Annotated in this window: 51 protein-coding genes (2 of these 51 running past the window's edge); 21 read left to right on the forward strand and 30 right to left on the reverse strand. The window is 43.3% G+C overall.

What is annotated here, in order from left to right:
* Both V7K97_RS02200 and V7K97_RS02205 read left to right on the forward strand, forming a co-directional pair.
* Positions 1-625, forward strand: partial view of a heavy metal translocating P-type ATPase gene (locus tag V7K97_RS02200; RefSeq protein ID WP_334799066.1) — the 3' end only. It extends 1,853 nt beyond the left edge of the window; only the last 625 of its 2,478 coding nucleotides appear in the window; its start codon lies off the left edge, out of view; it ends in the stop codon at positions 623-625.
* 224 nt (positions 626-849) lie between these two features.
* Complete coding sequence (locus V7K97_RS02205) at positions 850-1,341, forward strand: FHA domain-containing protein (RefSeq protein WP_334799067.1); 492 nt, start codon at positions 850-852, stop codon at positions 1,339-1,341.
* A gap of 319 nt (positions 1,342-1,660) precedes the next feature.
* On the opposite strand, the gene V7K97_RS02210 is transcribed toward V7K97_RS02205, so the two are convergent.
* A complete protein-coding gene (locus V7K97_RS02210) occupies positions 1,661-2,008 on the reverse strand; it encodes a hypothetical protein (RefSeq protein WP_334799169.1) in 348 nt (115 codons plus the stop codon).
* A 188-nt stretch (positions 2,009-2,196) separates the two neighbouring features.
* On the opposite strand from V7K97_RS02210, the gene thyD reads away from it, so the two are divergent.
* The gene (thyD, locus tag V7K97_RS02215; protein ID WP_334799068.1) at positions 2,197-3,117 is read left to right on the forward strand and encodes a thylakoid membrane protein ThyD; all 921 of its coding nucleotides are present in this window, start codon (positions 2,197-2,199) and stop codon (positions 3,115-3,117) included.
* A gap of 204 nt (positions 3,118-3,321) precedes the next feature.
* On the opposite strand, the gene V7K97_RS02220 is transcribed toward thyD, so the two are convergent.
* The 4 genes from V7K97_RS02220 to V7K97_RS02235 all read right to left on the reverse strand — a co-directional run bounded on the left by V7K97_RS02220 (position 3,322) and on the right by V7K97_RS02235 (position 5,405).
* Positions 3,322-3,540, reverse strand: a complete 219-nt coding sequence (locus V7K97_RS02220) for a hypothetical protein (RefSeq protein ID WP_334799069.1) — start codon at positions 3,538-3,540, stop codon at positions 3,322-3,324.
* Between the two features lie 176 nt (positions 3,541-3,716).
* Entirely contained in the window at positions 3,717-3,962 is a 246-nt protein-coding gene (locus tag V7K97_RS02225) for a hypothetical protein (protein WP_334799070.1), read from the reverse strand.
* Between the two features lie 409 nt (positions 3,963-4,371).
* Positions 4,372-4,794, reverse strand: a complete 423-nt coding sequence (locus tag V7K97_RS02230; RefSeq protein WP_334799071.1) for a tetratricopeptide repeat protein — start codon at positions 4,792-4,794, stop codon at positions 4,372-4,374.
* 254 nt (positions 4,795-5,048) lie between these two features.
* Positions 5,049-5,405, reverse strand: coding sequence for an iron-sulfur cluster assembly accessory protein (locus V7K97_RS02235; RefSeq protein ID WP_334799170.1), 357 nt, complete (start codon positions 5,403-5,405; stop codon positions 5,049-5,051).
* A 323-nt stretch (positions 5,406-5,728) separates the two neighbouring features.
* Between V7K97_RS02235 and V7K97_RS02240 the strand changes: the two genes are divergently transcribed.
* From V7K97_RS02240 to V7K97_RS02260, 5 genes are all read left to right on the forward strand, one after another.
* The gene (locus tag V7K97_RS02240; RefSeq protein ID WP_334799072.1) at positions 5,729-7,366 is read left to right on the forward strand and encodes a DUF6930 domain-containing protein; all 1,638 of its coding nucleotides are present in this window, start codon (positions 5,729-5,731) and stop codon (positions 7,364-7,366) included.
* Between the two features lie 2,156 nt (positions 7,367-9,522).
* Positions 9,523-9,702, forward strand: a complete 180-nt coding sequence (locus V7K97_RS02245) for a hypothetical protein (protein WP_334799073.1) — start codon at positions 9,523-9,525, stop codon at positions 9,700-9,702.
* A gap of 341 nt (positions 9,703-10,043) precedes the next feature.
* A complete protein-coding gene (locus V7K97_RS02250) occupies positions 10,044-10,208 on the forward strand; it encodes a CopG family transcriptional regulator (protein ID WP_334799074.1) in 165 nt (54 codons plus the stop codon).
* A 271-nt stretch (positions 10,209-10,479) separates the two neighbouring features.
* Positions 10,480-11,919, forward strand: coding sequence for a 9,9'-di-cis-zeta-carotene desaturase (zds, locus tag V7K97_RS02255; protein WP_334799075.1), 1,440 nt, complete (start codon positions 10,480-10,482; stop codon positions 11,917-11,919).
* 42 nt (positions 11,920-11,961) lie between these two features.
* The gene (locus V7K97_RS02260; RefSeq protein WP_334799076.1) at positions 11,962-12,405 is read left to right on the forward strand and encodes an SRPBCC family protein; all 444 of its coding nucleotides are present in this window, start codon (positions 11,962-11,964) and stop codon (positions 12,403-12,405) included.
* A 36-nt stretch (positions 12,406-12,441) separates the two neighbouring features.
* Here V7K97_RS02260 and V7K97_RS02265 read toward each other — a convergent pair whose 3' ends face one another.
* Positions 12,442-13,407 carry a GGDEF domain-containing response regulator gene (locus V7K97_RS02265; RefSeq protein ID WP_334799077.1) on the reverse strand — a complete coding sequence of 322 codons (966 nt, stop codon included), beginning with the start codon at positions 13,405-13,407 and terminating at the stop codon, positions 12,442-12,444.
* A gap of 57 nt (positions 13,408-13,464) precedes the next feature.
* Positions 13,465-14,253: a DUF4058 family protein gene (locus tag V7K97_RS02270; protein WP_334799078.1), complete on the reverse strand. Its 789-nt coding sequence runs from the start codon at positions 14,251-14,253 to the stop codon at positions 13,465-13,467.
* Between the two features lie 73 nt (positions 14,254-14,326).
* Between V7K97_RS02270 and V7K97_RS02275 the strand changes: the two genes are divergently transcribed.
* Positions 14,327-14,557 carry a hypothetical protein gene (locus tag V7K97_RS02275; protein WP_334799079.1) on the forward strand — a complete coding sequence of 77 codons (231 nt, stop codon included), beginning with the start codon at positions 14,327-14,329 and terminating at the stop codon, positions 14,555-14,557.
* Here V7K97_RS02275 and V7K97_RS02280 read toward each other — a convergent pair.
* The 4 genes from V7K97_RS02280 to V7K97_RS02295 all read right to left on the reverse strand — a co-directional run bounded on the left by V7K97_RS02280 (position 14,554) and on the right by V7K97_RS02295 (position 21,052).
* The gene (locus V7K97_RS02280; protein ID WP_334799080.1) at positions 14,554-17,613 is read right to left on the reverse strand and encodes a response regulator; all 3,060 of its coding nucleotides are present in this window, start codon (positions 17,611-17,613) and stop codon (positions 14,554-14,556) included. The genes V7K97_RS02275 and V7K97_RS02280 overlap by 4 nt on opposite strands.
* An 804-nt stretch (positions 17,614-18,417) precedes the next feature.
* Positions 18,418-18,654, reverse strand: coding sequence for a 2Fe-2S iron-sulfur cluster-binding protein (locus tag V7K97_RS02285; protein WP_334799081.1), 237 nt, complete (start codon positions 18,652-18,654; stop codon positions 18,418-18,420).
* Between the two features lie 88 nt (positions 18,655-18,742).
* Entirely contained in the window at positions 18,743-20,227 is a 1,485-nt protein-coding gene (gene cobQ / locus V7K97_RS02290; protein ID WP_334799082.1) for a cobyric acid synthase CobQ, read from the reverse strand.
* Positions 20,228-20,647: 420 nt separating this feature from the next.
* Positions 20,648-21,052 (reverse strand): Npun_F0494 family protein, encoded by a 405-nt coding sequence (locus V7K97_RS02295; protein WP_334799083.1) that lies wholly within the window; start codon positions 21,050-21,052, stop codon positions 20,648-20,650.
* 195 nt (positions 21,053-21,247) lie between these two features.
* Here V7K97_RS02295 and V7K97_RS02300 point away from each other — a divergent pair, with 195 nt between their 5' ends.
* Positions 21,248-21,670 carry a peroxiredoxin gene (locus tag V7K97_RS02300; RefSeq protein ID WP_334799084.1) on the forward strand — a complete coding sequence of 141 codons (423 nt, stop codon included), beginning with the start codon at positions 21,248-21,250 and terminating at the stop codon, positions 21,668-21,670.
* 504 nt (positions 21,671-22,174) lie between these two features.
* On the opposite strand, the gene V7K97_RS02305 is transcribed toward V7K97_RS02300, so the two are convergent.
* The 5 genes from V7K97_RS02305 to V7K97_RS02325 form a co-directional block, all read right to left on the reverse strand.
* Positions 22,175-22,558, reverse strand: a complete 384-nt coding sequence (locus tag V7K97_RS02305; RefSeq protein WP_334799085.1) for a hypothetical protein — start codon at positions 22,556-22,558, stop codon at positions 22,175-22,177.
* A 33-nt stretch (positions 22,559-22,591) separates the two neighbouring features.
* The gene (locus V7K97_RS02310) at positions 22,592-23,479 is read right to left on the reverse strand and encodes an ABC transporter permease (RefSeq protein WP_334799086.1); all 888 of its coding nucleotides are present in this window, start codon (positions 23,477-23,479) and stop codon (positions 22,592-22,594) included.
* A 136-nt stretch (positions 23,480-23,615) separates the two neighbouring features.
* Positions 23,616-24,635, reverse strand: a complete 1,020-nt coding sequence (locus V7K97_RS02315) for an ABC transporter ATP-binding protein (RefSeq protein WP_334799087.1) — start codon at positions 24,633-24,635, stop codon at positions 23,616-23,618.
* Positions 24,636-24,770: 135 nt separating this feature from the next.
* Positions 24,771-25,094, reverse strand: a complete 324-nt coding sequence (locus V7K97_RS02320) for a hypothetical protein (protein WP_334799088.1) — start codon at positions 25,092-25,094, stop codon at positions 24,771-24,773.
* A gap of 416 nt (positions 25,095-25,510) precedes the next feature.
* Positions 25,511-26,989, reverse strand: a complete 1,479-nt coding sequence (locus tag V7K97_RS02325; protein ID WP_334799089.1) for an aminotransferase class I/II-fold pyridoxal phosphate-dependent enzyme — start codon at positions 26,987-26,989, stop codon at positions 25,511-25,513.
* A gap of 112 nt (positions 26,990-27,101) precedes the next feature.
* On the opposite strand from V7K97_RS02325, the gene V7K97_RS02330 reads away from it, so the two are divergent.
* The gene (locus V7K97_RS02330) at positions 27,102-27,809 is read left to right on the forward strand and encodes a M15 family metallopeptidase (RefSeq protein ID WP_334799090.1); all 708 of its coding nucleotides are present in this window, start codon (positions 27,102-27,104) and stop codon (positions 27,807-27,809) included.
* A 36-nt stretch (positions 27,810-27,845) separates the two neighbouring features.
* Here the strand turns inward: V7K97_RS02330 and V7K97_RS02335 are convergent, their stop codons facing one another.
* From V7K97_RS02335 to V7K97_RS02350, 4 genes are all read right to left on the reverse strand, one after another.
* A complete protein-coding gene (locus V7K97_RS02335; protein WP_334799091.1) occupies positions 27,846-28,319 on the reverse strand; it encodes a TspO/MBR family protein in 474 nt (157 codons plus the stop codon).
* Between the two features lie 90 nt (positions 28,320-28,409).
* Positions 28,410-28,883 (reverse strand): TspO/MBR family protein, encoded by a 474-nt coding sequence (locus V7K97_RS02340; RefSeq protein ID WP_334799092.1) that lies wholly within the window; start codon positions 28,881-28,883, stop codon positions 28,410-28,412.
* A gap of 321 nt (positions 28,884-29,204) precedes the next feature.
* Positions 29,205-30,305 (reverse strand): LLM class flavin-dependent oxidoreductase, encoded by a 1,101-nt coding sequence (locus V7K97_RS02345; protein WP_334799093.1) that lies wholly within the window; start codon positions 30,303-30,305, stop codon positions 29,205-29,207.
* 191 nt (positions 30,306-30,496) lie between these two features.
* Positions 30,497-31,276, reverse strand: coding sequence for a class II aldolase/adducin family protein (locus V7K97_RS02350; RefSeq protein WP_334799094.1), 780 nt, complete (start codon positions 31,274-31,276; stop codon positions 30,497-30,499).
* 1,587 nt (positions 31,277-32,863) lie between these two features.
* On the opposite strand from V7K97_RS02350, the gene V7K97_RS02355 reads away from it, so the two are divergent.
* Positions 32,864-34,663, forward strand: a complete 1,800-nt coding sequence (locus V7K97_RS02355) for an iron uptake porin (RefSeq protein ID WP_334799095.1) — start codon at positions 32,864-32,866, stop codon at positions 34,661-34,663.
* Positions 34,664-34,728: 65 nt separating this feature from the next.
* Here the strand turns inward: V7K97_RS02355 and V7K97_RS02360 are convergent, their stop codons facing one another.
* The 5 genes from V7K97_RS02360 to V7K97_RS02380 form a co-directional block, all read right to left on the reverse strand.
* Complete coding sequence (locus tag V7K97_RS02360; RefSeq protein ID WP_334799096.1) at positions 34,729-36,573, reverse strand: tetratricopeptide repeat protein; 1,845 nt, start codon at positions 36,571-36,573, stop codon at positions 34,729-34,731.
* Positions 36,574-37,047: 474 nt separating this feature from the next.
* The gene (locus V7K97_RS02365; RefSeq protein ID WP_334799097.1) at positions 37,048-37,653 is read right to left on the reverse strand and encodes an RloB family protein; all 606 of its coding nucleotides are present in this window, start codon (positions 37,651-37,653) and stop codon (positions 37,048-37,050) included.
* Entirely contained in the window at positions 37,646-38,935 is a 1,290-nt protein-coding gene (locus V7K97_RS02370) for an AAA family ATPase (RefSeq protein ID WP_334799098.1), read from the reverse strand. The genes V7K97_RS02365 and V7K97_RS02370 overlap by 8 nt, the downstream gene beginning before the upstream one ends.
* A gap of 333 nt (positions 38,936-39,268) precedes the next feature.
* Positions 39,269-41,590: a pentapeptide repeat-containing protein gene (locus tag V7K97_RS02375; protein ID WP_334799099.1), complete on the reverse strand. Its 2,322-nt coding sequence runs from the start codon at positions 41,588-41,590 to the stop codon at positions 39,269-39,271.
* On the reverse strand, positions 41,583-42,596 hold the full coding sequence (locus V7K97_RS02380; protein ID WP_334799100.1) for a zinc-dependent alcohol dehydrogenase family protein: 1,014 nt from the start codon (positions 42,594-42,596) through the stop codon (positions 41,583-41,585). Before V7K97_RS02380 ends, V7K97_RS02375 begins: the two co-directional genes overlap by 8 nt.
* Positions 42,597-42,746: 150 nt before the next feature.
* On the opposite strand from V7K97_RS02380, the gene V7K97_RS02385 reads away from it, so the two are divergent.
* Entirely contained in the window at positions 42,747-43,352 is a 606-nt protein-coding gene (locus V7K97_RS02385) for a DUF3318 domain-containing protein (protein WP_334799101.1), read from the forward strand.
* Between the two features lie 389 nt (positions 43,353-43,741).
* Positions 43,742-43,933, forward strand: coding sequence for a hypothetical protein (locus V7K97_RS02390; RefSeq protein WP_334799102.1), 192 nt, complete (start codon positions 43,742-43,744; stop codon positions 43,931-43,933).
* A gap of 212 nt (positions 43,934-44,145) precedes the next feature.
* Here V7K97_RS02390 and V7K97_RS02395 read toward each other — a convergent pair whose 3' ends face one another.
* Positions 44,146-44,541, reverse strand: coding sequence for a hypothetical protein (locus V7K97_RS02395; protein ID WP_334799103.1), 396 nt, complete (start codon positions 44,539-44,541; stop codon positions 44,146-44,148).
* A 718-nt stretch (positions 44,542-45,259) separates the two neighbouring features.
* Between V7K97_RS02395 and dndE the strand changes: the two genes are divergently transcribed.
* The 7 genes from dndE to V7K97_RS02430 all read left to right on the forward strand — a co-directional run bounded on the left by dndE (position 45,260) and on the right by V7K97_RS02430 (position 51,314).
* A complete protein-coding gene (dndE, locus tag V7K97_RS02400; protein WP_334799104.1) occupies positions 45,260-45,646 on the forward strand; it encodes a DNA sulfur modification protein DndE in 387 nt (128 codons plus the stop codon).
* Positions 45,647-45,688: 42 nt separating this feature from the next.
* On the forward strand, positions 45,689-47,146 hold the full coding sequence (locus tag V7K97_RS02405; protein WP_334799105.1) for a DNA phosphorothioation-associated putative methyltransferase: 1,458 nt from the start codon (positions 45,689-45,691) through the stop codon (positions 47,144-47,146).
* Positions 47,147-47,603: 457 nt separating this feature from the next.
* A complete protein-coding gene (locus V7K97_RS02410; protein WP_334799106.1) occupies positions 47,604-48,905 on the forward strand; it encodes an AmpG family muropeptide MFS transporter in 1,302 nt (433 codons plus the stop codon).
* The gene (locus tag V7K97_RS02415) at positions 48,890-49,303 is read left to right on the forward strand and encodes an ABC transporter permease (RefSeq protein WP_334799107.1); all 414 of its coding nucleotides are present in this window, start codon (positions 48,890-48,892) and stop codon (positions 49,301-49,303) included. Before V7K97_RS02410 ends, V7K97_RS02415 begins: the two co-directional genes overlap by 16 nt.
* 198 nt (positions 49,304-49,501) lie before the next feature.
* Positions 49,502-49,693, forward strand: coding sequence for a hypothetical protein (locus tag V7K97_RS02420; RefSeq protein ID WP_334799108.1), 192 nt, complete (start codon positions 49,502-49,504; stop codon positions 49,691-49,693).
* An 18-nt stretch (positions 49,694-49,711) separates the two neighbouring features.
* On the forward strand, positions 49,712-50,395 hold the full coding sequence (locus V7K97_RS02425; RefSeq protein ID WP_442938893.1) for a GNAT family N-acetyltransferase: 684 nt from the start codon (positions 49,712-49,714) through the stop codon (positions 50,393-50,395).
* Between the two features lie 160 nt (positions 50,396-50,555).
* Positions 50,556-51,314 carry a HEAT repeat domain-containing protein gene (locus V7K97_RS02430; protein ID WP_334799109.1) on the forward strand — a complete coding sequence of 253 codons (759 nt, stop codon included), beginning with the start codon at positions 50,556-50,558 and terminating at the stop codon, positions 51,312-51,314.
* A 77-nt stretch (positions 51,315-51,391) separates the two neighbouring features.
* On the opposite strand, the gene V7K97_RS02435 is transcribed toward V7K97_RS02430, so the two are convergent.
* From V7K97_RS02435 to V7K97_RS02450, 4 genes are all read right to left on the reverse strand, one after another.
* Complete coding sequence (locus V7K97_RS02435; RefSeq protein WP_334799110.1) at positions 51,392-51,799, reverse strand: phosphomannose isomerase type II C-terminal cupin domain; 408 nt, start codon at positions 51,797-51,799, stop codon at positions 51,392-51,394.
* 42 nt (positions 51,800-51,841) lie between these two features.
* On the reverse strand, positions 51,842-53,185 hold the full coding sequence (locus tag V7K97_RS02440) for a PQQ-dependent sugar dehydrogenase (RefSeq protein WP_334799111.1): 1,344 nt from the start codon (positions 53,183-53,185) through the stop codon (positions 51,842-51,844).
* A gap of 244 nt (positions 53,186-53,429) precedes the next feature.
* Positions 53,430-54,641 (reverse strand): EAL domain-containing response regulator, encoded by a 1,212-nt coding sequence (locus V7K97_RS02445; protein ID WP_334799112.1) that lies wholly within the window; start codon positions 54,639-54,641, stop codon positions 53,430-53,432.
* Between the two features lie 834 nt (positions 54,642-55,475).
* A protein-coding gene (locus V7K97_RS02450; protein WP_334799113.1) for a family 10 glycosylhydrolase crosses the window boundary here: on the reverse strand, positions 55,476-57,671 show its 3' portion. It continues 585 nt past the right edge of the window; 2,196 of the gene's 2,781 nt are visible here — the last part of the coding sequence; its start codon lies off the right edge, out of view; the stop codon is at positions 55,476-55,478.

A 57,671-nucleotide genomic window follows, 5' to 3' on the forward strand; every position in this document is an offset into this window, starting at 1 on the left:
CGGACTAATTGGTGTTTCTGATACCCTCAGACCAGATGCCCAATCCACAGTAGACAAATTGCGTCAGATGGGCTTACGGGTAATGTTGCTCAGTGGCGATCGCCTAGAAGCAGCTAGTGCCATAGCCAAACAATTAGGATTAGACAGCGCTGATGTGATCGCAGGTGTCCCCCCAGCCAAAAAAGCAGCTGCAATACAGTCTCTCCAACAAGCAGGAACAAAAGTAACTCCTCACTCCCCACTCCCCACTCCCCACTCAATTGTCGCAATGGTCGGAGATGGAATCAACGATGCTCCAGCTTTGTCCCAAGCAGATGTCGGAATTGCTTTACACTCCGGGACAGATGTGGCGATGGAAACTGCTGAAATTATTTTAATGCGCGATCGCTTAAACGATGTTGTCGAATCTATTCAGCTTAGTCGCGCCACCTTCAACAAAATCCGCCAAAATTTATTCTGGGCTTTCGCATATAACACAGTTGGCATTCCTTTAGCAGCAGGTGTTTTATTCCCTAGTTTCGGTTTTGTCCTTAACCCATCTGGTGCTGCTGCATTAATGGCTTTTAGCTCTGTTAGCGTCGTCACAAACTCAATATTATTACGGCGATTAGCTCATCACCCGTAAAATGTTCTTTTGTAGGTAAGATTTCCAAGCACAAATCTTGGTTCTTCTCATCTCAAGTTAAACTGAGTTGGTATTCAGGTTTTACACAGCCCAAAAGTTTATTGAGACACTTACCAAAGCTATCATAGCTACTGGAGTAGAACGGACATGTTCTACTCTTTCAAGCTATTATGCAATTTTAAAGCTTAATTTAGATCAGCACCCTCGATTTATGGTGCAAGAAAATGGCCGGATACGATACTAAACAAATCTTGATAAATCACAGTTCCACCAATTTGTCAATGGCAGCAGAAACCAATGAAAACCATCTACTGATTATTGAAGACGATCAAGGTCGCAAAGAATTTTCTCTAGAGTACCCCGTCTACTCCATCGGTAGAGATCGCGAGTGTAATATCCGTTTGATGTCGCAGTTTGTCTCCCGCCGCCATGCCACATTAGTAAGATTGCCACGAGAGCATAATAGTCATAGCTACTATTACCGGATTGTAGATGGCGATGCTAAAGGTAAGCCTAGTTCCAATGGTTTGATGATTAATGGACGCAAGATACCAGCACACGATCTCAGAAATGAAGACGAGATCGTTTTTGGTCCTCAAGTACGTGCCATTTATTACCTTTTAAAAAACACTCAGCGTTTGGGACAAACAGATTCGAGCGAGTACGACATTACACTAATAAACCCCGGTATGGCCGAGGATTTAGAGGATAATTGAGTCTCTGGGTCAATGGCTGACTGGAGGCAGCAGCCCCTAGTCAGCCATTCCCATGTAGAGCATGGGAACGAAAAAACAATGGGAAATCGAATTTTTTCGACTTGTGTGTACACCGTAAGCCGGCAGGGAGGGTCTGGGGGTGAGGTGTTAGGGGACTTTTGCAAGAGGTCTAACGCTCTTTTATTACTCTCATCAGATTAAATTTGAAACCCTATTTTGACGTTAGTCCGCGCAGGCGGACTTTGCTTGTGTAGCCGCGATTTCTAATCGCCTGGATTATTCTCTCTCCAGAGTCATAGAAGAGCGCTAATCACCAAAACTATCCTGCAAGACTTTCTATCAAATGCCAATGGCGGCTACTTTCAATAGCCTGCTTGATGAATTCAAACATTTGTCGGCAGTAATTATCTAGTTGGAGTGGTAGTTCTTCATTTTTAATCACAATACTCATCCGAGTTTCTGTTTCGGTAGATTTTGATTTATCAATCAGTACTTCTACTGTTATCAATTTAGGAAAAGGAACATTGCCAGGAACCTGACGAGCGATAATGTAATCGCCCGTGTGGTATTGAATATCCAACTGACAGTCCTGTAGAAGTTCTACAAGTAACGGCAACAGATGGTCACTCTTGACAGAAACAATAAATGAACAGGTATAGCGAGCCATAATAGCCCCAGGCCTTGCAACACTCTGTCCATCGTATAATACCGAAGCATCTAAACAGAAAGTCATTAAAAAAGCAAAGTTTTTGAGATCAGAGATATACAGTCACATCTGCTCTATCCACAAGGAAAGTGCCGTAAGCTAAAAGTTTGATCAAAAACTTTACAATGAAGGTTTGGCTGAGGTGGAAAATGAAAGTCGCAATTACTGGAGCAACAGGATTTGTCGGTAGTCTTTTGGTACAACGACTCCACGGGGAAGGTCATAAGATAGTAGTATTAACTCGGAACACCGCCTTTGCTAAAAAGGTTTTTCCATCTGAGGCTTTTCCCAATGTAGAAATTGTTGCCTATACACCAAATACATCTGGTTCTTGGCAAAACGTCATTTCTAGTTGTGATGGCGTAGTTAATTTGGCAGGAGAACCCATTGGTGAAGGACGCTGGACACCAGAACGCAAACAAGAAATCCTCAATAGCCGAAAGTTAGGTACACAAAAAATAGTTGAAGCAATAGCCAATGCTAATCCGAAACCCAGCGTGTTAATTAACGCTTCGGCTATCGGCTACTACGGCACCAGTGAAACCGCAATCTTTGATGAAACTAGTCTATCTGGTAACGATTTTCTTGCCCAAGTTTGCCAAGTCTGGGAAGCAGAAGCGAGAAAGGTAAAAGATGCTGGTGTACGCTTAGTAATTCTGCGTTTTGGGATTGCTTTGGGCAATGGTGGTGCTTTGGGTAAAATGATTCCGCCTTTCAAACTCTTTGCTGGTGGTCCCATTGGCAGTGGCCGCCAGTGGTTCTCATGGATTCACGTAGATGACTTAGTTAAATTAATTGTGCAAGCTTTAACTAAACCGGAAATAGAAGGCGTATATAATGCCACTGCCCCTAAACCAGTTCGGATGGCAGATTTAAGCCAAGCTTTGGGACAAGTGATGAATCGCCCTTCTTGGCTACCTGTTCCGGCTTTTGCGATCGAAGCGCTTTTAGGAGATGGGGCTATAGTAGTTTTAGAAGGTCAGCAAGTCATCCCAAAACGCACTGTGGAAACTGGTTTTGAGTACAAATATCCTAATTTGCAATCAGCATTAACAGAAATTCTGAAGTGAACTACCCACACTGACTTCGAGTACCAAGTACAGTAGCGATTTTGTACGGATAAAACCCCATAAATCACAATTCCCCACAGCGATCGCTACAGGGAATCATGGGGTTATGTGGTTTTTAGCGACGGCGCGGTTAGTCGTCATCCTCACAATTGTTTATCAACTCGCGTAGGCGACGTATGTTCTCTGGCTTTACGGTTAACAGCCCTAGATCACAAAGACGCGATAAATCGCCGTCTCTACAATAATCAGTCCTTTGTAGAGACGGCGATTTATCGCGTCTCTTGCCTTAGCGTGAACCAAAATACATCTAACACCTGCTATTTGAGATACTGATAAAATACGAATAATAGCATCTTTTAATAAGCCAGACCCTATACCCTGTCCTTCCCATTTGGTATCTACTGCTAGTCTACCAATAAGCATACACGGTATAGGGTCTGGCGCGTTCCGTTTAGCTTTGCTAACAGCTACTAAATGAGTTACAGATCCGGTTGCTAAACAGTAATAGCCGCCATTTGCATGACTGGATTTTTGGCAATGCTTCTATGAATAAGCAGGAAAGGGGCAGATTTTCTGGGGTAAGTGTCTCTTCTGCTGCGCTATTGACTAGAGAGAAATTTTTTGGAAACCCAACTGATAATACCGCTAAGAATGGCGCCGCCCATAAGAATGCCGATCGCTGGGTTAAACAAGGGTTGCCACAGTTTATGCCATAAATCCAAACCCAGGTTGACTCCCGCCGCATCACCGATCGCAGCGATCACTAACCAGCCAAAGCCAAACAAAACCAAAAAAACATCTGCGACTAAAACCATATTTAGCCAATTTAACAATTTATCTTTCATGATTTAGAGTGGGGAATGGGGAATGGGAAATGGGAAATGAGGAATAAGAAATGGGAAGTTGGTATTAGGAAGAAACAAGGTAGACAACAGAGACCTATTCAATAATTTTTCCTTGTCCCTCTTGTCACCGAACAAGGCAAAAGTAAAAAGTAAAAAGGCACTCATCAAGAAAAAGAAAAATGGTTTGAGAGCAACTAAATTTATTTATGGAATCAAATAAAAACATTTATAACGATAGCGCCGGCGGCAAGCGAGTCATCGAGCGTCGTGGCGTAGCGCCTTCGCATGATTGCGTCTCGTAGAGAGAAATAATACGTCATTATTAAATCCCCTAAATTTATTTATGGGGATTATCTTTTTACTTTTTACTTTTTAACACTCCCTACTCCCTACTCCCTACTCCCCATTCTCATTTTTCAAACAGCCAATTTTTGACTTTTGTCAAACTCTGCCAATCTGGTTTTCTACTTAAACCGTCTTGAATACTACTTTTTATTTCATCCTGCCATTCTTCATTGACAAAAATTAGCTGCTGTGCTATGTCAATGTGTTCCCGCAAACCTTTTTGCTTTGTTTCCAGCATTGCTAAGGCGAGATTTATTCTCCCCTGGGGATCTTGTGGGTTTAACTTAACTGCCTTCTGTGCAGCTTTGTAAGCCAAGTTCGGTTTGTTATCGAGTAGATATAACCAGGCTAAACAAACCCAAGCAGCACTAGTTTTCGGAGCGCGATCGCACACTTCTTTAAATACAGGGATTAAAGAATCTACTGCTTCTCCTGCTTTATAGCGTTCTAAACCTGTATCAAACAGGGATTCAACTGTATTAGTCATTGGTCATTAGTCATTGGTCATTGGTCATTGGTCATTGGTCATTAGTCATTGGCGAGCCAGTGCGGTCTTCTCCCAAAGGGAGAGGCTAGCGCCAAGGGGGTTTCCCCCATGAGCAACGTTAGCGATAGCGCCGGCGGCAAGCGAGTCATCGAGCGTCGGCACGAGCGTCACCCGAAGGGTCATTGGTCATTGGTCATTAGGCAACTGCAAAAGATCAACGACAAATGACGAGGGACAAATGACAAAGGATTATATTATACCCCAAATGACTTGCCGCAACCGCAAGTTTGGTTAGCATTGGGGTTAGTGAATTGGAAACCACCGCCAATCATGGCATCGCTATAATCGAGCATTAATCCGTAGAGATATAAAAGACTCTTGCGATCGCTGACAATTTTGAAGCCATCGTAGTCAAAAACTTCATCTTCCGGGGTGATCTTACTAGTGTCTTCAAAGTCCATCATGTAAGACATCCCAGAACAGCCACCCTGACGTACTCCTACCCGTAAGCAGAAGTCTGTCCCTTGCTTGTCCCGGAGGGATTTTACCTGGTGCAATGCGGATTCGCTCAACAGAATTCCGCGTTGTTGAGCCTGAATTGCTTGTGTCATCTGCTTTTTTAACTCCTTAATTAGTGTCAGCATTACCCCCTATCGGCTTAATTAATGCCTCTGGGTTGCCCGTTGAGTGTTTTTGTATTCATTCTAGCGACATCTAAGCCGCTAGATACCAAATTGTAAACACTCCGTTAAAAGCAGCCAAAGATTTTTATTCTAGAATTGAGAGACTCTTTGTGTTTCTACATCCGGTATTGTTGAAGTTCAAGCCTTGCGGCAGCAACAGAAGCAACCACCCTTCAGGTGCAGCCAGAAAAATTTAATTCGAGGCTAGTTATCCCCCAAAGTTTACTTCCAAATTGCTTCTTTTGATCTCTATGACAAGTTTTAATCGCTCTACCAGTCGTCGCTTGAAGAAATTAGCTCAAATTCCTTCTGTATGGGAGGGCGATCGCCGTCCGTTGTCATCACCAAACCAATTCTCAGACCCAGAGGCAAAGGGAGAATGCATTCTTTGGGTAGATTACTCCCAAGGTATTGTCCGAGGTATGGACGTGGTAGCTTCAGAGATCGGCCCCGAAGCAATAGTTCGCACCTTAATGCAAGCAATGGAACATCCCCAGAGTCCAGCAAGACCTGCTAGACCCCAAAGAATTGTAGTCAAAGACCGCGAGATCCAATTTTACCTGCGGGGGGTGCTGCAAGATTTGGATATCGCCATTGACTACGCACCAGAACTGCCTTTAATTGACGAACTATTTCGGGGATTTGCCGATCTTCTTGATAGTCAAACCCCCGACTTACCCCCACAATATGCACAAATCTTGCGAGAGAAAGCATTTGCAATTTGGCAAGCAGCACCTTGGGAATTTTTGGAAGAACAGCAAATTTTGTCCATTGAGATTAATAAGTGGGATGTCGGTACAATCTACGCCTCAGTCATGGGAATGCTGGGAATGGAGTATGGAATTTTGTTTTATCGCTCAGAAGAGTCTTTAAAACAATTTCGCGCCGCAGTTTTAACAGATGAAGAATCAACGGAGCATCTAGAAGAAGCTTTCCTCAAACAAGATTGCCTGTTTCTCACTTTTGAGAGTGCTGATCAAACCGATGAAGATGAGGATGAGGATGAAGAAGATGATTTGGCGGATCTGCCATTATCAGAAATTGACCCCACCTTCGGTAATATCCACCCCTTAGAAGGACTACGGTCTGTTTTGTATGACGAAGAAGCACTGGTAATGTTTGTTGCCATCGAAAGCCTCAGCCGCTTTATTCGCGATCACCGTCGCCAACTTCATGAAGACATCTTCCCTCCCCTCAGCCGTCGCTATCGCATTTCTCTACCGCAGTCGGAAGAATCAACTAAATCTCTACCTGTGACAGTCTCTACCATGCCCCAGTTAGCCGCAGAATTAGAGGAAATGGCAGGCTTTGATGACGACGATCAGGAGATTGATAACCTTGACTTCCAATCATTGCAAGATGACTTGATACCAGAAGATTCCTTCCTCAGCTTGGGTGTGGTGTCCTGGGAAATGTTGGAGTGTCTGCGAAAAGGGGTCACATACCATCAGGCTGGTGAAATCAAACAAGTGGGTGACGGTTTGCCGGTGATTTTAATTCAAACTTCCCGGCCCAAAGCCAAGACTGTAATTGAAAGAATTGAAACAGCAGGCGGACTGAGAGCAATTTGCTTTAATCCAGGTGCGAACCCCAACGATGGCGATCGCTACGACCTCGGTTTATTACAAACTCAAAATGGCGAATTGTTCCTATTTGGTGAATTTTTAGATGAAGATCCGATTCATGTAGAAGCCCGGAAAAAGTGGAATCAGCGCTGTAAAAATACTCAGGGCTACTGTGGCTTAATCATTGCCAAAGGACTAACGGGAGCCTCCCGTGGCAATCCTCAGTTACGAGATATGATGGCTTTGTTTGAAGCGCGATCGCTTTCACCTCAAGATTTAGGTATTGGCACTCTCCAACTGATGCCCCAACTGAAATTTGAATAGTTACACCAATTGCCACAATCCTCAATCTCAAATTGTGGGTACGAGAAATTAAGTCAATATGTATTTGATTTGCATCTTGACTGAAACTGCATTTCGCAGAGGAAAAGGGGAAGGTTTACTTTTTAACGTTTACCATCTTCTCTTTAACAACTTAGTGTTGAGCGGAGCCGGAGCGTCTCCGGTGAAGTAAAAAATACTCAGGATTCTTCATAAAAAGCGGCGGGAAACTCCACCCCAGGTGTCTGTAGAGGGATAGCCGCCCCGCCGCTTTAGTCATTAGACATCTCCAGAAAAGAAAAAGACCCCTCTCCAAACCTCTCCCCGTTGGCGTCAGCCTGTCGTCAGACAAGCGGAGAGAGGCTTTAAAACCCCCCAACGCTAGTAGGGAAGGGGGGAAGGGGGGTTAGGTCTGCGTATAATTGTGTGGTATCTAAATCTTTTCTAGAGATGTCTATTAGTCAAAAGTCATTGGTCATTGGTACTAAATGACTAAAAACTCCATCCCGCAAGTGGCGTGGAGTTTTTTATCCTTGTTCGTTTGCGTACCTCTCATATCAGATCCGCTTGATTAGAAATAGGAGTGAAAAAGAATTGTTTTGACCTAGCAGTGCTACGTCTCTACAAGGGTTCTGGGTAACGCATATTTAATTTCTGGAAATGTCTATTGCTTATTAAACCCCAAGAACCCCACCCCGCCAAAGCGATGCTTTGTCTTTGCTCCCGAAGAGCGGGGAGGCGATTAAGGGGAGCCAGTACGTTGGGCGGCGAGCCACTCTTGTTGCATCTGGTGTGTGGGGTGTAATGACTGTGGTTAGCCTAACTAATTATGCGGACATGATATCAGTTCGCGGCACCTTGCAATCCACATTCATGTATATGTTTAGAAGTTAACTTTACCTAAATTTCATGAAGTACGTGTATTCTCATAGTTTTCCCATGATTACGCTTGTATAAAAAACCACAAAATACTCAATAAAAAATTATCTGCAAAGTTTGGCTTAATCAAATCTGGCTAACGCACTTAGAGGTTGTTTGAAAAGTATTTCCCTGTGATTTTAGGCACTTTGAGATCCCCCCTAACCCCCCTTAAAAATGGGGGAACCGGAATCAAAGTCCCCCAATTTATCGGGGAGCCACTTGCTCTACTTGGGGTCTCCCCAAGTAGAGCAAGTGGCGTGGATTTAGGGGGATCTCAAATTTTTGATACCGACAAGAGGACTTTTCAAACATCCTCTTAGATATCGGAATCTTTTTTGAACAGATTTTTGAGTTTAGGATCTTATCACATATCAATATCATCAAGCAAAAGTTCAGATATATATATTTTCTTTGTATTTTTTTTATAAAGAACGAAAAATAGCTTACTTAGTCTCTCAATGAAGATTATTTAAAGTGCATAAATCATAGCTATAATAAATTAACTACCGAAAAATATTGAGATATACAATTAACTTTATGGATATATATACCAAACAGTAGATGATTGGAACTCAACCCTTTATTGCCAGTAATTTATCTCTTAGTTTAAATCTGAGAATAATCTTTGCTGTCTATTTTTTAGCAACATAATTCGCTAAAATTTTATCCAACTCGAAATAGATGAATCCGAATAATGGGAAAAAATCGCTGATTTGAAAGTAACTTATGTCGCTAGATGGAAGATAAAAAATATGCAAAATTCCATTTTATCTTGACGTAAATTAGTGTAAAAGCATGAAAAAAAACTAAAATATTATCGGCAACAGTCAATTAACATCACACCTATTCTGGGTTAATTCATCTGTGTGAAATTACAGATAATGCTGTCAAATTTTACCAAGATAGTTGGCTATTGACACCCAGTAGACTGAGTTTTGAGACCTTTTTTCCGGCTACTATATTGGCACCGAAAAGCAATCAGCTTGACTTATATCTTGCACCTAGCCCTGGCGATTAGAAATCGCGGCTATACAAACTTTCGTCCGCGTAGGCGGACTAACGCAAAATTAAGGGTTTGAAACCCGCGTAGGTGGTCACTGAGCTTGTCGAAGTGCGGGTTTTGCTTGTGTAGCCGCGACTTCTAGTGCAAGAGTGCAAGATATCAGTTGATCGAGGTAAGCCAAAATTGATCACCCTTGAAATAGCTCTTAACTTCTTGGTTACAGCAAGGGGTGCAGATGGGTGTTTGTTCTAGAGCGATCGCTTATTTGCCTACTTTTAAGTGGTTATTCACAATCTATAGACACAATTATAACCCGCCGACAAGCAAGCATTTCAGTATGATGATGATTCGGAAGCTTTATTTTCTGGTGTTGTACCAGATGTCGTCTCCAAGCGGGTTTGGCGAACTTGGTTAAGATAGAAGGTCAAATGCTTTCAATGGAAAATAACTTGGGAAATCTTCATTGAGTCAAAAGTAGGTGTCTCAAATTCACTGATCAAATTTCATTGTCAGGGTTTACTCATTTTGTTAGTAGGGTTATTATCTTCAAAAACAATTATGTGCTTTTTACACTCTCCCAATAGTAACAAATAAAGTTTAGTTTTTTGATTTATTTAGAAAATGATGAATCCTTTGACAAAGCAAACATTTTTAATATTAATGATATTACTTGTTTCCTGAGACAAATTCTGATAATGTGATCGTCCTCCTCTTTTGTTAGATTCTTTCGATGATCTAAAATATACAGCAAATAGCATGATAATGACAAATAAAAAATGGGCGGTTAAACGCATAACAGTCAATCTCGCAACACAGGAAGCGGAAAAACTAGAAAAATATTGTGAACAAACAGGTAGACCTGCAACCGATGTAATTCGTGAACTGATTAGAAGTTTGCCTGTCTCCGATGACAGCAAATAGGTAATGAAGATGTTTTCACAACTTATCCAGATAAATGCTTTACCACCGAAAAAATAGCGATGATACTTTTTTGAGTCCGCCACAATAGACAAGACTGATACAGACGCGTTTTTCTCGCGTCTGATCATTTGTCGGGACTAAAAGAAGCAATCAAAGAGATTTTAGTATCGACATTGCCCAGCCTGAATATGCTGGTGGAGTTGATATTAAGTAGCAAATTCCGACACCAACCCAGTTACAATCTGTAAAGAAACTGAAAAGGAACGACGGAATGCGCGTTGCAATCGTAGGTGCGGGACTGGCTGGACTAGCAACCGCAGTAGATCTAGCTGATGCTGGTTGTGAAGTCGAGATTTTTGAGTCTCGTCCCTTTGTGGGTGGTAAAGTTGGCAGTTGGGTTGATGGAGATGGCAACCATCTAGAAATGGGGTTGCATGTATTTTTCGGGTGCTACTACGAACTATTTGACTTGATGAAGAAAGTGGGGGTATTAGAAAACTTACGCCTCAAGGAACATACCCACACTTTTATTAACAAAGGGGGGCGCACTGGTGCTTTAGATTTTCGCTTTCTTACGGGTGCGCCTTTCAATGGCTTAAAGGCCTTTTTTACTACTTCCCAACTATCCTTGCAGGATAAATTGCAAAATGCGATCGCTTTGGGTACTAGTCCCATAGTTCGCGGATTGGTAGACTTTAACGGGGCAATGAAAACCATCCGCAATTTAGATAAAGTTAGCTTTGCCGACTGGTTCCGCAGTCACGGTGGGAGTAATGGCAGCATCAAGCGCCTATGGAATCCCATCGCCTACGCATTGGGATTTATTGATTGCGAAAATATGTCTGCCCGTTGTATGTTAACCATATTCCAGTTATTTGCAGTCAGAACTGAAGCTTCTGTTTTGCGAATGCTAGAAGGTTCTCCATCTGAGTATTTACACAAGCCCATTCTAGAATATTTGGAAGTTAGAGGCACCAAAGTTTACACGCGTCGGCAAGTTCGGGAAATTCAGTTTACAGAGTCAGCCGAACAAACCCGCGTCACTGGGATAGCAGTTGCCCAAGGTGATACCGTAGAAACTATCACTGCTGATGCTTACGTTTTTGCCTGTGATGTTCCAGGAATTCAACGCATACTACCCCACGAGTGGCGTAAGTGGTCAGAATTTGACAATATTTACAAACTGGATGCAGTACCAGTGGCGACAGTGCAGTTACGCTTCGATGGTTGGGTAACGGAACTGAACAATGGAGAGGAACGTCAACAGCTAAATCATGCGGCTGGAATCGATAATTTACTTTATACAGCCGATGCTGACTTTTCTTGTTTTGCCGATTTGGCCTTGACTAGCCCTGCTGATTATTATCGTCCAGGACAGGGATCTTTGTTACAGCTAGTGCTGACACCGGGAGATCCGTTTATTGCCCAAAGTAATGAGGCGATCGCCCACCATGTCCTCAAGCAAGTTCATGAACTATTTCCCTCGTCGCGGGAGCTAAATATGACTTGGTACAGTGTGGTAAAACTTGCTCAGTCTCTCTACCGAGAAGCGCCAGGGATGGATGCGTACCGTCCCAACCAAAAAACACCAGTAGATAATTTCTTCCTTGCTGGGAGTTATACTCAGCAAGATTACATAGATAGTATGGAAGGTGCTACTATTTCTGGACGGCGTGCGGCTAAAGTGATTTTGGAAAGTTTGAAGAAATAACTAACCGCAAAGGGCGCAAAGGGCGCAAAGGAAGAAAAGAGAATGTCAGATTGGTTAGAGCATACTGTGCAGGTAGAAGTAGAGGCTCCCATAGATTTAGTATGGAGCCTCTGGTCTGATTTGGAGCAAATGCCCCGGTGGATGAAGTGGATTGATTCGGTGAAAATTCCGCCAGATAATCCCGATATATCTCTTTGGAAGTTGAAGACAGGCAGTTTAGAATTTACTTGGAAATCTCGAATTCTCAAAGTTATTCCCAACCAAATTATCCAATGGGAATCCATTGATGGTTTGCCAAATCAGGGAGCGATTCGCTTTTACGATCGCAACGGTAGTAGCGTTGTCAAAATGACCATTTCCTACGCTATCCCCGGCATTCTTGGCAAAATTATGGATAACTTGTTTTTGGGGCGGATAGTTGAATCGACGATTCAAGCTGATTTGGAAAGGTTTAAAGAATACGCGCTGAATGTTAAAGCTAATTGATCTAAAAATAGGCAGTAGGAAACTTCAATAGAACAATTAATGATTTTTGAGGCGTTTAGCACGTTTATGCTCATACATGAGCTTGTCAGCCTCTTCTAGCAATTGTTCTAGTGAAACGTTTTCATTTAAAGCACATTGGGTGGCACCAACACTTATGGATAGTTGATATGAGTAATTATGCTCTTGATTAAAGCGCTCAATATTTTCTTGCAATCGCGGACGAAATTCATCTGTATTGCCTGGGGAGCAGACAGAAACAAATATGACAAACTCATCTCCTCCTATACGGGCAACAATATCCGACTCACGGAAGCTCTGTTTTAGTAATTGGGCTGTGTCAACGATCGCTCTGTCTCCGATTTCATGCCCTAGAGAATCATTAATCTGCTTTAAACCATCTAAATCAACAAACAAAAGACAGCAAAATATTTCTGTGCGTCGGGCAATTTTGAATTGATGATTTGCCAGCCAAAAGAAACCACGTCGATTATATAGTCCTGTCAATTCATCAGTTAAAGATAGCTGCATTACCTGTGCTTCAGCCTTCAGGCGTTCCTGAATTTCATGCTCTAGTCCTTGATTTTGTTCAAGAAGTTGTTGATGTTGCTGTTTGATGAGTAGCTGATTTCTGACTCGTATTAGCACTTCAAGTTCTTCAAATGGCTTGGTGATATAGTCTTGTCCACCCAGATCAAAAGCCTGCACTTTATCATTAATTTGGTCAAGGGCACTAATAAAAATAATCGGAATTTGCTCTGTTGTTTTTGATGCTTTCAACTGTTGACAAACTTCATAGCCATTCATTTCGGGCATATTGATGTCAAGCAGAATTAGATCCGGTGGATGTCGCTCGGCGGCTTGTAATGCCATTCTCCCATTGATGGATTTACGGATGGTATAACCCTGTAACTCTAGTATTTTGGTTAACAACCGTAGATTATCGGGGGTATCGTCCACGATGAGGATATTTGTTTCCGAAGGGGATTTAAGTAAATTAGGCATAGGGGGAAAGGGGGAATGAATGGGGAATGGGAAAAATTCTTAACCAATTACCAATTACTAATTCCTCCTTAACCCTTGTTCGCGTAAAAGGGTATCAGACCATACAGCATCTTCTCGTTTTAGGGCTGGTACTGATTCTTTATTATAATCAATAGCTAAGTAATATCTCGCACGATTGTATATACCATGCAATAAAGATTGCAAATCTATAATCGGTTCTGTATCTTCTGACTGTAACGGTAATGGAAATATGGGAATCGTTTCTCTGATGCTAAATCCGTATAATTTCGCTTGAGGACGTGTTTCACTTCTGCTCACAATAATTTGATAATCTGTTACAGGAACTTCCCCTAAAAGTGACATGGGTTTTCCACTTCTGAGTAAATCAATTTCGATTAAGTGAGAAAGACTAGCTAAAACTTGTTTGCGTTTCCGTTGATAGGCTTTTCTACCTTCGCCTGGGCGTTTATTTTTAGGAGATAAAACTTCGATAGATGTCACCACAAAACCTGTAGAAACTTCTCGAACTTCTAAGTAATTTTCCGTAATATGTTCAGGTAACGGTATCATCACCGTCATGCCTTCTGATGTCGCTGTTTGGGTAGCAGTTGATGAGTATTGCTGCGGTGATGTTTGTTGAGAAAAAACAGAAACATCAGGTATCCCAACTAATACAGAATCGGAGTCATCACTTAAATAAGTACGTTGTTCAATTGCAACTCGATACTGTGGGGGAATATTTTCCTCAATAGTATCTGCGATCGCTGTAATCAATCGATGATGTACTTCTGACCAGAACACAGGATTTTCTAAATAAGGATTCATTCCGGGATATGGAGAATTCATAGTTTTACTATCCTGAAATTGGGGATTGATTCTAAATTAACGTGCTAGTCAACTTATAGCGGTTTCCATTCAGATGCGGTACAACATTACATCACAAGGTGTAGGGGCACGGCACTGCCGTGCCCCTACGGGTGTACCTCACGTAAACGAGAACCGCTATAACGTTAAAAGGGCGGTTAGAAACCGCATCTACACAGGCTTAACCCACGGAGGTGGGTTAAGAAACCTTGATTTGGCCTTAGTCCACGCAGGTGGACTTCTCTGCGAGACGCTACGCGAACGTTTGTATAGCCGCGATTTCTAATCGCCAGGGCTAGGTGCAAGATGTGAGGTAAGAGTGGCGATCGCTTCCAAATCGAAGTTCTTCACCAGATATTTCAGAGCATTGGCGAGAAATTGCTCCTGATTAGGGATTTGAGTGATGAGATTGTAGAGTTCGCCATCGTTGAGATCCAGAGCTGCTTGATGCACCTGAATCATCCACTCTGGCGACATTATCTGTAAATCTTTGGCGGTTAGGGGTTTCTGAAGTAAAGTTTGCTGGTCTAACCCCGGTAAAGCTTCTTCGCGGTAGCAGTAGCGGACTCCCAAATAGTGTGCAATCCGCTCAAATAGGATTGCTTCTAGAAATGGTTTGGTGATGTGGTCGTTGCAGCCTGCTTGAATGCTGGTGGTGTAGTCTTCCTCAAAGGCATAGGCTGTCAGCGCAATAATCACCACGTCTTTACCTCCCTCGCTCCCTCGAATTTGCCGGGTAGTTTCGTGGCCATCCATCACGGGCATTTGAATGTCCATTAAAATCAGGTGCGGATGCCATTCTGACCAGAGAGCGATCGCTTCCTTTCCGTTCTCGACCGCACAGACCTCGAACCCAACTAATTCCAATAGTCTGACGAGCAACAGACGATTTTCTTTAACGTCTTCCACCACCAGAATCCGATAAGTGGGCTGTCCCGGTTCCAGAGCGATAACACCGCGAGTCGTTTCCGGGGCGATGATATCCATTGAGCTGACGAGACTCAGTAAAACCTCACAAATGAAGGTTGACTGCTGATTCAGAATACTTTGGGCTGTAATATCACCACCCATTAAACGGGCAAACTGACGGCTAATCGATAAGCCTAAGCCTGTACCTTTAGCCTGGCGACCTTGTTCTGTTTGCGTGAAGGCTTTAAACACAGCCTCGATATCGGACTGAGCGATACCACATCCAGTGTCTTCAACTTCCAGATGAAGGGTGATGATTGGTTGGGAATCATCGGTAGAAATTGAATCAACTCTCCCGTTCAAAGCTTGTAATCGCAGGGTGACACTGCCTGTTGTGGTAAATTTGATCGCATTACTTAATAGGTTGAGGATAATTTGGCGCAGTTTTGATTCGTCACCATATACATAGCGAGGAACGCTGGTATGCTGTTCTGTTCTCAGATCAATTTTTTTCTCTAAAGCTTGCAGGGCAACCATATCTGTGATTGAGTGGATTAGCTGATGCAAATCGAAAGAGTTTTCTGTTAGCTGTAACTGACCCGCTTCAATTTTGGACATTTCCAACACATCGTTGATCAAGGTTAGCAAGTGTTCTCCACTGCGGCTGATGATGCTTAAATCCTCTTGAAACTCCGATGGAATTTTGTTGCTACGGTTCATCAACTGAGTAAATCCCAAAATGGCATTGAGGGGAGTTCGCAGTTCGTGGCTCATTTTAGCGAGAAACTGGCTTTTGGCACGGTTGGCGATCGCGGCTTGTTCTGCCGCTTCTTCTAGGGCGATCTGGGAAAACTCCAGCACTGCCAACATCAGCGTATTTCGCATCTCAGTAGCGGCTTCCACTTCCGCAACCTCCCAAGGCAAGGAAGTTTCCCGCACCGTTTCCTTCCACATTGCAAAGGACTTTCGGGGAGACAATTGCATCTCTCCAATTTCGTTGATTGTCACCCTATCTTGGGGGTTGCCTGCCCAATTCACCGTCTGGATTTGCTCCGGTCGAAACCAGATAATGTGGTAAGACTTTTCTTTGACATGGTTGAATAAAATTGAAATTGCCAGGATGCCGCTAGCTTGATCTTTGAATGCCTTCGCTTCTGGATATAAACGTGAGAGGGAATCGGTAGCAAACACTCGTTCCCCCTTGTGTTGCACCAACCACGTCACCAGATCCTGTACCTGGGTAGCCGATGGCGTTTGACCAACTAATGTCAGATGACCGTCAAGCAAAATCGCGGCTCCTTGAGCATGAACTAGATCCAGCAAGTGAGAAGTATTTCGGATCAACACTTGCTCAATAAAATTGGACTCTTGCAATAACGTCTGTTGCAGTTCATCCTGAATCCCTTTCACCTGCGTTCGGTAAACATCCGATTCTCGTTCTTGCTGATGCACCACTTCGATGGAGGCAAACTGTCCTAAAAATTCACAGGCTTTGCGAGTTTCATAATCCACTAATTTCGGGCTGTAGTGGTGACAAGCAATTAATCCCCAAAGTCCCTTGTCGTTGATCAACGAAATCGTCATCGACCCAGTAACCCCCATATTTTGCAAGTATTCAATATGACACGGATACACGCCTCGTAACACAGAATTACTCAGATCAAGGGGTGTATCCGTCGGAGGATGGTTCGTGGGAATCAGCGAGACAGGGGTGTAATTGATATCGGGAATGAATCGCATCCAGTTGCGGCAAAACAACTTGCGGGCTGGCGCGGCAATGTCTATGGCCAAATAGTGCAGTCCCAAGTAGCTTTCTAGATGCTTCTGTTTCTCCTCCGCAATCACCACCCCACTGTCGTCTGCCAGAAAGCGGTAGATCATAACCCGATCAAACCCAGTCATTTCTTTGACTTCTCTGGCAAGGGTTTGAGCCAAATTCTTCAGGTTAGTGGCATTACGGAAATTGGCGATCACGGCTTGCAGGCGGTGATATGATTGGATTGAATCAATGCTTTTGAGCGATCGCACAGGTTCTAGTTCCAGGATCAACCCATCTACTATCCGGTACATCACACCTGTGAATGTCTGACTTTCCCGTTGCCAATCAGTCTCAGCAACTCGCCGCGTTTTTAGCTCAAACGGATTGCAAAACTCCAGGTTCTCTTGAGCGAGATAGCCAGTAAGTCGCTGCACTTGAGCGCGGGAAAACAAACGTTGTAAAGGTTGACCCAGCAATGCTTCTGCCGAAATCCCAAAAAACTGTTCCACATTTTCACTAATCTGCAAGATTCTTAGCTGTGGCTCTTGCAGCATCAGCAACATTCCGTATGGCTGAATATAACCGGGAGCATACACTGATTCATCACTGCACACTTCTAAAGCCGTCAGTATAGGGGTAAGTGAGGAGAGCGAGATCGGATTTGGTGACTGCATAGCTAAGATGAGCGGTTTTGTAAATCAAAAAGTTGTGAATAGCTTAAGATAACGTGAGTTCGACAAGTCTTATTTGACCTCTCCCCCAGCCCCTCTCCGACACGGAGAGGGGAGCAAAAAGCTGAATAATATCATGTCCGCTTGATTACTTATTAAACCCGAAGAACCCCACCCCGCCAAAGCTACGCTTTGTCTCACCTCCCCGCAAGCTCTTAGGGGTTGGGGGAGGGGTGCAATGTCTGTGGGAATCATAACTATTTATGCGGAGATGATATAATTGGCTCCTCCCTTTCCGTTTCGGAGAGGTTCATCGAACTCACGTTAAGATAAAGCGTTCCTGTGGAAATACTGATGGCTATGCCTCAATTAGATCACAATCAATTAGTAGCGCTTTTTCCTTAATTTTCGACAAAAAATTTATAACTGTCAGGTTAATATCAATTTAACATGCGTTTCCCCTGGGTTGACAGACACCCGGAAAATTTCACCCCGTTCATCATGGGTAAATACCAGTTTTTGACCTTTTTTTGAAATGCACGTAGTGGACCCTCTAGGCTAAAATAGTGCATTAGACGTAGGTTGGGTGGAGCAGAGCGCAACCCAACATATATCAGGATGTTGGCTTTGGCAAAGCCTCCAACGCCACTTGCTACAACGCGGGAAACCCGCGCAACGCAGTGGCTCCCCAACCGACAATTTTTTTGCAATCATTTTAGCCATGACAGTCCATTACAAGACTACCGAGATTTTTTCAGAAATCAAATATGATTCCTATATCAGTCCTTGTCAATAACAGGAGCGACATTACCAAGTTGGGTCGCTAAACAAATTAATCGTCAATTCCTGGCGTGGTGGTACTGCGGTGATACAAGCGCGAATGATCTCTCCATCCTCTAATTCGACGGTGCAAGCGTGACAAGACCCCATCAGACAACCGGTGGGAATAAATACCCCAGCCCGGTCTGCTACATCTAATATGGCTTCTCCCACTTCGGCATCTACTGTGACATCATCTGGTAAAAAGCGGACACGAACAATCATCAATATTATGTGTTTTATTTAGTTTTATTATTTGTCAGTAGTCATTGGTTATTTACTAATGACTAATGACATTTCAACGCACTTTAGCTTAAGACAAAAACAGAGTTAAGTCTAAATGGCTTTCTACTTCAGTAGCTAAGGAATCCAAAATCTGCTCTCGCTGTTCTCGGTAGTTAGCAACACCAGTGGGCAAAGATTTTAAACCGCGCTGTTGACGGAGGCGATTTAACCAAGCCCGTCGCCAAGGGCCATTGTCAAAAAGCCCGTGCAGGTAACTTCCCCACACTGATTGACAACTATCCACTAACCCTAAATTAATATCGTCAAATAGGGCATGGTAGGATTGAGGATCTATACCTTGCTGTTCGATGCGCGATCGCCCTTGGTGGATTTCAAAGCCTGTGACTGGCAAGCCTTGTTGTGGATAATTTGAGCTAACTTGGCGCTGGCGGGCGATTTTTTGTCCTGTAATGACAGTTCTGATTGGTAAAAGATTTAACCCTTGAAATCTGCCAGCTTGTCCCTCTATACCTTCTGGATCGGCAATGATTTGACCGAGCATTTGATAGCCGCCGCAGATACCTAAAACCGTTCCGCCAGATGCAGCATAGTGTTGGATAGCTTCTGCCATACCGCTTTTTTGCAGCAGTAATAAATCCGCAATTGTGGTCTTTGTACCTGGGATAATTACGGCATCAGGATGTCCTAAATCTTGCTTAGGGCTTAAGTATTTAACTGAAACTGTGCTTTCTGATTCCAGTGGGTCAAAGTCGGTGAAGTTGGCAATTCTGGGTAAACGGATGACGGCAATATTGAGGTCAGCTTGGGCTTTATTCGAGGACGATTGACGTTCTAGCAGGTCAAGGGAATCTTCTGCTGGAAACACTTCTTCTAAATAGGGTATAACACCGACAACGGGGATACCCGTGCGTTCTTCTAACCATTTTATCCCCGGATCGAGGAGCGATCGCTGTCCTCGAAATTTATTAATTACTACACCCTTAATTAAGGCGCGTTCATCGGGTTCTAATAACTCTAAGGTGCCAACAACATGGGCAAAAGCACCACCTCGGTCAATATCAACTACTAACATCGTTGGCGCATTCAAATATTTTGCCACCCGCATATTAGTTAAGTCGCGGTGCTTGAGGTTAATCTCTGCTGGACTACCGGCACCTTCACAAACCACCAAGTCAAATTCTGTTCCTAAATGCTGTAGTGATTCTTCAATTGTCCGCCACCCCAGTTCAAAATATTGCTCGTAGTAATCTGAGGCACTCACTTTGCCTACAGACCTACCTTTGATAATTACTTGGGAAGTCATATCTCCTTGGGGTTTGAGTAAAATTGGGTTCATTTCTACCCAAGGTACGACTCCCGCCGCCCAAGCTTGCACTGCTTGGGCATAGCCAATTTCTCCACCACTGGCAGTGACATAAGCATTTAAAGCCATATTTTGACCTTTAAAGGGAGCCACTCGCCAGCCACGCCGCGACAAAATGCGACAAATAGCTGTAGTTAAAAGTGATTTCCCTGCATGGGATGTTGTCCCCACCACCATAATTGATTTCATAGTTGCTATCACTTAGTTTTTCAAGATACAGGGTGAATTTTTAGGAGCGAATAATAGGTGAGCAGGGGGAGATGGGGGAGATGGACTATAGCGCTTCTCGAATGGAAAATACACTTTAACCTCTCTCCTAAAAGGAGAGAGGCTTTGAGTCTTACTCCCCAACGCTACAAGGGTTGGGGCTGGGGGTTAAGTCTGTATTTCATGCAATTGAGAACCGCTATAATACACGATGTCCCATGTCCCATACCCAATGCCCCATACTTCGACTGCGCTCAGTACAAGTGCCCAATGCCCAATGCCCGCCATTACCATCACAAACTTCAATTAGATAATTATGGTAAAGACTTCATGAATAGATGTGATGTTTCCGTATATATTGTTCCCTTTGATTCACTAATCCTAACTCTTGGGTTGTTTATTCTAAAAGGGTATCCGCAACCAACGAGTCACGGCATCATAGAAACGATCGCGCCATGAAGGAGTTCGCCAAGTTTTTCCCTGGTATTGTTCCACTAACTGGCGACCCAAGGGAGTGAGGCGAAAACTATCTGTAATTCCCTGACCATCGACTTCTCGCCGCAATACACCTACTTGAATCAGCCAGCCCAAGGCGTTATCACAGGCTAATTCTGATAAAGGGCGCTTAGTATAGCCCTGCTTAAGTCCATTTTCCAGGGCGATCGCAGTTAATGACACGCTCTGGTGTCCCATCACTTCAAATAAAGATACATTAAAAGGTGAACACACTAGCGATCGCTCGGCTCTTTCTACTGTGCTTTGAGGATAGACAAAAATATTTGGGTTTTGGGAATCAACAGCAGCCATTGTGTATAGGTAGAGATTTTTATTTTAAGAAAGATTAATTCAAGAATATATTTTTACTTGTACCAGATACCTCATTTAACCAAAATTAGTTACCTCAAAGTACAGTTATGCTATTTTTTAGTAATTATATTTATTCATTATAAATTAATGTAAAATTTCAAGTGCATCAACAATCTGAAACAGGAAAGGTTAATTATGCCTCTAGCAGTTGGTACGGATGCACCTGCATTTACCGCCAAAGATACAAACGGCAACACAGTCTCGTTATCTGATTTTGCCGGGAAGACAGTGGTTTTGTATTTTTACCCCAAGGATGATACACCGGGCTGCACGAAACAAGCCTGTAGTTTTCGGGATGCCCAAGCTGAATATCAAAACAAAGATGTTGTAGTTTTGGGAGTCAGTGCAGATGATGAAGTCTCCCATCAGGCATTCACCCAAAAATATAATTTGAATTTTCCCCTACTGGCTGACACCGACAAATCCCTGATCAAAGCTTTCGATGTGGACAAGCGCATCACCTACGTAATTGACCCCACCGGGAAAATTACCCATGTTGACGCTAATGTAAATACCACCACCCATGCTAGCGATATTTTAGCTGCACTTGGGCTGTAGTTTTTTACCCTAGACAAGCAGGCAAAAGTCGCCTAACACCCAACCCCTCCCCGCCTGAGGCTACGGTGTACACACATCTCTGTACAAAACCAAAATCGTGAAGATCCCCCTAAATCCCCCTTAAAAAGGGGGACTTTGAATGACTTCCCCCCCCTTTTTAAGGCAGGGCTGTTTCATTCGTTCAGATCAGAATTTTGTCAAGAGTATCAACCAGAAAATTTAGTGAGTTGGTAATCGAAAAATTACTGTTTCAATCGGTAAATTTAAGTGCGATCGCCTGGTTTTTGACCCAATTAGAGTGTTTAAAAACCTGATTTTTTTGACTGATACGCTTGTAAATTAAGGTCTTTTAGGGAATGAATCAGCCCTGCTTTTTAAGGGGGGTTGGGGGGATTAAAACCCTCTGGGGCAACTCTCCAATACTTGTGTGTACACCGTAGCACGCCTGAGGGGAGGGGAATCTTTGACGTAAATCAAAGGCGGGGTGGGGTTCTTTGTTTGAATTCAATTACCTGATGGTGGTGTAACCACTGGTAAAGTAACCGATGGCAAACTCGGAGTTGCTTGCTGTTGTTGACCTTTAATTAGTCTTTGTTGCCTTGCTTTAAAGGCGGCGGCGGCTGAGTTTAGTTCTTCGTTCTGTTGGTCAGAATTCCAGTTGAGAGTCCCGAAATTCGCCCGATGAATCAGGTCAAGCATATTGAAATTATCTGAGTTTGAACGGGAGAAAGGATCGGTATTTTGGTCTGTTGAACTAGTACTGGGAAAAGCATCCTCTGGGCTGCTGACTTGAGCAGAACTAGGTTGAACCATCAGGAAGGAAGCAAAGCTAATTCCTGTCAAGGTAGCCACAAAGAGTCTAGTAATTTGTAAAAATGGTTTTTTCATGGGATTTTGACCCTTAATTTGATCTATTTTATCTTAAGCAAGAGTCCGCCGCAGTTGGGGTTGAATGCTCAGTAAGGTGACAAGGGCAAAGCTAAACAACACTAGCAACGCTCCCCCAAAGGTAACATCACCCCAAGGAGCCTGCATGACTACACTACCTAGTCCCCAATTACTATGGAGATAGAGATAGCGAATTGGTTCAATGGCATAGCTGAGAGGATTGAGGGTAGCGATCACCTGCAACCACTGAGGCATGAAGGATAAAGGTGCCAAAGCAGTACTAGCAAAAAGTAATGGCAGGTTAGTGACAAAAATCACTGCAATCAATTCAATGTGTCCGGGTAGAGCAAAAGCTAAACCGAGGGAGATGGCTGTTACACCCAAAGCTAAGAGTAAGACAATGAGAGCGATCGCACTTAAACCTACTACATCTGGTAGTCCAGCCCCCAAGAATGCCGCCGCCGCTACAATCACGGCTGCTTGCAACAAACTTTGGCTGATGATGAAGATTGCCGAAGCAAAGACAATGGAAAATCGTGATGCTAAGGGCGCTACGAGTAAACGATTCAAAAAGCCGAATTCGCGGTCAAACATGACCGGCAAACCCGCATTCAGCGCCCCTGCAAAGGCTGTAAACACAATTATGCCGGCAGCCAAAAACTGCCCATAATTTGTTGTGTTGCCAAACATCCCTTTGGGAGCATTTTGGAACAAAGCACCAAATAGTATCAACCACATTACTGGCTGAATAATTCCGGCAACCAAAGATGAGGGACGGCGTTGCAACTGAATAAACAAGCGACGAGTTAAAGCCAACGTCTCTTGTACCAATTCACCGAAAAAGTTAGGCGCGGCATTAGCGTCAACTTGTGGCGATGCTAACGGCTGCCAATTGATATCAGATTTAGGAGTAACGCTCATAATTAATTGGGGAGTGGGGAGTGGGGAGTGGGGAGTGGGGAGTGGGGATTGGGGAATTGGGAGTGGGGAATTGGGAGTGGGGAATTGGGCACTGCTGATTACCTGTTACTATTCCCTACTCCCCACTCCCTACTCCCTATCTCATATTCTGCTTCTTCTCAGCCTTGGGATCGCGGGTGGCAACTGCTGCCAGTTCTGCATCCATCAGTGTGCGTCCGGTTGCGGCGAGGTAAACGTCATCGAGGCTGGGGCGAGATTGGGCAATGCCAAATATGGGCAAGCCCGCAGTATTCAGCGCTTGTTGTATGTTGATAAGAACATCATTCTGTGGTGTCACTACCAAGTTGAGAGAATTACCTTGAGCGCTGTTGATGATTGCTTCTTGCACAAATGGTAAAGATTGCAAGAGGTTTTTGGCAATTTCTGCTTCCTCGATGGGGGAAAATTCGCGGATTCGCAAGGTGATGCGATCGCCCCCGACTTGATCTTTCAATTGTGAAGGTGTCCCACTGGCAATCACTACGCCCCGATCTATAATTGCCACGCGATCGGCTAGAGCGTCAATTTCTTCTAAATAATGGCTGGTAATTACTACCGTCGTCCCAGAGGCGCGTAATTTTCGCAGGAATTCCCACACCACAAAACGGGTTTCGATGTCAAGTCCCACAGTTGGCTCATCTAACACCAAAACATCGGGTGAATGGAGCAACCCAGCAGCCAAGTCTAGGCGCTTGCGTAAACCGCCAGAATAGGTTCCTGTCTTTTTATTGGCGTATTCTTGCAAACCGAGTAAATCTAATACTGTCTCAATGCGCTGTTTGGCGATCGCGCGTGGGAGGTGATAAAGTGCTGCTTGCAATTGCAGTAATTCTCTTCCAGTCAACACCTTATCTATGGCGACTTCCTGCGCTACATAGCCTAGTCGTTGTCTTGCCACTCTCGGATTATCTAACACAGAGATGCCAGATACTTCGATTTTGCCAGCATCCGGTGTGGTCAGCGTACACAAGGCACGCAAGGTAGTAGTTTTCCCAGCACCGTTGGGGCCTAGTAAACCAAAGATTTCTCCTGATTCTACCTGAAAGGAAACATCTTGGACGGCAACCACTGTGCCGTAGCGCTTTTGCAAATTTTGAATGAAAACGGCGGGAGCCATGACAGCTGATCCCCAACTATACAAATCTCAATAAAGTCTATCCTTATTGTAGAAGGTAGAGAGCAAGGAAATAGCGCATGAGCGAAAATCTCTAAACAAGTTCGCGTCATGCGCTAGGCTGCCAAAAATTTTTAATTATTCTAAACAAGTTGCTTGATTGCGTTTGTAGCGAAACAAACCAAACACTACAGCAACTAATCCTAAACCTGGAAGATTTGTAGGTTCTGAAACCTGAGTATGGGTGGTATGCTTAGGCGGAGTGTAATACTTACTTGAGACATTTGGCAGATCCCCATTAAACAGATAGTTGTGAGACTCACCATTTCCTGTCAAAGAAGTTACCACGACGTTGCCGCTATTGCCAGAAAGAGTGCTTCCGAGTCCACCGACGAAATTCACATTACCGCCAGCAGCAAGTTTTCCTTCAATATCTGTATATTTTTGAGAAATATCTCCCAAAACAAATAGAGGCAGCGCCTAACTCAACTGCATTCGCTCTTGCTGAAAAACCCAGCGCCAGAGTGACTAGTACAACAAGGCAAAAGTAAAAAGTAAAAAGTAAAAAGAAAGAATACTTATACCGCAAGCTTTTTACCCATTTAGGATGGTAGGTCTATTTCCGCCGTGATGTACTAGAATCGGAGCTGCTACTCCCCAAACATAATAGATTTTTGATTTCATCTTTTAATTTATTAATCATCAACATTATCCTCTGGGTATAAATCAAAGATGGCATTAGTCTGCTGGCTATTTTTATTGAAGTTTCATAGCTGTGGAATTACTGTGTCTTTTTACTTAAATTTTCCCTTCAGCCGCATATTTACTGTTGACGCATTAATTAAATTTTTATCAACAAGAATTCAGGAGTTAGGAAGTTATTTTGCAACTTTTAAAGTTTTGAGGCTAGTGTCATTGCAACCACTGATAAATCCCCCCATTGCTTGGATTTGTTGCAGATAGTCAAGGACGGGTTTGGTGATGACTTCTCCCGGCATTAACACGGGAATTCCTGGGGGATAGGGACAGATGATTTCGGCACAAATGCGATCGCTCGTCTTTACTAAAGGTAGTATTTCACTGGCCGCAAAAAAAGCTTCACGGGGAGAAAAATGTAAAGGATGACTCACTGTACTGACGATATTCTCCCAAGTTTGGCTCTTTAAAGTCAAGTTGGTTTGACGATATTCTTGGGCAAGGGTGGTAAAACCTTGCACTAATTGCTGAATATCAGCTGGGGTATTGCCCAAACTAATAATAAAGGTGAGATGTTGCAGTGAGGCGAATTCAGCAGTAACACCTAATTTTTCATCGAGAATTTCCTCTGCCTCAAATCCGGTTAAGCCTAAACCAGAAACAGTGACAGTTAGACGTGTTTCGTCTAAAGCCTCAAAGCTGGGAGATCCCCCCAACCCCCCTTGTGAAGGGGGACTTAAGACAGATAATCTAGGAATTTGACTGATTCTGGTTCTAGCTTCATTAGCAAGTTGCAAAGTGCGAGACATCAGCATTTTTCCGTGGAGTGCCATTTGCTGACGGGCTGCATCTAAAGAAGCTAAAAGTAAATAACTAGGACTGGTAGATTGTACAAGTTGCAAAGCTTTACTAATGCGATCGCCATCTATCCTTTTACCTTGGATGTGCAGCATCGATGCTTGTGTCATCGCACCGAGTACTTTGTGGATAGATTGTACAGTTAAATCGGCACCTGCGGCTAAAGCTGGAGTGGGTAATTGTGGATGAAAGGCAAAGTGTGCGCCGTGGGCTTCATCTACAAGTAGAGGGATATTATATTGATGGGTAATGTTGGCGATCGCACTCAAATCTCCACAAACACCGTAATATGTAGGATAAACTACCAACACTGCTTTAGCATCGGGATGTTGTTGGAGTGCAGATTCTACAGCATTGGGTGTGATGCTATGGGCAATATCTAAAACTGCGTCATATTCAGGATTGAGAAAAATTGGGATGGCACCAGAGAGAATTAAACCTGCGATCGCCGAAGAATGCACATTCCGAGGCAGAATAATTTTATCACCTGTGCCACAGGTAGCAAGAATTGCCGCTTCAATTCCACAAGTAGAACCATTGACAAGGAACCATGTTTGCGAAGCGCCAAAGGCCTCAGCCGCTAGTTGTTGTGCTTCTTGAATAACACCTTGGGGTGCAAAGAGATTATCTAAATCTGCTAATTCGGTTAAATCAGCACGAAACACAGCTTTACCAAATAAATCAGCCAAGGGTTGAGAAATTCCCTCACCTTGTTTATGTCCTGGGGTGTAAAAAGGTGCATGAGGTCTTGCTGCATTGGCTTTTAAGGCGTTTAATAGAGGTGTTTGGTTTTGATTGAGCATTTAATTAAAGAAACAAACCGCAGAGGCGCGGAGGGCACAGAGGAAGAAGAGACTAGTTACACAGAATGCTATGCTTTCGTTAAGATCCGTAATTTTTTGTGTGGCTGACTAGATGAGGCCTTATCATCAAATCCCAATTTTCGAGTGTGGTGAATCGCTAACAAAGATTCCTTTAGAATTGTTTGCGGTGGAATCTCCCCATCCTTATGAAAAATTAGGTGCGCCTTATGGCGATCGCTCTCCTTATTATCTCCGTCAAAGCGTGATTGAAAGTTTGCTCCAAGCCCAAAATTATCTTAATATTCTGCATCCTAACTGGCACATTCAAATCTTTGACGCTTATCGCCCGATCGCAGTTCAGCAGTTTATGGTAGATTACAGCTTCGCCCAAGCAGTCAGAGACAGAGGACTGATTGATGTGGAGTTATCACCGAATCTTCGCCAAGAGGTTTGGGAAGCAGTTTATGAAATTTGGGCTGTACCGAGTTTGGATGAAAAAACTCCCCCTCCTCACAGTACAGGTGCAGCAGTAGATGTGACGCTGGTAGATGATGCTGGAGAAATAGTTAATATGGGTTCGCCCATTGATGAAATGTCAGAGCGATCGCATCCCGATTATTATGCCAATAGCGATCGCCAACAACCACAAAAATATCATGCTCACCGTCAGCTATTGCGAGATGTCATGTTAAAAGCCGGCTTTCAACGCAATCCTAGAGAATGGTGGCATTTTTCGGTTGGCGATCAAATGTGGGCTTGGTTGAATAATCAATCCAATCCAGCGAATATATTCACAGCACGTTATGGCCGTCTTGCATAGATTGTCCCCCCTGCTCCCTGCTCCCTTACCTGTTCTTCAAGCATCTTGAGGATTTAATTCTCTTAACTCATCGGTAGTGTAAGTCCCAATGGGAGTCCAAACTAGATAGGGAAGGAGTAACAGCGCCGCCATTAGAGAAATTGGTAAAACGCAGATTACCAGGACAACGGCTAAAATCAAACCCATTATTCCAAGAATTTCCCCAGTTTTGAGACTGCGAAACCTCAGCATTAGAGGTATGTAGGCGACGGTGATAATTTCCACCAGAATGTACAATGCCATTATTAGCCAAGTAATCAGGCTTCCAGGATTTTTTTGCCAGACAATAATAGCTGAAGCCGCACCGCCAATAAAAATCACAGTCCAGATGAACGGAATCAACGGTTCAAAAACTAGCCAGCGAGGGCGACTTAAATGTGCGAACCATTTAACATCACGCGGCGTAATTAAGAAACTACCAAGGGCGATGAAGAAAGTTACAGCCCCAATTATTATCCAAGATGGAATCATAATGCACTCAAGTTTTGTGTGTTTTGTCAAGTCATACACTGCAAGTTTGACAATTTAAGACATAGCTTGAATCATTCGCTGGTGCGAATCTTAGACATCTTGAGGATTGAGATTGATCATCTGCCAAGTGGTATAAGTACCAATGGGACTCCAAAGTACATAAGGAACTAGTAACAATGCTGCCCAACCAGAAAAACTTAAGACTGCAAGTATCAATAAAGCACTAATTATAAAACCTGTACCACCGAGAATTGTGCCCACCTTCAGACTACGAAGCCTAAACATTACGGGCGTATAAGCTATGGTGACAATTTCTAAAAGCAAGTATAAACCCATGATTAACCAGGTTGAGGTGCTTCCTGGCTCCTTTTCCCAGACAATATAAGCTGACCAAGCACCGCAAATAAATATTACAGTCCAGATAATTGGAATTGCGCCCTCAAATGTTAGCCATCTCGGTCGTTGTAAGCGCTTGAACCATTGGCGATCGCTAGGCGTAATCAAGTTAGCTCCTAAAGCAACTAAAAAAGCCACCCCCCCAATCACCATCCAAGATTTAATCATGCCCGTTAGTCCTTTGCGATCGCTATCTATCGCTTAATATCACTCTTTATGATGTAATTTTGTTGCTAATTACTCATCATCCCTGAGTTTGAAACCTTCACATCGTTTGGCAGGATTTTAAATTATGGGCATTGGGGACTTGTACTGAGCGCAGTCGTTGGCGCAGCCTCTCGTAGAGAAGTATTGGGAATGGGGCATTGGGTATTGGGTATTGGGATAAGTCTTTAATACTCTTAAAAGAATAGTTGCGTCAAAAGACAACCTGTAAAACTTTGTCCGATCGCATAATTTTATTATTCAATTTAGATGTTTTTCAGCTTATTAACTCCCGACTCCAACTGTTTGCCGTTCTCGTCGTGCGACTTCTGCACGTACTAAAGGAATGACATCACGCCCATAAGCGATCGCATCCTCTAGGGGATCAAAGCCCCGAATCAACAAGGTCGTCACACCTGCATCGTAGTAATCAACTAAGGATTCTGCCACTTGTTCTGGTGTACCCACTAGAGCTGTGGTGTTGCCTGCCGCACCAGTAGCTGCTGCGATCGGTGTCCATAGACGCTTATCGTAAACCTCATTTTTAGCAGCAAAATCCAGCAGACGTTGTGACCCTATCGCTTGGGGTCTAGCTGGGGTAGCTACTTTCGCCCCTCCTCGCAACTCTTGAATTCGCCCTAAAATGCTATGTGCCTTCTCCCAAGCCTGTTGTTCTGTAGCACCAAGAATCGGTCGCAGGGAGACACTGAAGCGAATGGAACGATCGGGTGGTAGGGCAGCACGTACCTCTGCGATCCGTTCTTTAACTGCGGCAATTGGCTCACCCCACAAAGCGTAAACATTACTGTGTTTGGCTCCTACCTGTACGGCTGGCCCAGATGCACCACCAAAGTAAAGGGGAATATGCGGCTTTTGCAGGGGCTTGATCGCAGAGAAAGCATCCTTGATGTGGTAAAACTCACCTTCGTAATCAAAGGGAGTGTCGCTTGTCCAGACGCGACGAACAATTTCTAAATATTCATCAGTGCGACGGTAGCGGCTGTCATGATCTAGCCAGTCGCCATCTTTCTGCTGATCAGCATCGCTACCACCAGTAATGATATGTATTGCGATCCGACCGTTGGTAAAATGGTCAAGGGTAGCTGCCTTGCGAGCTGCCAGAGTTGGTGCCACAAACCCCGGACGATGAGCAATTAAAAAGCCCAATCGTTCGGTTGCTGAAGCTGCGAAACTAGCAATAGTCAAACCATCAGGGCTACTAGAACTATAGCCAATCAACACTTTGTCAAAGCCTCCTTCTTCATGGGCTTTGGCAAATTCACGAACATAAGCTGGATCAATGATGTCATCGCCCAGACTGCCTGATGCGCTATTTAATTCCGAACTCGGTTTTGTCCGAATCAATCCAATAAATTCAACTGGCATAATTAATTCTCCTAAAAATGTTGGGAGTACGGAGTGGGGAGTTGGGGGATGAGGAACAGGGGAGCAGAGGAGAAGTTATAGTAAGTTTTTTCCCTCTCTTCTGCCCCATGCCCAATACTTCTCTTCTTAGGCTGCGCGACGCTACGCGTAGCAAGATCCCCGAAGGGGTACGCTCAGTACAAGTGCCCCAATCAATCAAACAAATCTGGTTGCTCGTGGGTAATTTCATCCCACAAATACTGGAATCCACCCCAGCCTGCTTGGTGAGTACCACCGCGTTGTTGGATCTTTAAGGCGATGTCGTGGTCAATCAGGATGGGTTTTCCTACGGCTTCTGCCAGCAATTGCGCCTTTGCAGTATCCTCTAATCTGATGTACCACCAAGCGGCTTCATCCACACTGTGTCCCACAGTCAATATACCGTGGTTGCGTAAAATCGCAGCTTTGCGATCGCCTAGTGCTTGAGCAATGCGTTTTCCTTCGCTTGTCTCTAAGACAATGCCTGTAAAATCATCAAATAGAGCATGATCTTGGTAGAAAGCACAAGAATCTTGGGTAATCGGATCGAGCAACCGACCCAAAGATGACCAAGTTTTGCCGTAGAAGGAATGGGCATGAGCTGCTGCTATGACATCAGGGCGGGCTTCGTGGATTTGAGAGTGAATGGCAAACGCTGCTTGACTAACTTGACCTTCACCTTGGACTACTTGACCTTCACTATTTACCAATATCAGGTCTGATACGCGAATGCGACTGAAATGTATCCCAAAGGGATTTACCCAAAAGTGATCGGTAAGTTCGGGATCGCGGGCAGTGATGTGTCCTGCCAATCCTTGAGCAAAACCCAAACGCGCAAATACCCGAAAGGCTGCTGCCAAACGTTCTTGGCGATGGCGACGCTCTGATTCAATGGAAATGAAGGTCGGTGGTTGAAAGGGATTGCTGGGGCGGACGAGAGAAGTTTGCACCATAATTTTCAACTCCTACGTATGGATTGGGTAGACGTAAAGTGCTGCCTCACTGCTGCTGAAAACGTCAAGGTTTGTCGATATTAAAGTAGCGAGACAACAAAGGATTCATGGTTATGGCTCGGTCGTGATGTCTACGACGGGCTGCGCCTACGCAGTTTTATGCAAATAAATATGTATTGTTCAATCATGTCCAGTGGACAACCCTACAAATAGCTTTTGCCTGATAGCCGTGAATACGTTATGGCGGTTCTCGTTTACGTGAGATACACCCGTAGGGGCACGCCACTGTTCCCTACACCTCGTGATGTAATGTTGTACCGCATCTGAATGCCAACCGCTATACTAATTACCTGATATCAGATTTTTAACTACTTAGCTACAACAAATTTATTAACTAGAGTAGTGATACTGTTAATAACTACGGTAAGTCAATCAATTTACAGTTGTTTAAGTGATGATTAATCTATCACAGTTCATTTAAATAAGCAACATCAATATGGAGTTCTACTGGAAAATACGGCTTCGGCATTCTGATATGACTCGTTGGCACTTAGACGTAGACAGCTTTTTTCCAGCATCGGACTCAATTGAGAAAGTGAGCAAATTGTAATATATTCCAAATATAGACGTACTACACAATTGTCAAAGGTGGCGGATACTTTGATACTGACTTGGGAGTATTTTTAATCCGTAATTCCATTTGACTTGCATGCCCTCATATAGCGCTTCCTAATCAGATGAGGTACATCTTAAGCCCCCTCTCGAAGAGCGGGGAGGGGGTTGGGGGTGGGGTTGTTGTACCTCACAAGGGCCGAAAACCGCTATATCGCTTTTAGTCCAAACTCCAGTAGAGTAGCGAGACTTGCATTTTACAAATCTCTATGCAAAGATAAGTTTGCACAAAGTACTGTAAGTCGATGGGCTTATAGTACTTAAATAAATATTAATAGTATTTCTAGTTATTTGAATTCAAATATGATATCTAGCCATATCAATTTGCCCAGAAATAACTAGGATACAAATCAAGTTTTAGTCGTTGAAGCAGTCAATGATAAACTTCGTGTGCCATCACCAGTAAAACAGGATGTCAGAAGATGTTTTAGAAATCTTTGTTCACATAGCATCTACTTGATATTATTTTTCTCTAGAAAAAAGGCTTGAATAAGGTATCTGATGAAGCAGCATCATAAGCCTGACTTTTCACGTTATATGGAAAAGCCTATGAAAGACCTAACCCCCGAGCAAGCTTCCCGACTACGGGAAGGGGGAAAATTCAAAGTCTCTCTCCTTGTAGGAGAGAGGTTTTCCAGATACCGTGAAAAGTCAGATCATAAGCAAGATGTTTCAAGTATTCTCGAATGAGTTAAAAAATCAGAAATCAGAATTTAGGCGATTTTCTGGACTTCATATTCCATCAATGTATTGCTGGTTTGAGAACCTGAGATTTCACCTCTCTACCCAGTTAAATCCTTGATAGTAATCTTATCTCATCTGAGATTTTAGCAGATGACCTGAATTGTCAGATTTGAGTAGAAGTATTGTCAGAAATATTTCAGTCAGTTGTTTCGCTTTGAAGGTTGAGGAGTCATGTCGATTGTTCGCTGGGATTCTAGATTTACATTTCTCTTGCTTTTTTTGCTAGATATCTCAATTCTCTTAGTTATAAATCCGGCAAAAAGTCAGGCTAATATACCTGCATTTACTGCATCTCCTGTGAGTAACAACACCGTTGTTCCTGCCTCTGGGCAGTTGCCTGTATTTTTCACAGATCGCAACAATTCTGTAATCGAGCAAGTTACACCTGTTTCACAATTACTCTCACCACTACCGAAAGGATTACCTACTGGTAAGACTAGCGATCGCACAGTCAGGAATCCAGCTATGGAGCAGGTAACTTCTGTTTCGCAGTTATCAGATATCAAGCCTACCGATTGGGCGTTTCAAGCCTTGCAATCTTTAGTAGAACGGTATGGTGTGATTGCAGGCTATCCCAACCAAACCTTTCAGGGGAATCGGGCAATGACTCGTTACGAGTTTGCAGCCGGATTAAATGCAGCTCTAGCTCGAATCAATGAACTCGTGAGTGCGGGAACTAGCGATCTACTCAGAAAAGAAGATTTAGAAACATTGCAAAAACTCCAAAATCAATTTGCGCCAGAACTAGCCCAACTGCGGGGGAGGGTGGATTCGTTGGAAACACGAACAGCAGCTGTTCAAGCACAGCAGTTTTCCACTACAACCAAACTCGTTGGTCAAGTTGCGGGTGTGGTTGCAGGAATTGTGGCAGGGAATAACGTCGTCACCAAACAACCTGCACCTCACAACTTCACTTTCAGCGACTCGGTTATTTTAAAGTTAAACACCAGTTTTAACGGTACAGATCAACTGCGAGTAACCTTAGCGGCAAACAATACTACCCCTTCGGGAGCAACAAGAAGTGGAATACTTGGAACTAATGATGGCAAAACTTCTGATTACGCCAGTCCACTATTCCCTAGCAATCAACTTATAGTAAGTGGTGTCCGCTATCGTTATTTACTTGGTGGTAATACTGCAATTAACGTTTTTGCTCAGTCTGATGGAGCCTTTGAACTAGGCTTGAGTGGAACCATCAACCCGTATTTTGAAGGGTCAGCAGCTAATGGGATCTCACGATATTCGCGGCGAAATATGGTCTATGACTATGGAGATACCGGAGCCGGAATCGCCATTCTCCATAACTTTGGTAAACAACTGGAATTAGGGTTGGAGTATACCTCGATTAATGGTAACAATCCGACAGAGAATAATGGCTTATTTGATGGTAGGTATGTAGCTCTGGGACAATTACTATACAGCAGCCCCAAGAAAAATTTCCGGCTGGCTTTAACTTACGCCAATACTTATAGTCCAGCAAATACTACAGGTCTGAGTGGCACAAACTTTGGCCCAGTCATCGGCAGTAACTTAGCAAACAGCACCGTGGCTGGAGCCGGAACTTTAGCGAATCTTTATGGTGCAGAAGCATTTTATCGAATTAATCCATCTGTGGCAGTAAATGGATGGGTCGGTTATTCCGCGCACCGTTACTTGGGGCAGGGTGATGCAGAAGTCTGGGACTGGGGTGCCGGACTATCATTTCCCGATTTATTCCAAAAAGGTAGTTTGGGAGGTATTTTTGTGGGTATGGAGCCAAAGTTGACTAGTCTCAGTCCGAATGTGAATTTAGGAGCAGGGAATGGTGTAGCAGACAAAGATACTTCCTTACACATTGAGGGCTTTTATCAATATCAAGTCAATGATAATATTGCAATCACGCCTGGTGTAATCTGGATTACTGCACCTGACTTTAATGCTGACAATCCCGATAGTGTAGTTGTTTGGCTCCGCACTACCTTCAGATTTTAACCTGAAAAAAAGAACAGGAAAGCTACGATACTTGGGAGCAGCCAAATCTGAATCAAATTACTTTCTTACCTATCTCGCTGATATTCTTCTAACAATCGTGGAATGTGATCATACCCATCTACACCGATAACTGCAATGATTTTCGGGCGGTGTTGCTGTAAGAACTTTTGGAAATTTTCTACCCCTATTTGTCCTTGTAAAATTGTCAGTAACCCTGCTGGTTGCCGCCACTCACGAGAAGCAATTTGCTCCAAAAGATACATTCCCAAGGAGCCGGTGTAAACAGTTTTTTCGGAATTTTGCAGATGATAATAAGCTTCTGCCAAATAAGCTAAGTTACGCCCTTGCAAATACAAATCACCGGAAACTTGTGCTGTTTTAAAACCATCTTCGAGATATTTAATTGCAGTTTGGTGTTGTCCAATTACTAGATAGGCAATTCCTAAGCTACTGACACATAAGGCTTTACTTTGGATATCGCCTAATTTTTCTGATAATTTTAAACCTTGTTCCAAATAATTAATTGCAGCTTCATAAGTTTCGGGTTCTAGGTTTTCTAGTTCCTGAGCCTGCATGACTTCGCTGTAACCTAAATTTACTAGCGCGTTTGCTTCTCCTGTTCTATCGCCTGCTTGCCGACTCAGCATTAATGCTCGTTGACTGTAGTTGATTGCTTCAGCATAATTTTGCTGTTGTACGTAGGTGCGGCTAAGGTGGTTGAGATTGGCAATTTCACAGGTGCGATCGCCTGCATTTCTGGCTATCTCTAGTGCCTGCTGATGAAAATCAAGTGAGCGCTGGTATTGTCCCAAAGCACGCTGAGAATAGCCTAAAAGTGTTAGAATTCGCGCCTTTTCTTGGGTTCCCTCTCCTCGTCGCAGTGGTTCATCCAGATAATCTAGGGCATCTCGCAAATAAGTACCAGTGAAAGAGGCAAAAATCCCACCGTAAAAGGGAAAATAGGGACGCTGGGCAAAGGTTCGCAAAATCTGGAGCATAATTTGAGAACAGGCATCGCTGTATACTGTGACGATGCCGCTAAAACCAATTGCTAACTGACTCCAAATTACTGCAAAGGTCAAGAACGTGGAAATAGACAACTTTGGTCCGGCTTTAACATCGTAAGCTTGTTGGTCAAACCAATTAATTAGTCCCCGTTGCAAGAACTGTAAAATCAATGCCATTTCCACCCAATCTCTGAGGGTGATGCCCCGTTGCTGTTGGGCAAACTCAATTGCCGATTCTTCCCTCGCCAAGGTGCGAAGCAGTCCTTTGGGTAACTCACTATTGAGTTGTTTAGCCCAACTTGCCCAAGGGCCACGTTCTCCTGGTACACCGCCAAATCCCAAAGATTCTTTTTGCTCGTACATCCAACTGAGCAAGTTGTCTTGCAATCGCTGCCAAGAAGCTAAACCACGGGTAATACCTTCAGAAAATTCTTGTAAATCAGAATCTAGTTGAGCAAATTGCTGTAATGCTTTTGACAACTGCTGTAGCTGTTGTGAATTTAGCGGATACTTCTGATTGGGGTCAGTAACCCGGATAAATGCCGCCAGACGCTCGTTAGCAGTGGCTGTGGTAATTTCTGTAACGGCGGAGGCGATCGCTTCTGTGGCTTTATTTTGTTCTTGCCAGCGTTGCCATTGACTTTGAATGGTTTTAATGGCTCTCAAACTCCGAGTAGCCTTGGCTTTCTTGAGTTCGTCTTTTTCGCTATCTACTTGGCTTTGGAGGGCATTTAGGCGATCGCTCAAAGCTAGCTCAAAGACTTCCCCTGTACCGGAAGTGATTCCTTTAAGCAGCAGTTGATACACCTGTTCTACAGAGCTAATTTTGCCCTTGAGGGTGGTTTCGACAATTTCATCGATTAAGGCAAGATAGCGATCGCTTAATGGCAGAGAGTCTGGCACTTTGGCTACTAGGAGAATATCACGTCAATTCTAATTCTAGTCTTCTTAGACATCTGGTGATATTAAATATACGTTATCCAGAACCGTTGTGGAGACTAACGCCATAAATTCTCGCTAATTACTGCTGTCAGTCAACCTGGTAGAGAAAGAGGAAGTGCGATCGCAAAGTTTAAATAGAAATTGAATAGCAATGACAAATCCAGAATGGAAAAATGCCGTATACCAATGCTGTAATCCATTGAACGTGTCACGAATAATCTTCTAAAAACAACGGCGATTTACTGCTTACTGTGCAGGCAGCATCCCAATGAGAGCTTAAATCTTTTCCCTCACTCCCAGCCCCTCTCCCAACATCCGTGAGAGGGGAGACATAATTCTAGTTCCCCGAATCCCAAAGATGGGAGAAGGGGTTAGGGGATGAGGGCTATCAAGGTTTTTGCACATGATGCTCCCTACTGTGCAGATTTATTCTGTTTACTGAATAAACTTGTTGAGTTCCTGAACCAATAAATGTACCCTTGTTGATGGATTATCTTTAGCTGGAATGTGAGGATTATATTGTTTAAGAAGATTTTCAGCATTTTTAATAGCAATAGGTTGCTTATCAAATAGCTCATCATAAATCGTTTCGCTATTCTTCTTATATGTCCGACCAAATAAACAAGTTAACTTTTTTAGATAATCACTTCGAGGAATACCAGTATTGAGAAATTCAAAATGCAGAACATACCATAATTCAAACGATTCATTAGAATAAGCTACTTTAAACCCCTGATCCTCAGCATTTTTAATAGCATTATTAAAATCTTCTATAGTCCAAGAATCACGATCAAAAACGCACCAAATCTGATCATACTCTTCTTGTTTATTAAGATACTTGGCGCTTTCAACTAGTTTACTGGGATTCTCTCCTAAACCCTGCACATCTATTTCCGCGACATTCTTAGGAACACGAAAACTCCTAAAGTAGTTAGGTTCGGTCTTGGCTCCTTCACATACGATTAAGAATCTTTGCTTGACTTCCCTAGTATTAACTTTTCTCGGTGAGTATCCACGAGAGTTTGCTTTTATTCTAGGCATGAGAGTCGATTAAATGATTTAAATTTCCGATATATGGAATTGCGCCATATCTACCTTTAATATAATCACTCTCAAATGAGGTATCGTTACTTATATTGTATTCTGCTAGAGAGTACAAATCTGTTGCACCATATCTATTCTTTTCAGTAAACCAAATCTGATCTCTACGAAAAAGCTTATTGTTAAGCAAATTGGTATCATGAGTCATAAATATTAACTGAGCATTATTTGGATTCGTTTCGTTGGAATTAAATAATTCCACAATTGCACGACTGATTAAGGGATGAATTCTAGCATCAAATTCATCAATAATTAGGATTTTACCGTTTTTCAGTGTATCAACAAGAGGTCCTGCCAAAGAAAAGACTTTTTGAGTTCCTTCAGATTCTTGATTATTTAAATTAAAAAGCTCTTTTGTAGATATAATATTTCCTTTCTCATCAAATTTACGGTGCATGGTTTGAATTGATATCACTTTGTTTCCAGCACTTTTTAAAATGAAATTCTTTATTTCATCTGGAAATTTAATAAGTAAAGAATCAACAGTCACTTCACTTTCTTCTACCTTTACATCACCAAATCCTAAATCTAATTTTTTGATTAACTGAATAATTTCATCTTTATTTTCATTATTCATTAAACAACTAACTGTGTATCCTTGATAGCCACTATCATCTAAACCAGAGATAAGTTTAACTCTGTTTACCAGCCAATCCAAGATTTTCTCTGCAATCTGCACATTAAATTGAGCAGATACAGACAAGAAGAGAGCATTATGTCTTGTTTTCTGCTGAATCCCTTCAGCTTTATATGTTTTAGAAACACTAATCTTGTCCAGTTTGCGCCCAAAAAGTTTAGTTTCTTTTGATTTAGGGACATAAAATAACCATTCAGAAACGACTTTTTCAAGAGTTGCCTCGAATCCATATCTATATCTCTTACCACTCATTAAAAATACTATTTCAAAAAAAGATGGTTTAGCTTCGGTTTCAGTGCTGAGTTTAAATCGCTCAACACCTATTTTTTCCGTGCTTTGAGTCTCTTTAGAAGAATTAATCATGAACCATCTCATGAAACCTAAAGCTGTAGCCAGATTACTTTTACCACTAGCATTTGCACCGTATATTGCGGCGCTTTTAAGTACTTTTAAATCATTATCTATTTCAAAAACGTTGTTTTCGTCGAGCTTTTTGTCTTTTGCGGCAAGGTTAGCTGCCACCATACTAAAGGTGACTTGCTCTTTAAACGATCTGTAGTTGCCGACACTGAATTCAATAAGCATAGGATGAAGTTTAGGCTTAAGACAGAAATCTGTTAATAAATCATAATTTACTGCTTTAAGAGTAGCAATAATTGGTTGAAGATGCTAAGTTATAAGGCTGTTTAATGCATACAAATGTACTGTTAAGCTAAACCACATCTAGTTTGCATATCTAAAATTTATATAACTCTTGTGGGGTGGGCAACATGAGCGCTCTAATTATGCAAGTTAAATGTGGAACAGCTTATTAGGGTATGCGGTATAATAAACGCCTGCACCGGACGATTGGCTATTTTGTTGCAAAAACTGATGATAGACACGTATAAATCAAGCAAAAGTTTAGGTACAAGAAAATTACTTCAGATAAATCAGCAAATTCAACCCCGGAATTGTACGGGAAAGTGTCCACAAAACTAGGGTGATGTAAATTAAACCCAAACTCCATTGATACCAAGCAAGTGCAGAGATGATACCTGGTAGGTGTTCATCTCGTAGGCGGATGTCGTTAAATCCTAATTTAACTAGGTTGTTAAGACTAAAATCATAGTAGTTTAGCCAGTTCCAACGGCGATCGCACAACAAGGGCATATATCGTTCCCGAAATGTCTGATTCCTTGGTATCACTGGTAAACGTCCAATCAATAATCGTAACTGGCGAAATGTGCCGTCTTCTGTGAAGTAAGAAACGTCCATTAAATCATGATAACGACCTTGTTGGTAAAGCCGGCTCAATAAAGCCATTGGTACGGGGACAATAATTATTAAAAGACACCCCAATGTTAGCCAAGGTTGTTCAGCGTTGCGAAAGATCGCTAGTAAGCTGAAGAATTCTAAAACGCTAAAACTGACTAATATCGAAATGGTTTCATAAGATGTGGGAATAATTGGTACAGGATGCAGCCGACGACAGCGATCCACTAGCCAAAATAGTAAGCCGAAATAAGCGATCGCTAATCCTCCCACACCAAACACTAACCAAAAACTCGTACCATAGCCACTCAACAATAACAGTACACTCAACGCCAACCAACTCCAAGCTTGCAGTAACCACTCACCGATAGAAAGGGGTTCGCCAACAATTAGGCGATCGCTCAGTTGGGTATATTTTTCTAAACCGATGTCTGCTAAGGTGAGTAACTCATTGCTGTTGCGAAATGGTTTGATGAGACGACGCTGGGCGATCGCTTGGGCTTGAGTTGGAGAAAAACCCCGATTAATCAAATTTGCGACAGTTGCACTGTTAATATTTGTAGCCGTCAAACGGCGACTCATTTCTATTAATCGCAGTCGTTGTTTTGTGTATTCTAGTTCATTAGCATCAGCAACTTGCTGTTGTTGACGGAAATTTTGCCCCAAATTCCGCAAGATGTTTTGATTACCTTGCAATGTAGGGATACAAAACATTTTACCGATCTCACCGGGATTACCTAAAATTTTCGCTTTGTTGGAGTTAAAAGTTAAACCAGGTACGCTTAAACAAGCCTCTGTCACAAATCTGGCATCACTAAAATCTGCTTGGTTAAGAATGTTTGCACCTTGCAGATTTACCGATTGGTTAAACTCTGCTTCCCGAAAGCTTACAGCTTGCTCAAAAGTCGCTTCTGTTAAAAGCAGAAAATTATTAAAATTCGCTTTAGTAAACTGTACTTGATTGGCAAAGCGCACATCCGAAAAATCAGCATTTCCTTGCCATTGCACACTACTGAATTTAGCCAACTGTTTAAAAGTTGCTTGGTTGAAGTTAGCAGTCTTTTCAAAGATATTGCCTTGAAAATCAGCAATTTCCTGAAATTTAGTTTGTTTAAAATTAGCTTTATCAAAAAAAATACTGCCTTGAAAATTGCTTGATTGCTGGAAATTAACACTGTTAAAACTAACCTGACGAGCAAATCTGGTTTCAGTCCAGTTAGTAGCTTGGAGAAAAGTTGCACCTTGGGCATCTACAGACTGAAGAAAAAATGTATTGGAGAATTTCACTTCACCATTAAAGCGAGTTTGCACTAGTGTTAAGACACCACGAAAGACGATGATTTCACTGGATGGTGTTGACTGTGTTCCTAAAAGCGATCGACAATCTTTAGAGTTGGGTAAAGCGTAAGTGTAGGTTGTCGGGGATATCCCTAGTGAATCCAGACAAACGAGACGCAAATGTTCTAGTTCTTGTTGTTCGGTAGCGGTGAAAATGGGAGCGTAGACGCCTCGGGGTGAGGGGGTCGCAGTCTTCTCCCAAGGGTAGGGCTTGTCGCCAGACATCGCTTGAGGATACAAGGGTGTTCTTAAACCCAAATCGCTGCCAACAAAATCCCCCAAAATCCGAGCATAGCTGAGGTCTAAACCCAAAGGTTTTGCACCTAGTTCTTTTCGCAGTAGTTGGTAAAAAGCATCATGAAAGCTGGCGTTTTCTGGGCGCAAATCAATCACCATCTTCTGCAAATCTATAGTCAAATTTCCTTCGCGGAGTATGGGTGTACGCAGTCGTTCTTGTAATAATTCCAGAGTTAAGGGTGTGCGTTCTGGTTGTGTTTGTGCTGCTAAAGTAGGTAGGAAGAGGAAGAGGAGAAGAGTTAAAACGCAAAGGTACGCAAAGGAAAGCGCAGAGGTTCGCAGAGAAACCCTTGTGTGTGCTTTTGGGTTGAACTTCTGCGTGTCTATGCCTTTAAAAAATAATTTATGCAAGTTCGTCGCTAATTAGCAGAACAATTTTACCCGCCACAGACCCGCTTTCAATCAGTTGGTGGGCTTTAGCCGCTTCTTTTAAAGGAAATTTGTGACTAACATGGATTTTTAACTTGCCTTCATCGATCCAGGTGGCGCATTGTTTGAGAATTTCTGCCTGATGCTGGAGGTTCTCTTCTAATCCTAGCAATGCTGGTGTCAGCATTAATTCTAAACTAATGCGGAGATTGCGTTGTCTAGCAGTTTTCCAAACAGTATTGGCATCAGGTTCGAGAATTGTCACAATATCGCCGTATACTCGCACTGCGGGGAAGGTTTTGTGAAGGGTTTCGCCGCCTACGGTATCAAAAGCTAAGTCTACGCCTTTGCCGCCAGTCCAATCTAATACCGCTTCCACAATGTCTGTTTGTTTGTAAAGAATTACATGATCAGCACCAAGTTGTTTGACGAAATTAGCTTTTTCTTCAGAACTGACTGTGGTAGAGACAGTGGTGCCTTTGAGTTTGGCCAATTGAATTGCTACATGACCAACACCACCAGCACCCGCATGAATCAAAACCTGTTCCCCAGGTTCTAATCGTCCTCGTTCATATAAAGCTTCCCAGGCGGTGATTAATACTAAAGGTGCTGCTGCTGCTTCGGCAAAGGAGATGGAAGCGGGTTTACGTGCCACAAATCGCTCATCTACAACGGTGTATTCAGCATAGTTTCCTTGATGTGCGCCTAAGCCGCCATAGCAAAAGTATACCTCATCGCCTGAGCGAAAATGCTGAACCCCAGCACCTACTGCTTCGACAATACCAGCACCATCACATCCTAAAATTGTCGGGGTGCGATCGGGGTAAAAAGTGCCTCGGCTACGAAGTTTAGTGTCAATAGGGTTAATGCCAGCTGCTACCAAACGTACTAAAAGTTCAGTATTCCTTACAGGAACAGCAGGGTTTGGCACTTCTTGTACTTGCAGAACTTCGGGACTGCCAGCTGTTGTCATCAAGACTGCTTTCACAACTCTTTCCTCCTGGCTTGAGATGCACGTTATTATGCAACTTTAGCGCAAGAGGGTAGACACAGAGCTATTTATGAGGGACAATTGCTGATACTTGTGTCCCTTTTAGTCTAAACTCCATTATGCACATTATGGCTAATAATTAAGTTTATGGAGCCAAATGTTGAAATTCGCCGTTTGTTAGATGTCATGCCTGCTTCTGGTCGGATGACGACAAAACTTGTTAGTAAGCCGGAGCAGGCAAAAGTGATTGACGCGTCCTTTCCCCAACCCTGGAATCAGGCGCGACCAATATATATTAATTTTGATTTGTGGCGTCGCTTGACAAAGCCGCAACGAGATTTGCTACTGTTGCAAATGGTTAGCTGGTTGACGGGGGTCAAGTGGTTTAAACCCGACATTTACCAAGGTGTGGTACTGGCTGGGCTGTTAGGCGGATTCTTGGAAGCAGCACAGTCAGATGTGGTGGGTGTAGCCGTAGCTGGGGGGCTAAGTGCGATCGCCACTTTTCGGATCTGGCGCACTAATAAATCTCAAGAGTCAGAGTTAAATGCCGATACAGCAGCAATTAAAATAGGACAGAGGCGCGGCTATTCAGAAGTAGAAGCAGCACAGCACCTATTATCTGCAATTGAAGCGGTAGCCAAAATTGAAGGGCGTTCTGGTTTAAATTTTAGCGAATTGATTCGTTGCCAAAACTTACGAGCGATCGCAGGTTTATCACCAGTGGGGATGCCAGAAAGTTATGATAAGTAAAAAATCTTTATTTCTATGGGTTTTTCAGAGCGATCGCTCCACAACGTTTAAATTTCAGATGAGGTTTTGATCTTGTCTCAGCTTAATGTTTCGGATAATTTATTGTTTTTTAGAACTGTAGCTCCTAAAAGGAGCAGGTTTTAAATCTTACCCCCCTTCCCTTGTAGGGAAGGGTTGGGGGTTAGGTTTCTATTCGACTCAACTCAGAAGCCTATAGCTGCAATGCATGAGGCTATTCTACACTGTAATAAGAGAATGTGTGTTTTACTGATTTAGATATCAAAAACTGGGGAGTTTTGTCATACCTTCTCGGTGTAGCTGATGAGGTGATTACCTCGTGTAGTAAAACTTAACTTAAATTCTGTCAGTTACTAACGGAGTTGATAGGAATGGGCACCTTGATTTTTATTGGCTTGATAGTGGTTTACGGAGGCGGCGTTTGGAAGTTTTGGAATGGGTTTGGGCGGACTAATTTTAATCCAACTTTGACCAATCGCATTGGTTTATCTTTGCTATGGCCAGCTTTGTTTATTACAAATCAATCCTATCGTCGAAACTTTAGAAAGGCGTTGAAGGGCTAGAGTTTACTATTAAGTTTAAAGTCATCTGAACCTGACGGTGGCATATATCCCAATATAAATCTAACCCGCCAACCCCCTTTCCCTACTAGGGAAAGGGGGTTGTGTTTGCTCATACTAGAAGCACAGGAATTAGGGGAAGGATAAGTTCGTAGTGCTTACAAGTGCAACCCGTTAGCAGTTGGGAAGTATTTCAGCTGATAAATTACGAATTATTAGTGATTGGTCAGCACATGGATTGCTCCACCTACAGCTGCACCATCAACAGCATTGCCAAGGGTGTCTCTGCGATCGCCAGTAATTGCACCAGTCAATGCGCTAGCCCCTGCACCGACTGCGGCATCTTGAGCAAGATTTCGGTGACGAGGATGCTTTCTCAGACCATTTGCACCATTCACGGCTGCACCAGTTACACCACCCCTAACAGCATTTTTTAAGACATTACCATGTCCCAGAACTGCTCCCGTGACTACATTGGTAACAGCCCCAATACCTGCATCTCTTAATACTTGGTCATCAGCAGCAGCCGGTTTAGCGGGAACTAATGTGACACCAGCTAAACTTGCAGCCATAAGACTGGGTAAAAGTGTACGCTTTAGGATATTATTCATTGTGTTACCTTCTCAAAACATCAAACAATCCAAAGTTACTGAAACCGGATAAAATCTGATTTTATCATCTGAACAACAGCAACTATTTATTGTTCGAGACTATATATATAATCTCATTTGCCAAGTCATAACTGCATCTACTGAAAGCATGAATATAGATTCAGTCCAGAGAAGGCCTTGATGATTTATTAGTACAAGCAGGGCATTAGGGATTGACAAAAACAATTAAATATGCAGTCTGCATTATTTAGATATGAAAGTTGCCTTTTCATTAGTAGCAAAGAATTTATGATCTTGAAGGAGGCAGGAGGCAGGAGGAGTTTTTCAGTTGGGGATTGGACGCCTACTGATTTAGCAGCCCTGAACTCTTGTTCAGTGGGGGTCTTAAACCCAAGACTCTTTGCTCGCGGGCTGTTACAGAGTCCAGTTTTCCTCCTGCCTCCAGCCTTCCTCGATAAACCGCGTAGTGTTTACCCTATCTATCTAAAGGTAGTTGCCAAAATAATTAAACTAACTTCTTGCGGCTGATATTTAATTTTCTTAGTTTAGCAGCTAGACGTTGCGACGCCGAATAGACCGTCGTAGACATCGCTCCCATCCTGTCTTTAGCAAATTACCCCGATTATTCCACCAGCACAACCAGGGTAATTCTAGGTATTGGCGGGGGACTCCCGCGATCGCGTTGAATTTTTAGTAAAACTGATTATTGACGAAGATTATGGAATCACCAATCGAACGTATTCGCCTCTCCCAAACAGCGAAAGAGCAACTTACCAAGCTCAGACGCAGCACTAAAATCGAGCAATGGAATATCCTATGTCGTTGGGCGTTTTGTCGTTCCCTCGCAGAATCAACCGCACCCTCCCCCGTCCCAATTCCCCAAGATAGCAACGTCGAAATGACTTGGCGCGTCTTTGGCGGCGAAATGTCCGATATTCTGCTCCTCGCCCTCAAGCAACGCTGTCACAATGACGGCTATCCCACCGACAAAGAAACCCTCGCCAGCCAATTTCGCCTGCATTTGCATCGCGGTATTGGCTACTTAGCAGGCGATCCAAATATCAAGAAAATTGAAGATTTAATTGAAGTGGCCATTAAATCTTGAAAGAATATTAGGTGCTGGGTGTCTTAATTACGAATTATTCTTATGCCTGAAGCGCTAGAAATCGAGCGTCACAGAGCTGCGATCGCTCGCACTGACATATCTCGCCCCGTGCGATTGGCAATAGAATGGGCAATCCTAAATCAAGACACCACTTTTTTTGACTACGGTTGTGGCTACGGTGGTGATGTCCAGCGAGTAGCAAACTTAGGCTACACCAGTGCAGGCTGGGACCCTTACTACTATCCTGATGTACCACGCACCGCCGCCGATGTGGTCAATTTGGGCTATGTCCTCAACGTCATTGAAGACTCAGAGGAACGCCGTCAAAGCCTGATCCAAGCTTGGGAACTCAGTGGGAAAGTTTTAATTGTCGCTGCTCAAATACTGATTAACGCTCCCAGTAAAACCCAACTTGCTTACAATGATGGCATTGTGACACGCCGCAATACTTTTCAGAAATATTACGAACAAGAAGAACTCAAAACTTATATTGATCAAGTGCTAAATGTCGATGCGATACCCATAGCATTAGGCGTTTACTTTGTTTTTCGAGATGAGGCCCAAAAAGAAAGTTACAAAGCTATCCGCTTCTTTTCTACCACCTCTACACCCAGAGTTCGCATCCCCACTAAGCGGTTTGAAGACTATCAAGAACAGCTGCAACCACTCATGGCTTTTTTTACCAGGCGCGGTAGACTACCCGTGAAAGGCGAATTGGAAAATGAACAGGAATTACTGAGGGAATTTGGGAACTTTCGCCGCGCCTTTGGTGTAGTTTTACAAGCTACTGATGAAGCTGAATGGGATGCGATCGCTTACCGTCGTTCTCTAGATATCCAAGTTTATCTCGCCCTGACTCACTTTGATAAACGCCCTGCATGGCAGAAGCTAGCGCCAGAAATGCGTCACGATATCAAAGCCTTTTTTAGTAGCTATGAAGAAGCTTGTCAAGTCGCCGATCAAAAGCTTTTCAGTTTAGGGAAGCCTGGGGTGATTCAAACTGCTTGTGAAAAAAGCAAAATTGGCAAACACACGCGCGGTGCCCTTTACGTCCACGTTTCGGCACTAGCAGCACTTAACCCCGTGCTACGGATTTGTGAAGGTTGCGCTAGCCGTACCATTGGGCGTGTAGATGAAGCCACATTGATCAAATATCACACTGATAAGCCACAAATATCCTATCTGTGTTACCCTGATTTCGATACTGATCCCCATCCAGCATTAAAAGCTAGTATAACTATTGACTTAAAAACCCTAGTCGTCACTCACCGAGACTATGCAACTAGAGCAAATCCGCCGATTTTGCACCGCAAAGAAACATTTGTTACCAGCAACTACCCCGGCTACGAAGAATTTGCTCAACTCACCCAACAAGAAGAACAATTAGGATTACTCAATCACAAAAGCGACATTGGTACGCGTAAAGGTTGGGAGAAATGCCTTACTGCACACGGGGTAGAAATCAGGGCACATCAGGTTTATTCCATTAAGGAAAATTAAGCAATAATCACACTGTTAGAGTATTGCTGATCTAGCGTTTCCTAATCATAGAAGGTATATCTTAGCGCCCTCCCCGCAAGCCTACGGTGTACACACAAGTCGAAAAAAGCTCGATTTCCCATTGTTATCTCCTTCCCATGCTCTTCATGGGAATGGCTGATTAGGGGCTGCCGCCTCTAGTCAAGACATTGAGCCAGAGACTCAATGAATGCATTCCCAGGCGGCAGCCCAGGAACGAGTAATAGCGTTTCCTAATCATAGAAGGTATATCTTAGCCCCCTCCCCGCAAGCGGGGAGGGGGTTGGGGGTGGGGTTCTTGTACCTCACTCAACCGAGAACCGCTACATATATCTTAAATAAAAAAAATCTTCGCAGGTTTGTGTGCTTACACGAAATTAGACAGCAGTTATGGCAAGATAACTGCAATTCAATTAAATAAAAAGGAATCTTCAAGATTGTGCAAGTAAATAAATCGCTGCTACGAATTTATGGCAGCCCGAAGATGGGAGCTTTGTTATTTCTTGGCTTTTCATCAGGGTTGCCGTTATATTTAACCAGTCAGACATTACAAGCATGGTTGAGCAAAGAAGGAATCAGCTTGGCAGCGATCGCCGCTTTTAGTTTAGTAAAGCTACCCTATTCTTTAAAATTTCTCTGGTCGCCTTTACTAGATAGATTTGTACCGCCTTTTTTGGGGCGACGTCGAGGTTGGATGGTAATTACACAAGTAGCATTACTGTTAAGTATAGCTGCAATGGCTTTACAACACCCATCCCAAGGGCTACAACCTTTAATAATTGCTGCTGTGGCCGTTGCTTTTTTTAGCGCCAGCCAGGACATTTTAGTTGATGCTTACCGCACTGATGTAGTGGAAGTCCAAGAAAGAGGTGCTGGAGCATCTATTTATTTATTGGGTTATCGCCTTGCTATTTTAGTAACGGGTTACGTCACGTTATTTTTGGCAGACAGAATGCCTTGGCAAGCTGTTTACCTGTTGATGTCGTTGTTGATGCTCGTAGGTTTGCTAAGTTCTATTTTTGCACCAGAACCAGTCCTACGCGATCGCCCACCTCAGACTTTATCCGCCGCCGTCAAATTACCCTTTATTGAATTTTTCCAGCGTCAGGGCTGGCTACAAGGACTTTTAATCCTGATATTCATTGTGATCTACAAGTTGGGGGATTCTTTACTCAAGAATGTATCCACCCCATTTTTGTTAGATAAAGGCTTACATTTCACTCAAACCGACATCGCATTTCCTGGTGCATTGGGAATTTTCGCCACTATTGTTGGCACCTTGGCAGCAGGAGCAGTAATGACCAAAATTGGTGTTAATCGGGCGCTTTGGATATTCGCCATTATGCAAGCTGTCGGCAACTTGGCTTTCTTTGCGTTAGCAGTAGTAGGTAAAAACTTCTATCTAATGTTAGCTGCCGTTAATATAGAACAATTCTGTGCCGGTTTAGAAACTGCTGCTTTTGTAGCATTTTTGATGAGTCTTTGTAACCAAAGCTTTTCAGCTACACAGTACGCCTTACTTTCGAGTTTGCAGGCTTTTAGTAGAGATATTGTCACGGCTCCGGCAGGTACCTGGGCACAAGCCACCGGCTGGTCTACATTCTTTCTACTGACAGCAATAGCAGCTTTGCCAGGATTACTATTATTACCATTCTTTGCCCCTTGGAATCCAAAGCCAGTGGTAGTATTATCCAGACCAGGATTAGAGAACGAAGAAGAGGATATATGGGGAATCAAGTAGTTATTGCTGTCGGCACATTTATTCTCTTACTCACTGGTTTATTACTTGGCTATGTTCTCTCGCAGTTAGTTCTAGGATTTCTCGCATTTAACCTCCTAACTTTTTTCGGAACACTCAGCCTAATTTTAATTTTTGGTACACTTTATTACGTTTTATTTTGGCAGTTGCGGAGAGAACAGTCCCGGTCATCAACTATAAATGAAGGGATACCAAACCAGGTAGAGGAGGGTTTATCTGATAGCTATCTCAAAAACAGACTAATCGCTAAATTATCCGGTGACACTGCTGCTGCCGAACGGTTAATTGAACAAGCAAAAGAAACTTATCCTGGGATGCCGGAGAATTGGTATTGCGAAAGAGTGCTTGATGACTTAGAGCGCGATCGCCAGAAGGAGTAGGGAAGTAGAGACGCGATTAATCGCGTCTGTACAGGAGTTAGGAGGACAAGGGAGAATTTTTCCAATCGCCAATGCCCCATGCCCAATGCCCTATTCCCAATTCCCATGCACATAAAATTGCTAAAATAAATCAAGAATACTTCACAAATCTTCAGCTAAGTTCTCATAAAAGTTCGTCACTCTGTTTGCAATTAAAATATGGCTATTTTTCGTCAATACATCGCCCCACTGCTTGCAGTTTTGGTATTTCTCTTTGCCTTAGTCGCAGTCAGCGCCCGGATCTTTTTACCTTCTGATATGGCAGCACCCGCACCAATTGAAAAGGTAGAGATGAGTTTTCAACCGACTCCAACTGATTTACCACCAGCAGCACATAACTTAGCTAACTAAGTAAATAAACGTATTTAAGTGTCTGAACAACTACTACCTGGGTATATTATTCGCCGTGGCTCCGCTTTGGAGCGATCGCTCCTACTTAAATTCATGCAGCGAACTTATGAGGATCTCTTTCCCAATGAGGATTTTTCCCACCTAGAGCAAACAGTTAAGCAATACTTTTCTAGCGATACGCCCTTGTGGTGGGTTGAGGAAGAGGGGGAGCAGGGAGCAGGGAGCGGGGAGCAGGGGGAGCAGGGGGAGCAGAGGGAGCAGGGAGCAGGGAGCGGGGAGCAGGGGGAGCAGGGAGCAGGGAGCGGGGAGCAGGGGGAGATAAGAAGAATAAGCAATGCCCCATGCCCCATTCCCAATGCCCAATTCCCAATACTTCGGCAACTCTTGGAGACGCTACGCGAACGCTCAGTACAAGTGCCCAATTCCCCTATAGCCTGCCTCTGGGTGGGGAATGCCATAGATCAAGTGCAGGGAAACCGTCATGCTCATATCTTTATCCTCTACGTTGTACCAGAACATCGGCGACGGGGTATTGGTAGGGCGTTGATGCGATATATAGAAAATTGGGCTATTGAAAGAGGCGATCGCCAGATTGGACTGCAAGTGTTTCAATCGAACAAACCCGCATTGAATCTTTACAATCAGTTAGGTTATCAAACCCAATCCATCTGGATGGTAAAATTCCTGAGTGCAGAACAATAAACCAAAAGATAGCGATCGCTGTAGCGTCTGAGGTTCTCGTTTGGATAAAACTCAACGAGGGTGAAAATAAAGTGTATAATACTGCAACTTATATTTATAAGGCTTTAACTTATTGGCGCGGGGGTATATGTTAATCCCTTTTCGGGATTGAAATGAAATTATGTATGACGAAGACGATCTAAGCCTACTCGATGTTGAGGAGGAGCTAGAAAGCCCCTTAGATAAAATAGAGCCGCTAACTGCCGAATCAGTTGTGGCAAGACCCGATCCAGAAGTGATGCTATCCCTCCTGGAAAATCCCCAACCCCAGCAACGAATGTTAGCGGCTCGTGCTTTTTGTGATATTGAAGATGCACGTGCGACTCCCCATCTAATTCGCCTGTTAACTGATACCTGTCCTTTAGTGCGGGTGAGTGCAGCTTATGGACTCGGACGCAATCCCAGCTCAGAGGCAGTGAGTCCGTTAATTGCTCAACTAAAAAATGATTGGAATGGCTATGTACGTAAAGGTGTTGTTTGGGCTTTAGGAAACTGTCGCGATCGCCGTTCTTTACCACCCCTAGCAGATGCCCTAAGAACTGACATTTCCGCAGTACGTTTGTGGGCTGCTAGCGCCTTAGCACAGATGGCAGAAGTAGGTTATGAAGCAGTTATCGGGGCAACACCACCATTAATTGAAGCCTTAGTCAAAGACCCCGTGGCAGCAGTGCGGAGTAACAGTGCCTGGGCAATTGGTCAACTGTGCCGCGAACTACCTTCTAATGTAGTTTATGCCACAGCGATCGATGCCCTAATTCAAGCCTTTGCCGAAGACCAAGATTTGGGAGTACGGGAAGACGCCAAAGCCTCACTGTTAGGAGTGGGTGATCCCCGTGGCTTGCAGTTGATTGAAACCCTGGAACAAGAAGGGTGGTTTTAATTTGGACATTGGGAAAGAGGAGGCAGAAGTTTTTGAATTTTGAATTTTGAATTGATTTCTCCCTCATCCCCCAGTCCTTACTGACCTTCAGCTACAGGTTTGACCAAATTTAAGTCATAAGGACGCTCAGTATCATCCTCACCTAAATATTCACCATTTTGAATTTCTAGAATAACTAGCGGAATGTGTCCAGGATTTTCTACCTTATGTAGGGTTGCTGCGGGAACATAAGTTGATTCGTTTCGATTTAGTAATGTTTCCACATCGCCACAAGTCACCTTTGCCACACCAGAAACTACAACCCAATGTTCATTGCGGTGATAATGGATTTGTGGTTTAATGCCATGCCTGGGCTTAATTTCAACACGACTAATTCTATAGGTTTCTCCCTCCTCGATCACCTCCACCTCACCCCAATATCGTGTGCCGGAATGTGGAGACAATTCGTTGATATTTGACTGAATATTATTTTCGTTCTGAGTCATAACTAATTTCTCAACTAGATGATTATGGATATTTTGAATTGTTCACTCCCCGGTATACTGAATCCTGTAAATCCGATTATTAGCTTCTTCTGTTAATAGTAGACTACCATCTGGCAACACGAGTAAACCTACAGGTCGTCCCCAAGTGGTTGGTACAGAAGGATTTAGCAAAAATCCGGTGAGAAAGTCTTCGTAATAGCCAAGCGATCGCCCTTTAGCATCGAAGGGAACAAATACAATTTTATAACCAGTGCCGCGATCGCGGTTCCAAGAACCACGAAAAGCAGCAAAAGCACCATTCCGGTATTTTTGTGGAAAGGTTTTACCATCATAAAACTGCAAACCCAATGCTGCTGAGTGCGCCTGGAACAGTACATCTGGTCTTTGGGTACGGGCTACTAAGTCAGGGCGTTTACTTTTGCCATCCGTCTTTTGGCGCGGATCGAGGTTGTTTGGTGTCAAATAAGCATAAGGCCAGCCGTAAAATGCCCCCTGTTTAACGCGTGTCAGATAGTCTGGCACCAAATCATCGCCAATTCCATCCCGTTCGTTAACAGTGGCATAAAGTTCCTTAGTTACAGGATGAAAGTCTAAACCAACAGGGTTACGCAAGCCAGAAGCGAAAGTCTGCTGTTGGGAACCATCTAAATTCATCACCTGTATCGAAGCCCGTGGTAAGGATTCTTCATCCACATTGGTTCCTGAACCAACTGAAACATATAATTTTTTGCCATCGGGCGAGACAACAACATTGCGCGTCCAATGGTTGTTATAACCTTTAGCAGGTAAGTCGGCAATTTTTTCCCCCTTCCCTGTCATCTGATTTTGACCTTTGGTATAGTTAAAACGCACCACAGCATCTGTGTTTCCCAGAAAGAAGGAATTACCTGTAAAAGCCATACCAAAGGGTCTATTGAGTCCGTTTTCCCGACTGGCAAAGGTTTCTCGAACGTCGGCTATGCCGTCAGCATTGCTGTCACGCAACAGACGAATCCGATTTTGCCCGGTTTCAGTCACTAAGACATCACCACTGGGGGTTAAAGCTAGCCAGCGTGGGGCATCTAAACCATCCGCAAAGACATTTACTGTAAAGCCTGATGGTACACGCAGCACCGGATTTTGCGGAATGGGTACAACCTCAGGCCGCTTGGAGGCACTTTTTGTCGCGAAGGGTACTGGCAAATTCTTCAGATTGATCCTGATGGGTGTGGGTGAAAGTGTTTGAGTACGGACGATATTTTTTGACTGTGTAGGATTGTGTGTCAGTTGTGCAGAAGGTACAGATGTTTGTGGCGTGGAATTATCTGAAGAAGCGCGAATCTGGTTACAGGCTGCTACCAAGGTTAGTAAAAAAACTGGCAGCAAGAAACGCGCAGGGACTTTCATGGCGGTAGACACTATACACAATTTTTATACTTTAAATTTGAGACTTAATAATTGTCGCCAGTCTAAAGTTTGATTTTTTTTAGTTAGTCAACCTACTTAAGGTAGTGGGGATTAGGGATTGGGGACTAAATTCTCTTCCCAATGCTCAATACTTCTCTTCTTAGGCGGCGCCAACGGCAACTCTTGGAGACGCTACGCGTAGCAAGATTCCCGAAGGGGTACGCTCAGTACAAGTGCCCAATATTTACACATACAAGTATTTGTTAGTTAATAAAAATTTTTCAAACTCTGCTGCTGGCAATGGACGACTAAATAGAAAACCTTGCATAGAATTACAGTTATATTGGCGTAAAAAATCCAGTTCTGCTTCCGTCTCTACACCTTCAGCAACTACATTTAGATTGAGATTGTGAGCCATTTGAATTAATGCTTTGGTAATTGCTGACTTCTGTAGATCGTTAGCAACATTATGGATAAAATAACGGTCGATTTTTAATGTGTTAATTGGTAAGTTTTTCAGATAAATTAAAGAAGAGTAGCCAGTTCCAAAATCATCAATTGCAATTTTTACACCCAAGGATTGCAATTTGTTCATAGTTGCGATCGCACTATTTACATCTTGCATAATCATACTTTCAGTAAGTTCTAGTTCTAAGTTATGTGGTTCCAAATCATTGATGGCTATAAAGTTGACGATTTTCTGAATAAAATTTGGTTGATTAAATTCAATTACTGACAGATTTACAGCAAAAACCAAAGAATTAATTCCGGCATCACGCCAAATTTTAATTTGTTGGCAGACACTTTTTAATACCCATTTACCAATAGGAACAATTAAACCTGTAGACTCTGCTAACGGAATAAATTCTGTTGGGTAAATCATACCCAGTTCTGGACTTTGCCAGCGCAATAAACTTTCAGCAGCCACTATTTTACCAGAGACAATATCGACTATTGGTTGATAATAAATTTCAAATTCTTGAAAATTATGTTGTTTAATAGCTCGGTGTAAGCTAATTTCTAACAACTGCATTTTTGGAGACAAGTTTTTAATTACAGTCTGAGGAGATAAATACTTTTTTAAAGTAGCGTACTTCTCCAATCTGTTCATAATGGCAGTTAATAACTCAGACCGACTAAATGGCTTAGTTATATAGTCATCAGCACCCATATCCATACCTTGACGGAAGTCAGATTTGGCAGATTTAGCAGTTAGAAAGATGAAGGGAATTGTTGCCGTTGATGGATCTTGGCGTAACGCTCTTAGCACGCCATAACCGTCAATTTCTGGCATCATCATATCACAGAGAATTAAATCGGGAACTTCAGAGATAGCCAAATGTACACCGATTCTGCCATTAGCCGCAGCAATAGTTTCAAAATCTTCAGCTTCTAGCAAATCTAAAATGTTTTCACGGACTCCTTCCTCATCTTCTATTATTAAAATTTTGGGCATAATTACCTCAATTTATATTTCATTATTTAATGACAAAATGACAGTAAGCTTTGTACCAAATCCCAGCGTACTTATGAAAAATATTTTACCTTCGTAAATATCTGTAGCGGTTCTCGTTCACGTGAGGTACACCCGTAGGCGCAATTCATGAATTACCCCTACACCTTGCGATCTAATTTTGTACCGCATCTGAGTGGAAACCGCTATATACACTTTTTTACAATTCCCATTTCTAATTTATTGCCTAGTATATTACGGAACCAATACTGGCGTTAATTATAGATAGTTTTGTCTGTTTCTTGTGCTAGTGCTTGACAGATACTTCCATAAGTAATATTACCTTGATTATCAACTACTGATAGTACTGAGACCATCTTCAGAAATTCTGACACATTCAATTTCATGACCGACGTATGTATGCTTCAAAAATATTGGCTGTTTTCAAGCTAGTTTCAGAAGCTACAAGCATTACCATATCATGCTTAGTGAAGCACCCCGGTACCTGTGAAGATGAAGAAACCAAGATAGTCTTGCCCCGTGCTACCTATCAGTGCATAGGCGTAGCCTGTCGTAGACATCGCATCTAAGCTAAAACACATCTAATTTGCAGATTAAAATTTTCTCAACATCTTGTGGGGTGGGCATCTTGCCCCCCTTGATTATGCAACTTAAATGCTGATTAGCTTAATAGTGATTTTTCTGGCACAACCATCGGCGAGAAACAGTCAATTGTTGACTCCAAGCTTTGTCGCCCAAACAGCTGAGGTAAGGCTTGCATAGATTTTTACAATAAATAGTTATCGAAAGCTGGTTACTACCCGCCCGCCTAGCCCTTCACAAAGGATGCAACTGCACCCGCCGTTCGCCGTAACGCAATAGCCTTTCTATAGTTAAGAGCCGATTTTCCCAAACTTTGACTTGATAGGAATTCGACTTAAGTTCTTGGCTCATCAATACCCGAAATTGAGACTGGAAGCGAGTTAAAGAGGCTTTCGCCACTAGTAACTTACTAGCAGACGGGGAAGCGGCAAGCTGATTTAAAGCACTGCGTAAAACTTCTGCCTGATTGTTAAAATCTGATATTGTCTGAGCGGGTCTTTGTAGTTGGTCATTTTGGAAAACAAATTTCCATTCCCGTTGCAGCGCGGTGTAACGGATAGCGGCAGTTTGAAAAGGCTGGCGGTGAGGAATCGGTTCACTTTTTGTGGATTGAACCCTACCTTGGGTGCTAGTAAAAAGTTTTTGTAGATCGTTGTTAAAATTATCTGCGGCAAAAAGTGCGTAACCACTAACCGGCAAATCCCTTACCAACTGGAGTTGATCGAATGCCCCAATTGTTGGCAAAGAAAGTAAGCGAATTCCCGGCACCAATAAGGTAGCTCCCAATTGTTTAGAGGTAATCCAGGGTTGGGCTAGTCGTTGGAAACGAGAAGTATCCAGAGCATAAGTCATGGGAACAATTAAATCTACATCCCCCCGCCTTGCCCAAGTTTCCCAGTTTTGTTGAATTTTCTGAATCCGTTCTTGTTCCGGCAAAGGAAATACCGCAACCGACAAAATCAAATTTGGTTGCTTTTGTCGCAACTGCTGTGATACTTGGGCGACAAAGCTATCAATTTGATCGGTGCGAAATGTCGTCCACTTTTGCCACAAGTCTGCTTGGCTGGGGGAAATATTTATCGGATCTACACCAGTAAGTTGCTGAAACTGCGCTCTCGCAGCTTTGCCATAGCCATAGGTTCGACCTGCTGATGGGTCTTGGAAAGGGTAGCGAATGTAGTCTAGTTGTAGACCGTCCACGTTATAGCGAGTGACAATTTCCTCAAATAGCTTGAGCAAGTATTGCCGCACTTCGGGGTTGGCTGGATCGAAGAATGGCTTAGTCTGCCCAACGGGAATCATTTTGCCAAGGTTATCGTAGTTTGCCCAATCGGGATGAGCCGCCAGTACTGGCCCCGGATAATCAGGATTAAGGTTGAGAATTTGATTGTGACGTTGATTCCCAGCAGCAAAAGTCCAAACCCAAGCGTGTAATTCCATATCTCGCTCATGGGCTAATTTCACTGCCTCTGCCAGTGGGTCCCACCCACGAATTAATGGGTTTTGCTCTTTTGCAACTTGGCTGGGATAAATTGTATAGCCAGCGTTAACTGTTTCAAAGAAGACGGTATTAATCCCGGCTTGGGCGAGGCGATCAAAAATCTCGGACAGTCCCGCCTTGCTACCAGCACGAACAATCGTACCCCGATCTAACCAAACTGCCCGAATTTCTGGTTGAGCTAGTCTCCGATTAATAGGAAATTGCTGCCACAAATTTGTTTTAGCGACGAGCCACTGTTGACGAGCCAGAGCGTAGTTTTTTTGGGCAATCAATAGGGGTAAATTTTTGGTAATTACCCTTGCTTGTGCCAAGGCTTGCTCTCTAGTCATGACTAGCCCCCCCAATTTAGTTGAGGCCAATTGCGGCAACTGCTTTTTGACAGACTGGGAGGCGTAATTGTCTAGATACCTAGAGGAATGCTTGTCTTCAGATATCGCTTCACCAACATTAGCTGCATCCGCTAACACCGCTAAATTAGCGCTTTCCACTCGACCAATCAGATTTTCTAGCTCTTGCTGGAGGGCGATGGCTTGGTTGTTGTCAATTGGCTCATTGGAGTTGGGTGCAACATCTAGACGCACCGTTTGTTCCAACTGATCAATAGCCTCCTGAGAACTTGGGGGCTTGACTATGGGAAGCGGTCTAGGTATGGGAGCGATCGCAGTTTGAGGAGGAGGGGATGAGGGCGATGAGGGAGGGTAACTGCTCCTCTGTACACTGGGTGCAGCCGCCACAGTCGTAGAGCAGCTTTGGGAACCACCTACTATTTTTTGGTTGCGATTTGATGGCGCTGGTGCCCTCAAGTAGTAATTAACAGTAGTCTTTAACCAGGCATTATCTAACTCGGCTGTTGAGGCTGTATCTATTCCCCAGCGCCAGCCCAAAAAGGTGGAATGCTCGGTTGTCACGACTGCGGCAGGATTATCTTT

Origin of the sequence: Nostoc sp. (assembly GCF_036917815.1) — a bacterium.
Lineage (GTDB): Bacteria > Cyanobacteriota > Cyanobacteriia > Cyanobacteriales > Nostocaceae > Nostoc.

What these genes read in the sequence shown, in the direction of transcription:
- V7K97_RS02205 (WP_334799067.1), top strand. Translation starts at nt 850, where the DNA reads ATGGCCGGATACGATACTAAACAAATCTTGATAAATCACAGTTCCACC.
- V7K97_RS02210 (WP_334799169.1), bottom strand. Translation starts at nt 2,008, where the DNA reads ATGGCTCGCTATACCTGTTCATTTATTGTTTCTGTCAAGAGTGACCAT.
- thyD (WP_334799068.1), top strand. Translation starts at nt 2,197, where the DNA reads ATGAAAGTCGCAATTACTGGAGCAACAGGATTTGTCGGTAGTCTTTTG.
- V7K97_RS02220 (WP_334799069.1), bottom strand. Translation starts at nt 3,540, where the DNA reads ATGCTTATTGGTAGACTAGCAGTAGATACCAAATGGGAAGGACAGGGT.
- V7K97_RS02225 (WP_334799070.1), bottom strand. Translation starts at nt 3,962, where the DNA reads ATGAAAGATAAATTGTTAAATTGGCTAAATATGGTTTTAGTCGCAGAT.
- V7K97_RS02230 (WP_334799071.1), bottom strand. Translation starts at nt 4,794, where the DNA reads ATGACTAATACAGTTGAATCCCTGTTTGATACAGGTTTAGAACGCTAT.
- V7K97_RS02235 (WP_334799170.1), bottom strand. Translation starts at nt 5,405, where the DNA reads ATGACACAAGCAATTCAGGCTCAACAACGCGGAATTCTGTTGAGCGAA.
- V7K97_RS02240 (WP_334799072.1), top strand. Translation starts at nt 5,729, where the DNA reads ATGACAAGTTTTAATCGCTCTACCAGTCGTCGCTTGAAGAAATTAGCT.
- V7K97_RS02245 (WP_334799073.1), top strand. Translation starts at nt 9,523, where the DNA reads ATGGGTGTTTGTTCTAGAGCGATCGCTTATTTGCCTACTTTTAAGTGG.
- V7K97_RS02250 (WP_334799074.1), top strand. Translation starts at nt 10,044, where the DNA reads ATGATAATGACAAATAAAAAATGGGCGGTTAAACGCATAACAGTCAAT.
- zds (WP_334799075.1), top strand. Translation starts at nt 10,480, where the DNA reads ATGCGCGTTGCAATCGTAGGTGCGGGACTGGCTGGACTAGCAACCGCA.
- V7K97_RS02260 (WP_334799076.1), top strand. Translation starts at nt 11,962, where the DNA reads ATGTCAGATTGGTTAGAGCATACTGTGCAGGTAGAAGTAGAGGCTCCC.
- V7K97_RS02265 (WP_334799077.1), bottom strand. Translation starts at nt 13,407, where the DNA reads ATGCCTAATTTACTTAAATCCCCTTCGGAAACAAATATCCTCATCGTG.
- V7K97_RS02270 (WP_334799078.1), bottom strand. Translation starts at nt 14,253, where the DNA reads ATGAATTCTCCATATCCCGGAATGAATCCTTATTTAGAAAATCCTGTG.
- V7K97_RS02275 (WP_334799079.1), top strand. Translation starts at nt 14,327, where the DNA reads ATGCGGTACAACATTACATCACAAGGTGTAGGGGCACGGCACTGCCGT.
- V7K97_RS02280 (WP_334799080.1), bottom strand. Translation starts at nt 17,613, where the DNA reads ATGCAGTCACCAAATCCGATCTCGCTCTCCTCACTTACCCCTATACTG.
- V7K97_RS02285 (WP_334799081.1), bottom strand. Translation starts at nt 18,654, where the DNA reads ATGATTGTTCGTGTCCGCTTTTTACCAGATGATGTCACAGTAGATGCC.
- cobQ (WP_334799082.1), bottom strand. Translation starts at nt 20,227, where the DNA reads ATGAAATCAATTATGGTGGTGGGGACAACATCCCATGCAGGGAAATCA.
- V7K97_RS02295 (WP_334799083.1), bottom strand. Translation starts at nt 21,052, where the DNA reads ATGGCTGCTGTTGATTCCCAAAACCCAAATATTTTTGTCTATCCTCAA.
- V7K97_RS02300 (WP_334799084.1), top strand. Translation starts at nt 21,248, where the DNA reads ATGCCTCTAGCAGTTGGTACGGATGCACCTGCATTTACCGCCAAAGAT.
- V7K97_RS02305 (WP_334799085.1), bottom strand. Translation starts at nt 22,558, where the DNA reads ATGAAAAAACCATTTTTACAAATTACTAGACTCTTTGTGGCTACCTTG.
- V7K97_RS02310 (WP_334799086.1), bottom strand. Translation starts at nt 23,479, where the DNA reads ATGAGCGTTACTCCTAAATCTGATATCAATTGGCAGCCGTTAGCATCG.
- V7K97_RS02315 (WP_334799087.1), bottom strand. Translation starts at nt 24,635, where the DNA reads ATGGCTCCCGCCGTTTTCATTCAAAATTTGCAAAAGCGCTACGGCACA.
- V7K97_RS02325 (WP_334799089.1), bottom strand. Translation starts at nt 26,989, where the DNA reads ATGCTCAATCAAAACCAAACACCTCTATTAAACGCCTTAAAAGCCAAT.
- V7K97_RS02330 (WP_334799090.1), top strand. Translation starts at nt 27,102, where the DNA reads ATGAGGCCTTATCATCAAATCCCAATTTTCGAGTGTGGTGAATCGCTA.
- V7K97_RS02335 (WP_334799091.1), bottom strand. Translation starts at nt 28,319, where the DNA reads ATGATTCCATCTTGGATAATAATTGGGGCTGTAACTTTCTTCATCGCC.
- V7K97_RS02340 (WP_334799092.1), bottom strand. Translation starts at nt 28,883, where the DNA reads ATGATTAAATCTTGGATGGTGATTGGGGGGGTGGCTTTTTTAGTTGCT.
- V7K97_RS02345 (WP_334799093.1), bottom strand. Translation starts at nt 30,305, where the DNA reads ATGCCAGTTGAATTTATTGGATTGATTCGGACAAAACCGAGTTCGGAA.
- V7K97_RS02350 (WP_334799094.1), bottom strand. Translation starts at nt 31,276, where the DNA reads ATGGTGCAAACTTCTCTCGTCCGCCCCAGCAATCCCTTTCAACCACCG.
- V7K97_RS02355 (WP_334799095.1), top strand. Translation starts at nt 32,864, where the DNA reads ATGTCGATTGTTCGCTGGGATTCTAGATTTACATTTCTCTTGCTTTTT.
- V7K97_RS02365 (WP_334799097.1), bottom strand. Translation starts at nt 37,653, where the DNA reads ATGCCTAGAATAAAAGCAAACTCTCGTGGATACTCACCGAGAAAAGTT.
- V7K97_RS02370 (WP_334799098.1), bottom strand. Translation starts at nt 38,935, where the DNA reads ATGCTTATTGAATTCAGTGTCGGCAACTACAGATCGTTTAAAGAGCAA.
- V7K97_RS02385 (WP_334799101.1), top strand. Translation starts at nt 42,747, where the DNA reads ATGGAGCCAAATGTTGAAATTCGCCGTTTGTTAGATGTCATGCCTGCT.
- V7K97_RS02390 (WP_334799102.1), top strand. Translation starts at nt 43,742, where the DNA reads ATGGGCACCTTGATTTTTATTGGCTTGATAGTGGTTTACGGAGGCGGC.
- V7K97_RS02395 (WP_334799103.1), bottom strand. Translation starts at nt 44,541, where the DNA reads ATGAATAATATCCTAAAGCGTACACTTTTACCCAGTCTTATGGCTGCA.
- dndE (WP_334799104.1), top strand. Translation starts at nt 45,260, where the DNA reads ATGGAATCACCAATCGAACGTATTCGCCTCTCCCAAACAGCGAAAGAG.
- V7K97_RS02405 (WP_334799105.1), top strand. Translation starts at nt 45,689, where the DNA reads ATGCCTGAAGCGCTAGAAATCGAGCGTCACAGAGCTGCGATCGCTCGC.
- V7K97_RS02415 (WP_334799107.1), top strand. Translation starts at nt 48,890, where the DNA reads ATGGGGAATCAAGTAGTTATTGCTGTCGGCACATTTATTCTCTTACTC.
- V7K97_RS02420 (WP_334799108.1), top strand. Translation starts at nt 49,502, where the DNA reads ATGGCTATTTTTCGTCAATACATCGCCCCACTGCTTGCAGTTTTGGTA.
- V7K97_RS02430 (WP_334799109.1), top strand. Translation starts at nt 50,556, where the DNA reads ATGTATGACGAAGACGATCTAAGCCTACTCGATGTTGAGGAGGAGCTA.
- V7K97_RS02435 (WP_334799110.1), bottom strand. Translation starts at nt 51,799, where the DNA reads ATGACTCAGAACGAAAATAATATTCAGTCAAATATCAACGAATTGTCT.
- V7K97_RS02440 (WP_334799111.1), bottom strand. Translation starts at nt 53,185, where the DNA reads ATGAAAGTCCCTGCGCGTTTCTTGCTGCCAGTTTTTTTACTAACCTTG.
- V7K97_RS02445 (WP_334799112.1), bottom strand. Translation starts at nt 54,641, where the DNA reads ATGCCCAAAATTTTAATAATAGAAGATGAGGAAGGAGTCCGTGAAAAC.